42 protein-coding genes (2 of these 42 running past the window's edge) are annotated in these 57,671 nt (G+C 67.6%); 25 read left to right on the top strand and 17 right to left on the bottom strand.

The genetic code is table 11. The annotated features are described in order from the left end of the window. The 4 genes from ACV7NL_RS17170 to ACV7NL_RS17155 form a co-directional block, all read left to right on the top strand. Positions 1–78: the 3' end of a pentapeptide repeat-containing protein gene (locus tag ACV7NL_RS17170; protein WP_463356320.1), read on the top strand. The gene continues 1,302 nt to the left of window position 1, outside the view; the window shows 78 of its 1,380 coding nt (coding positions 1,303–1,380); the start codon falls outside the window, past its left edge; the stop codon is at positions 76–78. A gap of 35 nt (positions 79–113) precedes the next feature. After that, a complete protein-coding gene (locus tag ACV7NL_RS17165; RefSeq protein WP_247635773.1) occupies positions 114–884 on the top strand; it encodes a potassium channel family protein in 771 nt (256 codons plus the stop codon). A 297-nt stretch (positions 885–1,181) separates the two neighbouring features. Continuing rightward, a complete protein-coding gene (locus tag ACV7NL_RS17160; protein WP_463356319.1) occupies positions 1,182–4,166 on the top strand; it encodes a response regulator in 2,985 nt (994 codons plus the stop codon). A gap of 70 nt (positions 4,167–4,236) precedes the next feature. After that, positions 4,237–5,181, top strand: coding sequence for an aspartate carbamoyltransferase catalytic subunit (locus tag ACV7NL_RS17155; RefSeq protein ID WP_463356318.1), 945 nt, complete (start codon positions 4,237–4,239; stop codon positions 5,179–5,181). 18 nt (positions 5,182–5,199) lie between these two features. Here the strand turns inward: ACV7NL_RS17155 and purN are convergent, their stop codons facing one another. Next, positions 5,200–5,856: a phosphoribosylglycinamide formyltransferase gene (gene purN / locus ACV7NL_RS17150; protein ID WP_463356317.1), complete on the bottom strand. Its 657-nt coding sequence runs from the start codon at positions 5,854–5,856 to the stop codon at positions 5,200–5,202. After that, positions 5,856–6,923, bottom strand: coding sequence for a phosphoribosylformylglycinamidine cyclo-ligase (gene purM, locus ACV7NL_RS17145; RefSeq protein ID WP_463356316.1), 1,068 nt, complete (start codon positions 6,921–6,923; stop codon positions 5,856–5,858). Before purM ends, purN begins: the two co-directional genes overlap by 1 nt. 245 nt (positions 6,924–7,168) lie before the next feature. On the opposite strand from purM, the gene ACV7NL_RS17140 reads away from it, so the two are divergent. The 4 genes from ACV7NL_RS17140 to ppx all read left to right on the top strand — a co-directional run bounded on the left by ACV7NL_RS17140 (position 7,169) and on the right by ppx (position 13,179). Beyond that, positions 7,169–8,260 carry an AI-2E family transporter gene (locus ACV7NL_RS17140; RefSeq protein WP_463356315.1) on the top strand — a complete coding sequence of 364 codons (1,092 nt, stop codon included), beginning with the start codon at positions 7,169–7,171 and terminating at the stop codon, positions 8,258–8,260. A 6-nt stretch (positions 8,261–8,266) separates the two neighbouring features. Next, positions 8,267–9,019, top strand: coding sequence for a P-loop NTPase family protein (locus ACV7NL_RS17135; RefSeq protein ID WP_463357153.1), 753 nt, complete (start codon positions 8,267–8,269; stop codon positions 9,017–9,019). A 139-nt stretch (positions 9,020–9,158) separates the two neighbouring features. Then, positions 9,159–11,594 carry an RNA degradosome polyphosphate kinase gene (locus tag ACV7NL_RS17130; RefSeq protein WP_463356314.1) on the top strand — a complete coding sequence of 812 codons (2,436 nt, stop codon included), beginning with the start codon at positions 9,159–9,161 and terminating at the stop codon, positions 11,592–11,594. A gap of 37 nt (positions 11,595–11,631) precedes the next feature. After that, on the top strand, positions 11,632–13,179 hold the full coding sequence (gene ppx / locus ACV7NL_RS17125; RefSeq protein ID WP_463356313.1) for an exopolyphosphatase: 1,548 nt from the start codon (positions 11,632–11,634) through the stop codon (positions 13,177–13,179). A gap of 58 nt (positions 13,180–13,237) precedes the next feature. Here the strand turns inward: ppx and ACV7NL_RS17120 are convergent, their stop codons facing one another. Further along, complete coding sequence (locus tag ACV7NL_RS17120; protein ID WP_463356312.1) at positions 13,238–13,516, bottom strand: hypothetical protein; 279 nt, start codon at positions 13,514–13,516, stop codon at positions 13,238–13,240. Between the two features lie 450 nt (positions 13,517–13,966). On the opposite strand from ACV7NL_RS17120, the gene ACV7NL_RS17115 reads away from it, so the two are divergent. Further along, positions 13,967–14,722, top strand: a complete 756-nt coding sequence (locus ACV7NL_RS17115) for a class I SAM-dependent methyltransferase (RefSeq protein WP_056183155.1) — start codon at positions 13,967–13,969, stop codon at positions 14,720–14,722. A 19-nt stretch (positions 14,723–14,741) separates the two neighbouring features. On the opposite strand, the gene ACV7NL_RS17110 is transcribed toward ACV7NL_RS17115, so the two are convergent. Next, positions 14,742–16,187 carry an acetamidase/formamidase family protein gene (locus ACV7NL_RS17110; RefSeq protein WP_463356311.1) on the bottom strand — a complete coding sequence of 482 codons (1,446 nt, stop codon included), beginning with the start codon at positions 16,185–16,187 and terminating at the stop codon, positions 14,742–14,744. A gap of 200 nt (positions 16,188–16,387) precedes the next feature. Here ACV7NL_RS17110 and ACV7NL_RS17105 point away from each other — a divergent pair, with 200 nt between their 5' ends. Continuing rightward, complete coding sequence (locus tag ACV7NL_RS17105; RefSeq protein WP_463356310.1) at positions 16,388–17,833, top strand: helix-turn-helix transcriptional regulator; 1,446 nt, start codon at positions 16,388–16,390, stop codon at positions 17,831–17,833. A gap of 131 nt (positions 17,834–17,964) precedes the next feature. Here the strand turns inward: ACV7NL_RS17105 and ACV7NL_RS17100 are convergent, their stop codons facing one another. The 4 genes from ACV7NL_RS17100 to ACV7NL_RS17085 form a co-directional block, all read right to left on the bottom strand. After that, positions 17,965–20,787 (bottom strand): bifunctional transaldolase/phosoglucose isomerase, encoded by a 2,823-nt coding sequence (locus tag ACV7NL_RS17100; RefSeq protein ID WP_463357152.1) that lies wholly within the window; start codon positions 20,785–20,787, stop codon positions 17,965–17,967. A gap of 223 nt (positions 20,788–21,010) precedes the next feature. Next, complete coding sequence (gene tkt, locus ACV7NL_RS17095; RefSeq protein WP_463356309.1) at positions 21,011–23,086, bottom strand: transketolase; 2,076 nt, start codon at positions 23,084–23,086, stop codon at positions 21,011–21,013. A gap of 53 nt (positions 23,087–23,139) precedes the next feature. Continuing rightward, a complete protein-coding gene (locus tag ACV7NL_RS17090) occupies positions 23,140–25,056 on the bottom strand; it encodes a glycoside hydrolase family 15 protein (RefSeq protein WP_463357151.1) in 1,917 nt (638 codons plus the stop codon). A 164-nt stretch (positions 25,057–25,220) separates the two neighbouring features. Further along, complete coding sequence (locus tag ACV7NL_RS17085; RefSeq protein ID WP_463356308.1) at positions 25,221–25,778, bottom strand: hypothetical protein; 558 nt, start codon at positions 25,776–25,778, stop codon at positions 25,221–25,223. A 291-nt stretch (positions 25,779–26,069) separates the two neighbouring features. Here ACV7NL_RS17085 and ACV7NL_RS17080 point away from each other — a divergent pair, with 291 nt between their 5' ends. The 12 genes from ACV7NL_RS17080 to ACV7NL_RS17025 all read left to right on the top strand — a co-directional run bounded on the left by ACV7NL_RS17080 (position 26,070) and on the right by ACV7NL_RS17025 (position 41,695). Next, positions 26,070–26,657 carry an ANTAR domain-containing response regulator gene (locus ACV7NL_RS17080; protein ID WP_056183170.1) on the top strand — a complete coding sequence of 196 codons (588 nt, stop codon included), beginning with the start codon at positions 26,070–26,072 and terminating at the stop codon, positions 26,655–26,657. 13 nt (positions 26,658–26,670) lie between these two features. Then, positions 26,671–27,681, top strand: coding sequence for an ABC transporter substrate-binding protein (locus ACV7NL_RS17075; RefSeq protein WP_247635762.1), 1,011 nt, complete (start codon positions 26,671–26,673; stop codon positions 27,679–27,681). 409 nt (positions 27,682–28,090) lie between these two features. Next, the gene (locus tag ACV7NL_RS17070; RefSeq protein WP_056183176.1) at positions 28,091–29,380 is read left to right on the top strand and encodes a CmpA/NrtA family ABC transporter substrate-binding protein; all 1,290 of its coding nucleotides are present in this window, start codon (positions 28,091–28,093) and stop codon (positions 29,378–29,380) included. After that, on the top strand, positions 29,380–30,261 hold the full coding sequence (gene ntrB, locus ACV7NL_RS17065) for a nitrate ABC transporter permease (protein WP_463356307.1): 882 nt from the start codon (positions 29,380–29,382) through the stop codon (positions 30,259–30,261). The genes ACV7NL_RS17070 and ntrB overlap by 1 nt, the downstream gene beginning before the upstream one ends. 10 nt (positions 30,262–30,271) lie before the next feature. Next, a complete protein-coding gene (locus ACV7NL_RS17060; protein ID WP_463356306.1) occupies positions 30,272–31,066 on the top strand; it encodes an ABC transporter ATP-binding protein in 795 nt (264 codons plus the stop codon). Positions 31,067–31,083: 17 nt separating this feature from the next. After that, the gene (locus ACV7NL_RS17055; RefSeq protein WP_463356305.1) at positions 31,084–32,304 is read left to right on the top strand and encodes an NAD(P)/FAD-dependent oxidoreductase; all 1,221 of its coding nucleotides are present in this window, start codon (positions 31,084–31,086) and stop codon (positions 32,302–32,304) included. Positions 32,305–32,314: 10 nt separating this feature from the next. Further along, the gene (locus ACV7NL_RS17050; protein ID WP_463356304.1) at positions 32,315–34,105 is read left to right on the top strand and encodes a NirA family protein; all 1,791 of its coding nucleotides are present in this window, start codon (positions 32,315–32,317) and stop codon (positions 34,103–34,105) included. After that, positions 34,102–35,703, top strand: a complete 1,602-nt coding sequence (locus ACV7NL_RS17045; RefSeq protein ID WP_247635759.1) for a sulfite reductase subunit alpha — start codon at positions 34,102–34,104, stop codon at positions 35,701–35,703. Before ACV7NL_RS17050 ends, ACV7NL_RS17045 begins: the two co-directional genes overlap by 4 nt. Positions 35,704–35,840: 137 nt before the next feature. Then, positions 35,841–38,513 carry a nitrate reductase gene (locus ACV7NL_RS17040; protein WP_056486887.1) on the top strand — a complete coding sequence of 891 codons (2,673 nt, stop codon included), beginning with the start codon at positions 35,841–35,843 and terminating at the stop codon, positions 38,511–38,513. 39 nt (positions 38,514–38,552) lie between these two features. Then, entirely contained in the window at positions 38,553–40,046 is a 1,494-nt protein-coding gene (gene cysG / locus ACV7NL_RS17035) for a siroheme synthase CysG (protein WP_056183195.1), read from the top strand. A gap of 114 nt (positions 40,047–40,160) precedes the next feature. Continuing rightward, entirely contained in the window at positions 40,161–40,742 is a 582-nt protein-coding gene (locus ACV7NL_RS17030; protein ID WP_056486891.1) for an SCO family protein, read from the top strand. A gap of 68 nt (positions 40,743–40,810) precedes the next feature. Beyond that, on the top strand, positions 40,811–41,695 hold the full coding sequence (locus ACV7NL_RS17025) for a dihydrodipicolinate synthase family protein (protein WP_463356303.1): 885 nt from the start codon (positions 40,811–40,813) through the stop codon (positions 41,693–41,695). A gap of 12 nt (positions 41,696–41,707) precedes the next feature. Here the strand turns inward: ACV7NL_RS17025 and ACV7NL_RS17020 are convergent, their stop codons facing one another. Then, positions 41,708–43,570: a glycosyltransferase family 2 protein gene (locus ACV7NL_RS17020; protein WP_463356302.1), complete on the bottom strand. Its 1,863-nt coding sequence runs from the start codon at positions 43,568–43,570 to the stop codon at positions 41,708–41,710. A gap of 147 nt (positions 43,571–43,717) precedes the next feature. Here ACV7NL_RS17020 and ACV7NL_RS17015 point away from each other — a divergent pair, with 147 nt between their 5' ends. Beyond that, positions 43,718–44,536 (top strand): transporter substrate-binding domain-containing protein, encoded by an 819-nt coding sequence (locus ACV7NL_RS17015; protein ID WP_282103771.1) that lies wholly within the window; start codon positions 43,718–43,720, stop codon positions 44,534–44,536. Positions 44,537–44,749: 213 nt separating this feature from the next. On the opposite strand, the gene ACV7NL_RS17010 is transcribed toward ACV7NL_RS17015, so the two are convergent. Further along, on the bottom strand, positions 44,750–45,916 hold the full coding sequence (locus ACV7NL_RS17010) for an MFS transporter (protein ID WP_247635751.1): 1,167 nt from the start codon (positions 45,914–45,916) through the stop codon (positions 44,750–44,752). Between the two features lie 334 nt (positions 45,917–46,250). Between ACV7NL_RS17010 and ACV7NL_RS17005 the strand changes: the two genes are divergently transcribed. Further along, on the top strand, positions 46,251–47,924 hold the full coding sequence (locus ACV7NL_RS17005) for a lysine--tRNA ligase (RefSeq protein WP_463356301.1): 1,674 nt from the start codon (positions 46,251–46,253) through the stop codon (positions 47,922–47,924). A 310-nt stretch (positions 47,925–48,234) separates the two neighbouring features. Here the strand turns inward: ACV7NL_RS17005 and ACV7NL_RS17000 are convergent, their stop codons facing one another. The 7 genes from ACV7NL_RS17000 to ACV7NL_RS16970 form a co-directional block, all read right to left on the bottom strand. Next, positions 48,235–49,098, bottom strand: coding sequence for an SDR family NAD(P)-dependent oxidoreductase (locus ACV7NL_RS17000; protein WP_463356300.1), 864 nt, complete (start codon positions 49,096–49,098; stop codon positions 48,235–48,237). 13 nt (positions 49,099–49,111) lie between these two features. Then, positions 49,112–49,291 (bottom strand): DUF1328 domain-containing protein, encoded by a 180-nt coding sequence (locus tag ACV7NL_RS16995; protein ID WP_056183226.1) that lies wholly within the window; start codon positions 49,289–49,291, stop codon positions 49,112–49,114. Positions 49,292–49,365: 74 nt separating this feature from the next. After that, a complete protein-coding gene (locus ACV7NL_RS16990) occupies positions 49,366–50,685 on the bottom strand; it encodes a chloride channel protein (protein WP_463357150.1) in 1,320 nt (439 codons plus the stop codon). A 157-nt stretch (positions 50,686–50,842) separates the two neighbouring features. Next, complete coding sequence (locus tag ACV7NL_RS16985; protein WP_463356299.1) at positions 50,843–52,303, bottom strand: deoxyribodipyrimidine photo-lyase; 1,461 nt, start codon at positions 52,301–52,303, stop codon at positions 50,843–50,845. A 418-nt stretch (positions 52,304–52,721) separates the two neighbouring features. Beyond that, entirely contained in the window at positions 52,722–53,834 is a 1,113-nt protein-coding gene (locus ACV7NL_RS16980) for a TRAP transporter substrate-binding protein (RefSeq protein ID WP_463356298.1), read from the bottom strand. A gap of 210 nt (positions 53,835–54,044) precedes the next feature. Next, a complete protein-coding gene (locus tag ACV7NL_RS16975) occupies positions 54,045–55,103 on the bottom strand; it encodes a branched-chain amino acid ABC transporter substrate-binding protein (protein WP_463357149.1) in 1,059 nt (352 codons plus the stop codon). A gap of 287 nt (positions 55,104–55,390) precedes the next feature. After that, positions 55,391–56,572, bottom strand: a complete 1,182-nt coding sequence (locus ACV7NL_RS16970) for a polysaccharide biosynthesis/export family protein (protein WP_247635745.1) — start codon at positions 56,570–56,572, stop codon at positions 55,391–55,393. A 360-nt stretch (positions 56,573–56,932) separates the two neighbouring features. Here ACV7NL_RS16970 and ACV7NL_RS16965 point away from each other — a divergent pair, with 360 nt between their 5' ends. Further along, positions 56,933–57,671 carry the 5' portion of an alpha/beta hydrolase gene (locus tag ACV7NL_RS16965; RefSeq protein WP_463356297.1) on the top strand. It continues 422 nt past the right edge of the window, so 739 of the gene's 1,161 nt are visible here — the first part of the coding sequence; its start codon is at positions 56,933–56,935; the stop codon falls past the right edge of the window.

Raw genomic sequence — 57,671 nt, 5'->3', positions numbered from 1 at the left:
GTCGGCATCGAGGGCGCGGCTGGCATCATCCTGATGGGCCTGTTCGGCTTCGTGCTCGGCAATCGCCTGCGGCGCTGAGCGCACTCCTTCCCCCGACAGGCAACTTCGCATCGATGGCTCAGCAGAACGCGCTTCTCGCGGAACTCTACGAGGGCGATACGGGCCGCGCCCATCGCTTCCGCTATGGCCTCCTCCTCTTCGATGCGGCGACCGTGGTCTACGTCGTGGGGACCTCGTTCCTGCCGCGTCAGGCCTGGATCGAGCGGATCGATATCGCCTTCGGCCTCGTGGTCCTCCTGGACTTCCTGGCCCGGCTCGCCATCAGCCGGAATCGATCGCGGGAGTTCCTGCACCTCTCGACCTGGGCCGACATCGCCGCTTTGGTCTCGTTTCTGGCACCGGTGATTGGCGAGGGCGTCGGCTTCCTGCGCATCCTCCGCACCCTCCGCCTTCTGCGCACCTACCAGCTCCTCGACCGGTTGCGTGCCGACAGCGCGGTCTTCCGCGCCAACGAGGACGCGATCCTGGCGGCCACCAACCTCGCGGTGTTCGTGTTCGTGATGACCGGGATCGTCTACGCAACCCAGCACGGCACCAATCCGGCGATCGGCAATGCCATCGACGCGCTCTATTTCACCGTGACCTCGCTGACGACTACTGGATACGGGGACATCACCCTGCCGGGCCCAACGGGGCGCCTGATCTCGGTCGCGGTGATGATCTTTGGTGTGACCCTGTTCCTGCGCCTTGCCCAGGTGCTGTTCCGGCCACCCAAAATCCGATTTCCTTGCCCGACCTGTGGTCTGCAGCGCCATGATACGGATGCCGTCCACTGCAAGGCCTGTGGCACCCGCCTCGCCATTCCCGACGAGGGCAGCGACTGACGATCCGGTGGGACACGCAGCCTGCGCAACCCAGCGCGTTGACCAAAGACAGGTTGGCGATGAACGGACGGACCGGCGGCGCGTTTGCGAGCGTCGATGCATTCTCCTTGCTCGCGTCCCCCCTGCTCGTGTCCCGCCTTGCTCGTGTCCACGGCTCATTGACGTAAGTCCGCCTCCATCGCTTCCGGCCTCTGCGAGGGCGCCCTGTCCGGGCACGCAGACCGGCAGCAAAGCGCCATCGCGATGTTCCGTTCGTCCCTTCGCCCACCGGGTCACCCACCGCATGAAGTCCACCACATGAGCAATGCCTCGCCTCCGCGTTCCGATCGAGCCTGGCGCAAGCCCCGCCTTCTCGCGGGTCTACCCAGCTCGCCGCTCGCCCTGGTGCTGATCGGCCTGGCGGTCGCGGCTGGAATCGGGAACTACCTGGCCGGCGAGGCGAGCCGCGCACAGGGCGCTCGCCAGCATGCCATCCTCAGCCAGAGCGAGCGCCTGCTCTCGAACATGGTTGAGCTTGAGACCGGCATGCGGGGCTACGTGCTGTTCGGGGACGAGGCCTATCTCGAGCCTTATCAGGCGGCGCAGGACACCATCGACGGTCAGTTGAACGCCATCGAGACGCTGTCCACGCAAACGGATGATCAAGGGCCGCAGCACATCCGCGACCTGCGCCGCTTCGTCGAGACGAAGCGCGCCTACGCAGCCCGGGTGATCGCGCTGCGTCGGGAGCAGGGCTACGACGCCGCCGTGGGGCTTGCCCGGATGGGCGAGGGCAAGCGCTCGATGGACGAAGTGCGGGCCGCGGTGAAGGCGGTTCAGAACCACGCCAATGCGGTCCTGGCGACGAGCGAGGCACGGGACCGGGTACTCTCCCTTGTCCTGTCCCTGGTTTCGATTGCGGCCGCCCTCGGTGCCGTCGCGTTGCTCGGACGACTCGCACTGGTGCGCCGGCGCGACGAGCAGCGCACGGCGGCTCTCCTCGACGGCGTATTTGCCAACGCGCCCGTCGGGCTCGGCTTCCTCGATCGCGACCTGACGATCCAGCACATGAACCGGGCGCTCGCCACCATGAACGAGCGCGGCTTCGGGGCCGATCTCGGGGCGCCGATCTGGGCCCATGTGCCGACCCTGCAGGAGCAGCTGATTCCGAAGCTCAAGGCCGCTCGCGACGAGGGCCTCGTCACCACCAATGTCGACGTGGCGGTCTCGACGCCAAGCGCCCCCCGCGGGGTGCGCCATTTCCAGATGAGCTTCTATCCCCTGCGGGGGCGGGGCGGTTCGTCCGGCGCTGGCAAATCCCAAGCCGACGGCGTCGGATTGGTGGTTTCGGACGAGACTCTGCGCAAGCTCTCCGAAGAGCGCATGCGCCACAGCGAGGAGCGCTTCCGGTCTCTTACCGAGGCCACGAGCGCCATCGTCTGGACCACGACGCCCGAGGGCGGCTTCGAGGTGACGCCCTCCGAATGGACCCGCTTCACCGGTCAGACGCCCCAGGAGGCCGCGGGGGCCGGATGGCTGAAGGCCATCCACCCGGATGATCAGAGCCGCACCAACGAGACCTGGGTGCGGGCCGTAGAGAGCCTTTCACCCTACGAGATCGAACATCGGATCCGCCGTCACGACGGCGTCTGGCGGATCATGTCCGCCCGGGCGGTCCCCATCCTGGAGGAAAATGGCAGCATTCGCGAATGGGTCGGCACCCATTCGGATGTGACGGCACGGAAAGAGGCCGAACTGGCCCTGGAAGCGGCCAAGGAGGCAGCCGAGGAGGCCAATCGCGCCAAGAGCCAGTTCCTCGCCAACATGAGTCACGAACTGCGCACCCCGCTCTCGGCGGTAATCGGCTACTCAGAGATGCTGCAGGAGGAAATCGAGGATCTAGGCGAGGAAGGACTCCTCGCCGACATGCGCAAGATCGAGTCGAATGCCCGCCACCTTCTGGGCCTGATCAACGATGTGCTCGATCTGTCAAAAATCGAGGCCGAGCGCATGGAGGTCTACGCCGAAACCTTCTCCGTCTCGGAGACCGTGCGTGACGTCGCCTCCACGGTAGAATCGCTCATCGAGAAGAAGGGCAACACCCTCGCCCTCGAAATCGCGGACGACCTCGGCGAGGCGCAGACCGACCAGACCAAGCTGCGCCAATGCCTAATCAACCTCCTGAGCAACGCCGCAAAGTTCACCGAGGGCGGACGGATCGTGCTGGCGGTTTCGCGGATGACGCGCGACGAGGCTGCTTGGCTCAACTTCCGCGTCACCGACACGGGCATTGGTATGAACGCCGAGCAGCAGGCCAAGCTGTTCCAGCGCTTCACCCAGGCTGACGCTTCCACCACCCGGCGTTTCGGCGGAACGGGCCTCGGCCTCGCCATCACCCGCGCCTTCGCAGAGATGCTGGGCGGCCGGATCGAGGTCGAGAGCGAGGAAGGGTCCGGCACCACCTTCACCCTGGTGGTGCCAGCAGTCTATGTCCCCGCAAGCCCCGAGGCAGCCGTCGCGCACGACCATGGCGCCCTGCACCTGATGCACGAGGCACGGCCGATCCCCGGCGGGCACGTCCTCATCATCGATGACGACGCCTCGACCCGCGACCTCCTCGCGCGTTTCTTGCAGAAAGACGGCTTCACCGTTGCCACAGCCCGCGACGGGCGCGAAGGCATCGAGCGAGCCCGCGAACTGAAGCCTCGCGTCATCCTCCTCGACGTGACGATGCCGCGCATGGATGGCTGGTCGGTGCTGCGCACCCTGAGAGCGGATCCGGAACTCGGCACGACACCGATCATCATGGTGACGGTGCTCGACGAGCAGAACCTCGCCTTCTCCCTCGGGGCCACCGACTATCTGCAGAAACCGATCGAGTGGACGCAGCTCAAATCTGCGATGGATCGGTTCAAACCCTCCGAGCACAAGGGACCGGTACTCATCATCGACGACGATCCCGATGCCCGGGAACGCCTGTCGGCGATGCTGACGCGCGAAGGCTGGCGGGTCGCCTCGGCGGAGAACGGCGTCGCGGGACTCGAGGCGACGGCGGCCAAGAAGCCCTGCCTCATCCTCCTCGACCTGATGATGCCGGAGATGGACGGCTTCGGATTCCTGCGGGCACTGCGCGAACGCGCGGAGTGGCGCGACATTCCGGTGGTGGTGCTGACCGCCAAGGACATCACTGCGGAAGATCGGCGGCGCCTCGCAGGACGCGCCGACCGCGTCTTGCAGAAGGGTGGTCTGAGCCTCACCGACCTCGCAGCATCCCTCCGCCCGCTGGTGGCTCCGGGGGTGTAGGCGCGGGGGCGGCCGGCGCTTCACGTGCCTTGCCGCCCTTGCCGGCCCGGCCTATAGCCCTGGACCCAGCATGACAGCCGCGCCTCAAAGCTTCCCCCACCGGCACCTGCTCGGTATCGAAGGACTCTCGCGCCCCGATATCGAGATCCTCCTCGATCGGGCGGAGGAGGCGGTGGCACTCTCCCGCCAAGTCGAGAAGAAGCGCGCCACATTGCGGGGCCGCACCCAGATCAACCTGTTCTTCGAGCCCTCGACGCGGACGCAGAGTTCGTTCGAGCTGGCCGGCAAGCGCCTCGGCGCGGACGTCATGAACATGTCCGTGGCCTCGTCCTCGGTGAAGAAGGGCGAGACCCTCATCGACACCGCCGCCACCCTGAATGCCATGCGGCCCGACATCATCGTGGTGCGCCACCATGCAGCGGGCGCCGTGCATCTCCTCGCCCGCAAGGTCGATTGTGCCGTGGTCAATGCCGGGGACGGCGCGCACGAGCATCCGACCCAGGCCCTGCTCGATGCCCTGACCATTCGGCGCAACAAGGGTCGGATCGAGGGCCTTCGGGTCGCCATCTGCGGCGACGTCCTGCACAGCCGCGTCGCACGCTCCAACCTGATCCTGCTCCAGGCGATGGGTGCCCGGGTGCGCATCATCGGGCCCTCGACCCTGCTACCCACCGGCATCGAGCGCTTCGGCGTCGAGGTCTTCACGGACATGCGCAGGGGCCTGGAGGGCTGTGACATCGTCATGATGCTGCGCCTGCAGCGCGAGCGCATGAACGGCTCGTTCGTACCCTCCGTGAAGGAGTATTTCCGCTATTTCGGGCTCGATGCCGACAAGCTGCGGCTGGCCGCCCCCGACGCCCTGGTGATGCATCCGGGTCCGATGAACCGGGGCGTCGAAATCTCGTCCGAGATCGCCGATGGGGCGCAGTCGCTGATCCGAGAGCAGGTCGAGATGGGCGTCGCCGTCCGCATGGCGGTTCTGGAGGCGCTGGCGACGCACCTCCCGAACGCATAAGCGGTCCCCGGCTCTGTGCTACAGGCTGAGTAGCGCCCCGTCCGTCCCCTGCACGCCCCCCGAAAACGTCACCCGGTCACCGTCCAGGCTCACTTGGCCGGCCGCGACCAGCGCCAGGGCCTGCGGGTAGAGCCGGTGCTCCTGTACCAGAATGCGTGCCGCGAGGGTCTCGGCATCGTCTCCGGGCCGGACCGGCACGGCGGCCTGGGCGATGATCGGACCGGCATCGAGTTCGGGCACCACGTAATGCACGGTGCAGCCGTGAAGGCGGACACCGGCGGCCAGCGCCTGTTCGTGGGTGTGCACGCCCTTGAACAGCGGCAGCAGGGAGGGGTGGATGTTGATCATCCGACCCGCCCAGGACTCGACGAAGCCAGCGGAGAAGATCCGCATGAATCCAGCGAGGCAGACGAGATCGATGCCGGCGTCCTTCAATTCGGTATGGAGCGCGGCGTCGAAGGCCTCCCGGCTCGGGTAGGCCCGGTGATCGAGGGCACGGGTCGGGATGCCGCGCTCTGCCGCGAAGGCAAGGCCCGGTGCCTCGGGACGGTTGGCCGCCACCAGCACGATCTCGGCGGGATAACCCGACGCCTCGGCCGCCGCGATCAGCGAGGCCATGTTCGAGCCGCGCCCCGAGATGAGGATCGCGACGCGGGTTTTCGCAAGGGCCGCCATCAGAATGCGAGCCGGCCTTCGAAGGTCACGGGCTCGGGGCCGCGCGGGGTGATCCGGCCAAGGCGGACCGGGGAGGCGCCGCCGAGGTCGAGGGCTTTCGACACGCTGCTGACGCTCTCGGGCGCCACTACCACAACCATGCCGATGCCGCAGTTGAAGGTGCGCAGCATCTCGGATTCGACGACTTCGCCAACCTCCGAAAGCCACCCGAAGACCGGCGGCGGGATGATCGCGTCGAGGTCGATGCTGATGCCGACGCCGTCGGGTAGCACGCGAGGCAGGTTGTCGGGAAAGCCGCCACCCGTGATGTGGGCCAGCGCCTTGATGCCATCCGTGGTCCGCAGGGCCGCCAGCAGCGGCTTCACGTAGATCTGGGTCGGCTCCAGCAGCGCCTCGCCCAGCGTCCGGGTGGGCTCGAAGGGGGCGGGATCGTCGTAGGACAGGCCGCTCTTCTCGACGATGCGGCGCACCAGCGAGAAACCGTTGGAATGCACGCCCGAGGAGGGCAGGCCCAGTACCACGTCGCCCGGAACGATGTTGCCGCGCGGCAGCAGGGTTCCGCGTTCGGCCGCCCCTACGCTGAAGCCTGCGAGATCGTAGTCGGCGCCGTCGTAGAGACCCGGCATTTCCGCGGTCTCGCCGCCGATCAGGGCGCAGCCGGCAATCCGGCAGCCGGCCGCGATGCCACGCACGATGTCGGCGCCCACTCCCGGCACCAGCTTGGCGGTTGCGAAATAGTCGAGGAAGAACAGCGGTTCGGCACCCTGCACGATGATGTCGTTGACGCACATCGCCACAAGGTCGATGCCGATGGTGTCGTGCCGATTGGTCTCGATGGCGATCTTCACCTTGGTGCCGACGCCGTCATTGGCCGCCACAAGAATCGGGTCCTTGAAGCCGGCGGCCTTGAGGTCGAACAGGCCACCGAAGCCGCCGATCTCGGCATCCGCCCCCGGCCGGCGGGTAGCACGTACCAGCGGCTTGATCGTCTCGACCATGGCGTTGCCGGCGTCGATATCGACGCCGGCTGCCGCGTAGGTCATTCCGTTACTGGGCTCGCCGGTCATCCGCACCGCTCTCTGCAAATCCGTGTTCGGCGACCTCTAACCGCTCCCGCGCGGGTTCGCGAGTCCATCGTATCCCAGGACAGCCGTATCCCAGGACAGCCGTGCCGCTGGTATACCAATCTTGTGTTCTGTCGTGCGTCGCCCATGGGCGTACAAGGTTTCCATCCCTTTCGCACCACAGCCTTGACCGTGTTGCCCCGGGTTCCCACTGTTGAGCATGGAACGACGTGAACGGGGAACGGCCGATGCGCGGCAGGGCGATGATCGGGCTGACGGCCCTCGTGGGCCTTGCCCTGCTGCTGTACCTGCTGGCCGACGTGATGCTGCCGTTCGTGGCCGGTCTGGCGCTGGCCTATCTTCTCGATCCGATCGCTGATCGACTGGAGCGCCTGGGACTTGGCCGGCTCTCCGCCTCCCTCCTCATCCTGGCGATGTTCGTGGTCGGCCTCGTCGTCGTACTGCTCCTCGTCGTGCCGCTTGCCGCCAACCAGGTCTCCGCCCTCGTGGCGACCCTGCCCGGCATGGTCTCGCGCCTTCAGGGCATTCTGGCCGAGCGGGCCGGCCCACTCCTGCAGCGGGTCGGTGGCGCCGACGTGCTGAGCGACCTACAATCGCAGGTCGGCACCCTGGTGGGGCAGGGGGGGACTTGGTTCCTGACCTTCCTGAAATCGTTGTGGTCGGGCAGCCAGGCGCTGATTTCAATCGCGTCGCTCCTGGTGGTGACCCCGGTGGTGGCCTTCTACCTTCTCGTTGACTGGGACCGCATGGTGGCGTCCGTCGACGGCTGGGTGCCCCCGCGCCACCGTCCAGTCGTGCGACGCCTCGGACGCGAGATCGACGGGGCGGTGACGGGCTTCGTGCGCGGACAGACCCTGGTCTGTCTCATCCTCGGCACTTTCTACGCCGTCGGCCTGTTCGCCGTTGGATTGAATTTCGGTGTCCTGATCGGGCTGATCGCGGGCTTCCTGACCTTCATCCCGTATGTGGGGACGCTGACCGGCTTCCTTCTCTCCGTCGGCGTCGCCCTGGCTCAGTTCTGGCCGGGTTCCGACTGGCTTCATATCGGCCTCACCATCGGGGTGTTCGTGGTGGGTCAGTTCCTCGAGGGCAACATCATCTCGCCGAAGCTGGTGGGGGAATCGGTTGGCCTGCATCCGGTCTGGCTGATTTTCGCGCTGCTTGCCTTCGGCTCGCTGTTCGGCTTCCTCGGACTCCTGCTGGCGGTCCCTGTCGCGGCTTCCATCGGAGTTCTGGTCCGGTTCGTCCTGGAGCGTTACCTCCAGAGCCCGCTCTACTATGCCGACGCTCCTGCGCTCCTGTCCAAACCCGATCGCTAGATGGCAATCCGCGAAAACGTCCCCCCGAAGCAACTCGCCTTCGACCTGCCGGCAGACCCGCGCTACGGCCGTGAAGACTTCCTCGTCGGCCCGGCCAACGAGGCCGCCTATGCGCTGGTCGAGGCCTGGCCGAACTGGCCCCACCCCGTATGCTTGCTCTCCGGACCGCCGGGGAGCGGCAAGAGTCATCTCGCCTCGATTTGGGCGACCCGCTCGCATGCCTGGACGGCACAGGCCTCCGAGATCACTGCGGAGACGGTCCCACGCTTCCTGTCCAACGGTGCCCTGGTGGTCGAAGACATCGACCGGGCCGGCCCGCGCGACGAAGCGGCCCTGTTCCACTTGCTCAATCTCGCCCGCGAAAGAGCCTGTCCGGTCCTGATCACCTCCGCGACCTCGGTGGAGGCCCTGGGGCTGACCACGGCGGATCTGCGCTCACGGCTGCGCCTTGCGCCCAGCGCCATGATCCTGCCTCCCGACGACGCCCTCCTGCGAGCGGTTCTGGTCAAGCTGTTCGTAGACCGCCAACTCGTCGTTGACCTTGCGATCGTCGAGGCTCTCGCGCTCCGCATCGACCGCTCCCTCGGCCGCGCCCGGGAAGTCGTCACCGCCCTGGATCGCGACGCCCTGAGCCGGGGCCGGCGCATCACCAAGCCCCTGGCCCTGGCCGTGCTGGAGCGCCTCGGCTACGGCGCGGGTGAAGTCGACGACGACGAGGCATACGACAATCCAGCCGCCGACAGCGAAGCCCCCATCTGAATGCGAGAACACGGCTCTCATCGACAGGAGCGACGGTCCTGATGCCCTCCTGGCAGCACCAGTGATTGTCATTGAACTGTCAAAAACGGCGGCCTTGCCCATGCTAGGAAGCCGATCCCGCGACGAAGGAGAAAGACTCTTGGGCGACATGGACTCGGACGCAACCGCACGGGACACCGGCATCCCGGACGCCGAAATCCCGCGGGGCACCGAGAGCCGCGCGCGACCGGCCCGCCCTGCTGCTCGGCGAAGCGCCCCCGCTTCGGCAGCCAGACCACCTCAGGAGAAGATGGCCCCCAAAGAGACGCGGGTCGCGCCGGCGCCCGCCCCGGAGGCATTGCCGGATGCGGACCTCGATCTGCCGGCTGCCGAAGCAGGGACGGCCTCCGCCGAGGCAATCCCGGGCTCCGACGCTCGCGAATCCGTGCGTGAAGCCGGCCTCGCTCTGCGCCACTCGCCCGAGCGTTTCGTCAACCGCGAACTCTCGTGGCTGCAGTTCAATCGCCGTGTGCTCGAGGAGGCTTCGAACACCAACCACCCGCTGCTGGAGCAGGTGCGCTTCCTGTCGATCTCGGCCAACAATCTGGACGAGTTCTTCATGGTGCGCGTCGCCGGCCTGCATGATCAGGTCCGCGCGGGACTGGTGCTGCCCTCGCAGGATGGGCTGACGCCGTCGGAGCAACTGGCCCGTGTCGGTTCCGAAGTCTCGCGCCTCGCCCTCGATCAGCAGACCCGATGGCGCGAACTGCGCCGCGACCTGCTCGGCGTCGGCATCGAATTGGTGGAGCCCGCCGGTCTGACGCAGGAACATAAAGCGTGGCTGGAAGACTACTTCCTCAATCACGTCTTTCCGGTGCTGACGCCCCTCGCCATCGATCCGGCCCATCCGTTCCCGTTCATTCCGAATCTCGGCTCCACCATCGCGTTGATGCTGGTGCGTCCCCGCGATGGCCGGACCCTGCGGGCTCTCATTCGTCTTCCGGCGGTGCTCGACCGCTTCGTGCGCCTCCCTGACGCGGAGAACGATGCCACCGCGCGCTTCATCGCCATCGAGCAGGTCATCGTCCTGTTCACCGGACGGCTGTTCCCGGGCTATTCGCTGCGGGGACAGGGCGCTTTCCGGGTGATCCGCGATTCGGACCTCGAGATCGAGGAGGAGGCAGAGGACCTCGTCCTGCATTTCGAGACCGCGCTGAAGCAGCGCCGCCGCGGCGTGGTCATCCGTCTCGAGGTCGAGGCCGGCATGCCCGAGGACCTGCGGGCTTTCGTCGCCGACGAGTTGGAGATCAGCACCGATGCGGTAATCTTCGTGGAGGGTATGCTGGCCCTCAACGAGCTGTCCCAGATCGTCGGGATCGACCGGCCGGACCTGAAGTTCAAGTCCTACAATCCGCGCTTTCCCGAGCGCATTCGCGAGAGCGGAGGCGACGTCTTCGCGGCGATCCGACAGAAGGACTTCATCGTCCATCACCCCTACGAATCCTTCGACGCAGTGGTGCAGTTCCTGGCCCAGGCGGCTCGTGACCCGAACGTGGTGGCGATCAAGCAGACGCTCTATCGCACCTCCTCGAACTCACCGATCGTCGCCGCTCTGGCCGAGGCCGCCGAACTCGGCAAATCGGTGACCGCCCTCGTCGAGCTGAAGGCCCGCTTCGACGAAGAGGCCAACATCCGTTGGGCGCGCAACCTGGAGAAGGCCGGTGCTCAGGTGGTGTTCGGTTTCATCGAGCTGAAGACCCACGCCAAGCTGTCGATGGTGGTGCGGCGCGAGGGGGATCGCCTCGTGACCTACTGCCATGTCGGCACCGGCAACTATCACCCCATCACGGCGCGCATCTACACCGACCTGTCCTTCTTCACGGCAGACCCGGCAGTGGCTCGCGATGTCAGCCGCATCTTCAATTTCATCACCGGCTACGCCGAGCCCGCGGAACTCGAGCGGATGTCGGTTTCACCGCTGACCCTGAAACCGCGCCTTCTCGAGAACATCGAGGCGGAGGTGGCCCACGCCAAGGCGGGTCGCCCGGCCGCGATCTGGATCAAGTGCAACTCGCTGGTCGACCAACAGATCATCGACGCGCTCTACGATGCCTCCCAGGCCGGCGTGCAGATCGACTGCGTGGTGCGCGGCATCTGCTGCTTGCGGCCCGGCATCCCGGGCCTGTCGGACACAATCCGGGTGAAGTCGATCGTCGGACGCTTCCTGGAGCATGGGCGCATCTACTGCTTCGGCAACGGCGTCGGGCTGCCCCATCCGAAGGCGACCGTCTACATCTCGTCCGCCGATCTGATGAGCCGGAATCTGGACCGTCGCGTCGAGGCCCTGTTGCCGATCACCAATCCGACCGTGCATCAGCAGGTCCTCGATCAGATCATGCTGGCCAACCTCCTCGACAACCGCCAGAGCTGGCGTGTACTGGCGTCGGGTGCCAGTGAGCGGATCCTACCTGCCGAAGGGGAGGAGCCGTTCAATGCGCACAAGTACTTCATGACGAATCCGAGCCTGTCCGGGCGCGGCAAGTCGTCGAAAAAGTCGAGCCCGCGCGCCTTGAGCCGACGCGCGCAGCGTGGCTGACGGCAGCGTGGCCGACGGATTGTCCAGAGGAGCCCGCATGGGCCTCGACCCTGCCCGCCCTACACCTGTCCGAGGCCCCCCCTTCCAGGGGACGGGAGGTCACAACGCGCCGGTGGCGATCATCGACATCGGCTCGAACTCGGTACGGCTCGTCGCCTATGACGGGCTGACACGGGCACCGACACCACTCTACAACGAGAAAGTTCTGTGCGGCCTCGGCCGCAACGTACTGACTACGGGCCGTCTCAATGAGGATGCGGTGCGCCGGGCCCTTATCGCCCTCGCGCGCTTCCGCGTGCTGTGCGAAACCATGCAGATCGGCCGGGTCTTCGTGCTGGCCACGGCCGCCGCGCGCGATGCCGAGAACGGACCCGACTTCCTGGCCGCCGCGGAAGCCGCCTGCGGCCAGCGCATCGAGCTTCTCTCCGGGCGTCGCGAGGCCGAACTCTCGGCGTTCGGTGTCATCTCGGGCTTCCACGCCCCCGATGGCGTCGTTGGCGATCTCGGCGGCGGCTCCCTTGAACTCGTCGATGTGCGCGGCGCCACGGTCGGTACGGGTGTGACGATGCCGCTCGGGGGCCTCGCGCTGCAGGATCTCTCCGGCGGATCGGTGAAGAAGGCGCTCAAGATCGTCCGTGAGAACCTGAAGAAGGCAGCGCCGCAACTGGAGACTCTGCGCGGACGTAGCTTCTACGCCGTGGGAGGGACGTGGCGCGCGCTGGCGCGGCTGCACCAATCGGCCCGCGGATACCCGCTCCACGTCATGCACGGCTACAGTGTCGAGCCGTCCGACGAATTGAACTTCCTCGAAGTGGTGGAGCGCACCGACGCGGCCCTGCTCCAGGATGTCGAAAGCGTCTCAGAAGCGCGCCGCCCCTTGCTTGCCTATGGGGCCGTGGTGCTGGAGGAGATTATCCGCATCGGACGTCCGCGCGAGCTTGCCGTCTCCGCCAGCGGTGTGCGCGAGGGTCTGCTCTACGAGCAGCTCGACCGCGATTCACGCCTGGCCGACCCGTTGCTCGCGGCAGCTGCCGAGTTGAACGCACTCCGGGCCCGCTCGCCGGGGCATGCTGCCGATCTGATCGGCTGGAGCGACCGCTTCATCGCAAGTCTCGATGCTCCCGAAACCGCCGACGAGCGCCGCCTGCGGCACGCGGGCTGCCTTCTGTCCGACATCGGGTGGCGGGCCCATCCAGACTACCGCGGAGAGCAGAGCGTCAACGTCATCACGCATGCGGCCTTCGTAGGCATCGACCATCCGGGCCGGGCCTACCTCGCGCTCGCCATCTACTTCCGCCATGAGGGGATCGCGCCCGAGAAGGCAAGCCCGATGCTGCGCAATCTGGCAGGTCCTCGCCTGTTTGAGCGCGCGCGCCTTCTCGGCGCTCTTCTGCGCCTCGCCTTTCCGCTCTCGGCCGGCATGGAGGGCGCCCTCGGGCGGCTCCCGGTCCTCGTCAAGGACGGCCGGGTGACCCTGACACTCGCGCCCGGTCAGGGTTCATTGCCGGGCGACCGTATCCTCAACCGGGTGCGCGGCCTCAGCCGTCTGTTCGGCCTCGAAGGCCGGATCGTCGGGTCCGATTGAACCAAATCCCAAGCGCAACTGTTTCTAGCGTCCGGCAAGGAGAATCTCGGACATGAAGTCACTCTGTGCAGCAGCGGTTCTGGGACTGACCGTCCTCGGCTCGATCAGCCCTGTCCTCGCCCAGCCCTATCGTGGATACGAAGAAGGCTATCGCAGCCGCGACGACGGATATCGAGGTCGGGACGACGGATACCGTGATCGCGACGGGGATTACCGGGAGCGTGGACGGGGTTACGGCCGGCGAGACAGCGGCTTCGACGAGGCGGAGTATCTTCGCTGCAATCCCGATGTCCGCCGAGCGGTCAACCGGGGCCAGATGGAATCTGGCGCTGCTCACTTCCGTGTCTTCGGTCGTCGTGAGGGCCGTCGCCTGAGTTGCTGATCTCCGGGTCCGAACCAGCCGCGATTAGGGGCGAGACCAATGCGATCCTCGAGAGAATCGCATTGGCTGGCCCCAGGATGCTTCAGCCCCAACGCAACCCGTTGGGGCAATGCTTCGATGTGGCTTTCTCCGTCACCGTCGAGCCGGGAACGTACGACGCCACGACGGTGATTTTGGACAGGGCCGCATCACTCGACATGGCCATCGCCTGACGGTTGGACTGATCGATTTCCCATCGATCCGAACGACGATATCACCACCTTCTGAAAGGAATGGTCTTCCTCACACCACGCTGATCCCAGCTCTTGCGGGTGTTGCAGCAGCCTGTACAATCCATGATGTGCAGCGCTCCGGAAGCAGATCGATGCGGTCGCGATCTGGGCATGTTTCCGATACCCGGGGCCGATGGCCGTGACGCGTTTCAAGGACCATTTTTCGACCCATGCGTCCGAGTACGCGGCACATCGGCCGACCTACCCGCGGGCGCTGATCGATGTCCTTGCGGAGGCCGCGCCAGGGCAATCCGTCGCCCTCGATTGCGCCTGCGGCACCGGGCAGCTCTCGGTCCTACTCGCCGACCGATTCCAGCATGTCGTGGCCACCGACGCGAGTGCGCAGCAGATCGCCCATGCGACGCCGCATGACCGCGTCGCATACAGTATCGCGCCTGCCGAGCGCAGCGGCCTTCCGGACGCCAGTACCGATCTCGTCACCGTCGCCCAGGCGGCGCATTGGCTGGACCTCCCGACATTCTACGTCGAAGTGCGGCGGGTCGCACGGCCGGGCGCGATCCTGGCGCTGATCACCTACGGCGTTCTGCACGTGGACGATGCGACGGTCGACGCCGTGATACAGCGCTTCTACGGCGGAACTCTCCAGCCCCATTGGCCGCCGGAGCGCCGCCATGTCGAGGACGGATATCAAATGCTTCCGTTCCCATTTCCGGAGATCGCAGTGCCGGAACTCGCCATCACACTGTCCTGGGGCTTGTCGGACCTGATTGGCTATACGGAAACTTGGTCGGCAGTCCGAGCGGCGGAGAAGGCCATCGGCCGCGCGCCGATCGTGGCGTTTCAGGAAGCCCTGGCGGAAGCCTGGGGCTCGCCCATGGAGCAGCGGGATATCCGTTGGCCCCTATCGGTGCGCGCCGGTCGGCTCTAGCCAACACGAAGGCGGCGGCTCAGGTCGTCCGCACCGGGAAGATCGACTTCTTGACAATGGCGTGGACGCCCCAGTTGCCGTCCACCACCTGGGTGATTCCGAAATCCACCGCAACGGACATGAGCGAAATCGTCTCGTCCTCGGTCAGCCCGTGCCCGTGCATGAGGAACTGGCGCATTTTGCGGAAGGCGTCGCGCATGGCGAGGTCGATGGAGGATTTGGCGAAGATCGCGTTCTGTGCGTCTGGCCCGAGATCGGCGAGGTAGTTCGGGTAACTGAAGCCGGAGAGCACCCAGTCATCGGCCGTCTCGATCATCGGGAAGTCGAGGGTCTCCAGGGCGGTGCCGGGAAGATCACGCTTCTTGTGCAAAATGAACTGGAAGGTGCCGGTCAGCGAGCACTCGATGGCCGTGCCGCAGAGTTCGGAATCGCCCTGGCTCGCATGCGGGTCACCCACCGAGAACAGCGCGCCCGGCACCGCGACGGGATAGTACAGGGTCGCACCCTTGCCGATGCGCCAATTGTCGATGTTGCCGCCGGTGTAGCTCGGTGGGATCGAGTTTACCATTTCGGCCTCCTTGGGCGCCAAGCCCATGGTGCCGAAATGCGGGCGGATCGGGATCCGGAAGCCCTTGAGCACATCGACGTTGCGAATGGTCCTGGTGTGATCGACGGGCAGACCCGGATAATCGATGGTCGGATGGGCGACGCCGTTGGGATCGGTGACACCCGGCCAGCGAAAACTATAGACCGCCTGCGCCCAGTCGCGGGCGCCGGAGGCATCGACCTCGTAGATCGTCACCACCTCCCGGGGTCGGTCCCCGGTGATCATGTCCTTGTAGTGGTAGCCCCAGTTCGCGGCGGCATTGCTGCCGAAAGTGCGGCCCTTGAAGGCTGGGTTGGCACAGGGGCGGGGCGCCACGTCGAGGATGCGGACCTCGAGCACGTCGCCGGGCTCGGCGCCGCGAATTGCCACCGGGCCGGTGCAGATATGCACGCCGAGGCCGCCGCCCGGTCCGAATTTGGTCTCCTCCGGACCAGCCCCGCGCCGGACGACGCCCTTTCTGTCCTTGGTCCAGAGGAAGACGCTCTCTGCGCCGGGATCCCCCGTCACCATGCGCTCTGCATCGTCGTTGGCGTGGTGGGTCAACGTCTCGATGGTGACGTAGTCGCCGGATTCGATCTCGACCTGGGGCTTGAGACTGCGGCTGAAATAGCCCCAATGCACCGTTTCGGCCGTGGCCGGCAGATGGTAATGCGCCGTCTGCTTCAAGCCCCTGCGGGCGCTTGCCTGCGCCAGCGTGGGCCCGGGCAGACTGAGACCACCGGCCATCAAGGTCGCGGCCGCGCCAGACGCTACGAATCCGCTTTTCAGAAAGGACCTCCGCTCCGGCGCCAGATCGTCGAGCATACGGGCCCGATGCTCGACGAAATGAACGCAATTCGGATCGTCACCCTGGCACATCGCAAATCCTCGGTTTTGGAATCAGCAAGAATTTTGCATGCAAAGCTGCGGCCACGCTTTCCCCCTATGCACGTGTCGGCAACGAGTCCCGCTGCGCCGCGTTTGTTCCCAGGCGAACAGGTCCGTTTGCGAGGCGTGACGACCTACTCAGGTGCCTTCGCTCACGCGAGCGCCGCTTTGCACGCAGGATGCCAAAACCTTTGACGACGGGCGTCGACCGTTCCCAGCTTCACCAGATCATCGCCGGCCTCACCGAGGGCGTCATCCTGATCGAGCCCGACCAGCGGATCGCCTGGGCCAATGCGGCCGCCCTCGCCATGCATGGGGCTTCCGAACTCGCCGAACTCGGGGGGACCGTCGAAGCCTATCGCGAGAGGTTCGTACTACGCTATCGCAATCACCACGTCCTGACGCGCACGCCGATTGAGCGGGTGTTGGCGGGCGAGACCTTTGACGAGGTGATCGTCAACGTCCGGCGGACGGACCGCCCTGATTTCGACGTGATGCAGCGCATTCGCAGCCTCGTCATCACGGACGCGGCCGGGGAACCCGACTGCCTCGTGCTGATCCTGACCGACGTGACATCGCAGTTCGAAGCCGAGGATCGCTTCGAGAAGACCTTCCACGCCAATCCGGCTCCCGCCGTCATCTGCCGCCTATCGGACCTTCGCCACGTCAAGGTCAATCTCGGTTTCCTGGAAATGACCGGCTATCGCAGCGCCGACATCGTTGGGAGCAGCGTCTACGAGATCGATGTGCTCAACGAGGCCCGCAACCGGTCGCTGGCCATCGCGCGCCTCAATGCGGGCGAGACCATCCCGCAGATGGAGGCCTGCCTGCGCCTGCCGGATGGCGGCACGCGCTTCGTCATCGTGGCCGGGCAACCGATCGCCATGGGCGACGAGCCCTGCATGCTCTTCACCTTCGCCGACCTCGAACTGCGAAAGAAGGCGGAAACGGCGCTCCGGCACAGCGAGGAGCGATTCGCGACGGCCTTCCGCCTCACGCCGGTGCCGACTCTGCTGTGCCGGGCGGATGACCTTTCCGTCATTGGGATCAATCAGGCCTTCACCCGAATTTTCGGCCACCCCGACGACACGGTGGTGGGGCAGGGGCTCGATGCCATGGGCTTGTGGGCCAACAGCGTCCAGCGCGAGCGCTTCGGAACCGACCTCGCTGCGCAGGGAAGCATTCTCGGCTTCGAAGCCTGCCTGCGGACCTGCGACGGTGTCGAACTCGACTGCCTCGTCTCCGCCGAACGCGTCACCATCGGCGACGAGGCCTGCCTACTCGCGGTGCTGCAGGACATCAGCGATCGCAAGCGTTCCGAGCGCGAATTGTTCGATGCGATCGAGGCCGTAATGGCCGACACGTCCTGGTTCAGCCGCGGATTGATCGAGAAGCTCGGGAGCCTGCGCCATCCGGGCGCGACCGAAGTTGCCCCCACCCGGCCCGATCTGACCCGGCGCGAAGGTGAAGTGCTCCGCCTGATCTGTCAGGGCCTGGGAGACAGCGCCATCGCCAAGCGATTGGGTCTGACCCCCAACACAGTCCGCAACCACGCCGCCGCGCTCTACCGCAAGCTCGGCATCCATCGCCGTGGCGAGGCGATCATCTGGGGACGAGACAACGGGTTCGCGTCGTAGGCCAGGGCCGGCTCTCCCCGCTTCGGCCGCCAAAAACGTCCAAACGGCTCAGTGAGCCCGAAACCTGAACCGCCCATCCCCGGTCGGGAACAGGCGGTTCTCGCCTCGGTCGCCGTCCGCTCCGACAGGCGCTACAGCGCGGCCTTGATCGCGGCCGCGATGCGCTTCAGGCCAGCCTCAACCTGACCGCCCTTGATGTGGACGCGCAGGGCCCGGCGCTTTCGCTCGGCCAGGACCGCGAAATCCCCTCGTGCCTGGGCTGCCACCACCGTGCCGAAGCCGAGGCTGCGGCCGGGAATCGCGAGGTCGGCCGAAGGGTCGGCGGTGATCTGCAGGAACACCCCGGTATCAGGACCGCCCTTATAAGCTTGGCCGGTGGAGTGCAGGAAGCGCGGCCCGAATTCGAGGCAGGTCGCGAGGCGTCGCTTGTCGCGGAGGGCCACCCGGGCCTCCTGGAGGATCGCGTGATGGCCCGGATTGCGCGCCACGTAGGCCAGCAACGCCACGTAGTCGCCGTCCTTCGCCCGGGCGAGATGGGCGGCGACGGCAGCCTCCAACCCTTCGACGGCCTGGGGAAGGGCGCCGACATTGCCCGCATCCGCGTAGAGCGCAATCGTCTCATCGGCGAAGATCGCCGTTTCCCCCGGCAGGGCACCGCTCTTCTCGGCCGCGTCGAACAGCTTCTTCGTCTCGATCTTGCTCGCCTCGACGTCGGGCTGGTCGAAGGGATTGATCCCGAGCATCGCCCCCGCCACCGCCGTGGCGATCTCGAAGCGGAAGAATTCCTGGGGCAACTGCTCGGCGTTGGCGAGGGTGATGTGCACCACGGGGTGCCCCTCACGCTCAAGGTTGCGCACGGCTTCGTCCTGATGGGGATCGGCACGGCTGTCGAGGCGCAGATAGACGAAGAAGCGGTCCCGGCCGTAGACGGCAGGCACGTCGACGGGCTCGCCGTCGATCGGGATCAGGCCCTTGCCCTCCTTGCCGGTGGATTCCGCGATGAGCTGCTCGGCCCACGCCCCGAAGGTGTCGATACCGGGTGAAGCAATGATCGTGATCTTGTCGCGCCCCTCGGTAAGAGCGGCAGCCCCCATGGCGGTGCCAAGGAGCACGCCCGGGTTCTGGGCCGGCGGCACGGCCGGGCCGCAGGAGCGGACCATGATCCGGGCGGTGTCGAGGAAAGCCTTCACGTCGATGCCCGAGGCCGCCGCCGGCACGAGGCCGAACGCCGAGAGGACGGAGTAGCGTCCGCCGATCTGCGGTACCCCGTAGAAGATCTTTTGGAAGCCGTCGGACTGGGCAGCCTTCTCCATGGCTGAGCCCGGATCGGTGACAGCGACGAAGTGCGATCCCGCCTTGTCGGCGCCGACCGTGTCCTTCATCCGGCCGAGGAAGTAGTCACGAAACACGTTGGGCTCGAGGGTCGAGCCGGACTTGCTCGCCACGATGAAGAGCGTGGTGGGCAGGCAGATGGCGGCTTCCGTCTCGCGGACCTGATCCGGGTCGGTGGAATCGAGGATGCGCAGGGTCGGGAAGCCATCGTGCACACCGTAGGTCTCGGCCAGGACCTCCGGACCGAGGCTCGACCCGCCCATGCCCAGAACGACGACATCGGAGAAGCCGCCCGCCCGGACCTCCTCGGCGAAAGCCTCGTAGTCGGCGACGTGCTCCAGTTCATCCTCGACGATGCGCAGCCAGCCGAGCCAGCGATCCTCGTCGGCATTGCTCCACACGGTCTTGTCGTGAGCCCAGAGCCGGCGGATCTTGCCCGACGCGCGCCATTCCTCGACCGCCTTCTTGGCAGCCGTGGTCAGGGCTTCCCCAAGCACGAGGGTCTGTGAGTCGAGCTTCGTCCCGAGGAAATCAATACGCTTTCCGGCCACCGCACCCAGCAGCTTGTCGGCGGCATCGATGAAAAGTTGCACACCCTCGTCGACCAGGGTGTCGGCGACACGCTCAATGTCGATCCCGGCCTCGGCGAGGCGCGTCATCACGCTCCGCGCACCCGCCACGTCTTTCTCGATGGCGGCCTTGACGGTGCCATGGTCGCGAAAGGCATCCATGGTGGCCGGCGGCATGGTGTTGACCGTGTCGGGTCCAATGAGTTCCTCGACGTAGAGCACGTCGGAATAGGCCTTGTTCTTGACGCCCGTAGATGCCCAGAGCAGGCGCTGCGCCTTGGCCCCCTTGGCAGCAAGCGCCTGCCATTGCGGCTCGGCGTGAACAGCCTTGTAGCGCTGATAGGCGAGCTTGGCGTTGGCAATGGCGACCTTGCCCTTCAGGTCGTCGAAGCCGCCCTTCTCATCGAGCGCCTTATCGATGGCGACGTCGATGCGGCTGATGAAGAAGCTCGCCACGCTTGCGACCTTCGAGACGTCGCCGCCCTTAGCGGCGAATGCCTCCAGACCGGCAATGAAGGCGCGGGCCACCGCCTCGTAGGTGTCAACCGAGAACAGCAGAGTGACGTTGATGCTGATGCCGTCCGCCGTCAGGGCCTGGATCGCCGGAATGCCTTCGCGAGTGGCGGGCACCTTCACCATCAGGTTGTCGCGGGCCACCATCCTGTGCAGGCGACGCGCTTCCGCCAGGGTCTCCTCCGTGTCGAGGGCGAGGTAGGGCGACACCTCCAGGCTGACATAACCGTCGGCGCCGTCGCTCTCATCGTAGACCGGGCGCAGTACGTCGGCGGCAGCCTGGATGTCGGCCACCGCGCAGCCCTCGTAGAGGTCGATGACACGGGCATCGCCCTGGTTCATCACGGATTTGAGTGCGTCGTCGTACTCGGACGAACCGCCAATGGCCTTCTCGAAGATCGAGGGATTCGAGGTGACGCCGCGCAGGCCGTCCTCGTCCACCAGCGCCTTGAGCTTGCCCTGAGCAACGAAGCCGCGGGCGACGAAATCGAGCCACACGGCCTGACCCTGTTCGGGGAAGAGAGCCTTGAGCGGGTTCATGGAAAACTCCTCGTCGTCCGTCATCGTGGCGTCGCGCACAAAAATCAGCGTCGCCTCATTCGTCATTGATCATGCGTCTCTCCTCGCCCTTGCGGAGAGAAGCTGGAGGTGGGGGCGGCTCCGCCAGCCACAGGTGCCGGAGGGTCACTTAGCCAACCCCACTCCTAGCCTCTCTTCACACGGACGGGGGACGCGTTCCGGATAGGGTTAGAACCCGCGTCGCCTACCTCTTGTGCCGGGCGATCTGGTCGCGGGCGGCCTGAAGCGCCTTTTCGGGGGTGAAACCGAACTTCGTCTGCAGATCCTTGATCGGCGCTGAGGAGCCGAAGGTGTGCATGCCGATGATGGTGCCGGCCGAGCCCGCATAGCGGTCCCAGCCGATAACCGAGCCCTGCTCCACGGCGACGCGGGCCAGCACTTCCGGGATGAGCACGCTGTTGCGGTAGGCTTCATCCTGACGTTCGAACAGGTCCCACGACGGCATCGAGACGACGCGGGCCTTGATGCCCTCGGCCTTCAGGGTCTCGTAGGCCGAGATGCAGAGCTGCACTTCGGAGCCTGTGCCGATCAGGATCACCTCAGGCGCCCCGTCGCAATCGGCGAGGACATAGGCGCCCTTGGCTGTGCCGGATGCGGCGGCGTAGGCTGAGCGGTCCAGGGTCGGCAGTGGTTGGCGGCTCAGCGCCAGCACCGCCGGCTGGTCCTTGAGGCTCATGATCACCCGATAAGATTCCGCGACCTCGTTGGCATCCGCCGGGCGCAGGGTCACCAAGCCGGGGATCGCCCGCAGCGTCAGCAATTGCTCCACCGGCTGGTGGGTCGGGCCATCCTCGCCGACGCCGATCGAATCGTGCGTGAAGACATGGAATACCGGCACCTCCATCAGCGCTGCGAGGCGGATCGGTGGGCGCATGTAATCGGCGAAGACCAGGAAGGTGGCACCGTAGGCGCGCAGGCCCACAAGGCCGAGGCCGTTCACGATGGAGCCCATCGCGTGCTCGCGCACGCCGAAGTGGATGTTGCGCCCACCCGGCTCGAAGGGGGTCAGCGAGCCGGCTCCCTCGAAGGTCAGGTTGGTCTTGTTGGAGGGCGCGAGATCGGCCGATCCGCCGAGCATGAACGGCACGTGCTGCGCGATGGCATTCAGGACCTTGCCGGAGGATTCGCGCGTGGCAAGGCCCTTGGCGTCGGCCTCGAAGATCGGGATATCCTTGTCCCAGCCCTCGGGGAGGCGGCCTTCCAAGTAAGCGTCGAGTTCCTCGGCATGGGTGGCATCGGCGGCCCTGGCTTCCTGAAAGAAACTCTCCCAGGTCGCATAGAGTTCGGCACCACGCTTGCCGATGCCGTTGCGGAAGTTGTCGTAGACACCGTCCGGTACCAGGAACTGCGCGTCCTCGGGCCAGCCATAGGCGCGCTTGGCACCCTTGACCTCGTCCTCGCCAAGGGCGTCCGAGTGGGCCTTGGCGGTGTTCTGCTTTTTCGGGGCGCCGAAGCCGATGATCGAGTTCACGACGATCAGGGTCGGGCGGTCGCTGGACTGAAGGAAGGTTTCGAGAGCGGACGCGATTGCGTGCACGTCGTTGGCGTCGGCCACGCGCAGAACCTGCCAGCCATAGGCGAGGAAGCGGGCCGCGACCTCTTCCGAGAAGGCCAATTCCGTATGGCCCTCGATCGTGATGGTGTTGTTGTCGTAAATCCAGCACAGGTTCGACAGGCGCAGGTGCCCGGCGATGGAGGCGGCCTCCGAGGCGACGCCCTCCATCAGGTCGCCATCCGAGCAGATGGCGTAGACATTATAGTCGAACAGCGGCAGTTCGGGCCGATTCAGGCGCTCGCCGAGGAAGCGACCGCCCATCGCCATGCCGACGGAGTTCGCGACGCCCTGGCCGAGCGGCCCGGTGGTGGTCTCGACGCCGGTGGTGAAGTGGTATTCCGGATGGCCCGGCGTGCGGCTGTCGAGTTGGCGGAAGTTCTTGAGGTCGTCGAGGGTGAGGGCGGGGGCGTTGCCGCCGTCCTTCTCAGCGACGCCGGCTAGATGGATCAGGCCATAGAGGAGCATCGAGGCGTGGCCGGCCGACAGCACGAAGCGGTCGCGGTTCGGCCAGTGCGGATGCGCCGGGTCGTAGCGCAGGTAACGGTTCCACAGGGTGTAGGCCACCGGCGCCAGCGCCATCGGGGCGCCGGCATGGCCAGAATTGGCCTTCTGCACCGCGTCGATGGCGAGGGTCCGGAGCGTGTCGATGCTGAGCTTGTCGATCTCGCTCAGGACCGCATTCGGCTTGGTCTCTGCTCCGCTCATCTCTCGTCGTCCTTCAAATCTCTGAGCTTGTTCGCCTTCAGCGTCCGGAACGCTCAGGCGTCGCGCCGTTGGGCCGCGGAGACAACCGCAACCGGTGATCGGGCCGGGGATCTGACGTCCACGGAGCCACTGCTCCGCTCCCGCGCGGGCCCCTTGGCTCGGCTGTAATTGAGAATGGTGTTCACCAGTGTGACGTGGCTGAAAGCCTGCGGGAAGTTACCCACCAAGCGCCGAGCCTTCACATCATACTCCTCCGCCACCAATCCGACATCGTTGCAGACGCCGATCAGCCTCTCGATCAGCGCACGCGCCTCGTCGCAGCGGCCGAGGCCGATGAGATTGTCGGCGTACCAGAACGAACAGGGCAGGAAGGCACCCTCGTCGCCGGGCAGCCCGTCTGTGGTCTGGTTCTCGGTGTCGTAGCGCAGAACGAAGCCATCGCGCATGAGCGTGCGCCCGATCGCCTCCACCGTGCCGACCACCCGGGGGTCGTGCTGGGGCAGGAAACCCATATGGGCGATCAGCAGCAGACTCGCGTCGAGGCGCTTCGAGCCGTAGGATTGCACGAAGCTGTTCAGCTCAGGGTCGAAGCCCTTGGCGCAAACCTCGGCGTGGATCTGATCGCGGATCTCGCGCCAGCGTGCCACCGGCACGTCACGGGCCTCCTTGGGTCGATGGCTCAAGCCTGTGGTACGAATCTCATCCTGCTCGCGAGTCTCGGCCTCCTCGAAGGAGCGGATGGCCCGGTCAAAGGCAACCCAGGCCATGACCTTCGAGTGCACGAAGTGCCGGCGTCCGCCGCGCACCTCCCAGATACCCTCGTCGGGGGTGCACCAGACCTTCTCGAGGTGGCGCAGCAGCGCCTCGCCGACGCGCCAACCATCGGCATCGCCCTGGAGGCCGCGCTGGCGCGCCTGATAGAGCGCGTCGAAAATCTCGCCGTAGACGTCGAGCTGGAACTGCTCCACCGCCGCGTTTCCGATGCGCACGGGCTTCGAGTTCTCGTAGCCCGGAAGCCAGTCGAGCTCGATCTCGGGCAGCATGCGCTCGCCGGCGATGCCATAGAGAATATGCGCCTGCTCCGGGTTGCCGGCCACCGCCCGGACGAGCCAGTCGCGCCAGGCACGCGCCTCGTCGAGGTAGCCGCCGTCCATCAGAGCGATCAGCGTGAAGGTTGAATCACGCAGCCAGCAGAACCGGTAATCCCAGTTGCGGACGCCGCCGAGATCCTCCGGCAGCGAGGTCGTGGGGGCGGCCACGATGCCGCCCGTCGGCTGGTAAATCAGCGCCTTCAGGGTGAGCAGGGAGCGCTTCAGGATCGAGTCCCAGGGCGTGCCTGAGGCAGCTCGGCCCGACCAGTCGCGCCAGTAGCGATCGGTCTCGAACAGAACCTTGCGTGGCTGGATCGGCGCTGGATCGTCCTCGTGAGAGGCACCGTAGCTCAGGGTGAAGGCCACGCTGCGGCCGGCCTCGACCGTGAAGTCCGCGACGGTGGTCTGGTCCTGGCCGTGCGTCGGCACGAGGGTGCGCAGCACCACCTTGTGAGGCCCCGAGATCGCGCGCAGGTCTCCGAGTTCGTTGTGCGAGACCCACGGCACCGCCAACCCGTAGTCGAAGCGCACGCGCATCTGCATCCGCATGGGCACAGCGCCCTCGAGCCCCTCGACGATCCGCACAAGGTGCGACCCGTCATTGGCGGGCATGTAGTCCGTCACCCGCACCGAACCGGACGCGGTCTCATGCCGGGTCTCCAGCACGAGGCTCCCCTCGCGGTACTGGCGCGTGGTGGTGGCGGGCTCGGCGGGACCGAGCTTCCAGTAGCCGTGATCTTCCGTGCCGAGCAGGGCGGCGAAGCAGGCGGCGGAGTCGAAGCGGGGCCAGCACAGCCAGTCGACGCTGCCGTCACGGGCGATCAGCGCAGCGGTACGTCCATCACCGACAAGCGCGTAATCCTCGATCCGTCCGGCCATCCAAGTCCTCGTGTCCGCGAAGCCGACCGTCACCACGGCCTGCGGCAGCGCCTCACTGCTCGCGTCCACCTAGTCTCCGAAGCCGGCAGGGTCCAGGGTCGGCGCGGCAATTGCGCGTTGCTTTCCGTCCGGATTTTCCGGTCGCCCGGAAAACCGGGCCGGCTTCAGCGCAGGCGCCCGACCAAGCCGGAGACAGCAGCACCGAGAGTCGCGGTCTCGGCGCTGAGCACCGCTCCCTTGGCCCCCATGAACGCACCGGCGGCCGCGCCGGCTTCGCTCACGGCGCGGATCGTCGGCGCGAAGGGCAGGGCGATCTCGGTCAGGATGCCTTCGTCCGAGGTCGAAACCGCTCTCTCGACGATCGGGGATTCTTCGGCCTCCGGCGCGAAGGGCATCGGCTTGCTCGGCGCCGGAAGGGCCTTGGTCGCAAGACGCGGCGGATCGGCCCGGCGTGGGGCGACGAGACGTGTGGGGCGAGGCATGGCCTTGTGCGCCTGAACGGCGGCGGGTTCGGCTTGAGCCACCACGACCATCGGGAACTGGGTCCGGAAGGCGAGGGGAGCCGGGATGTAGGGCGTCTCCACCACCGTCTCGGGTGCGGCGGCGACCGCCGTCGCCGGGACCGAGGGCGGAGGCGGCGCAGCAGCGGGCTCGTGGCAGAGATAAGAAGCCGCTCCGAGGATCACCGCCATCATCAGGGTCGGCAGGAGGGGCGGGGTCACGCCGCGCCCGGTGCCCGCTTCGAACGCCGATTGAGCGGGGGACGTGCACGCTGACATCCGGGTCACCTCGTTGCGCGGTTCGGCAATCGGTTCGAAGGCCAACGACATTAGTCGGTTCGTTTGCGGCGGAACCTGGGCTGTTTCCTGTCCGAGCGGTAACGACTGTGCGGGCATGCCGCTTGCGTGGAGACCATCCGTTCAGGTTTTGCTGTCGCCCGCCGATGGAACATGGCAATCCCTAGGCAGAAGCGATCCGCCGGATTCCCCCTTTCGATCCATTCTCAATCCCCGATGACCGAGCCGACCCTCACCGTCGCCGTGATCGATCCGAGCCGGGCACGCGCCGCGATCCTCGAGGAAGGCCTTACGGCGGCCGGCTTCACCCACGTCGTGGTCCTGCCTGACACCGCCGATCTGTCGGCCCGTGTGGCCGCACTGAATCCAGACGTCGTCGTGATCCACCTGGAGAGCCCGAGCCGGGACATTCTGGAGCAGATGTCGGGCCTCTCCCGTCACGTGGAGCGGCCGGTGGCGATGTTCGTCGACCGCTCGGACGTGCCGATGATGCAGGCGGCAATGGATGCGGGAATCTCGGCTTATGTGGTGGACGGATTGCAGCCGCAGCGCATCCGCTCGATCCTGGACGTGGCGATTCTGCGCTTCAACGCCTTCGCGCGGCTGCAGCGTGAATTGTCCGAGGCACGGGGCGAGCTGGCTGACCGCAAGCTCATCGAGCGCGCCAAGGGCATCCTGATGACAGCCAGGGGGCTGTCCGAGGAGGAGGCCTACCGGATGATGCGGCGCAAGGCCATGAACGAGAAGCGAAAGATCGCCGACATCGCACGCGCCATCGTGACTGCGGCGGATCTCCTCGGATGAGAAGTCTGCTCGGATGAGACTCGCCCTCGGATATGTCCCGCTCATCGACGCGGCCCCGCTGATCGCCGCCGTCGAGGGAGGCTTTGCCGCTGCCGAAGGACTGGCGATCGACCTCATCAGCGAACCCTCGTGGGCGACCCTGCGTGACAAGCTGGCCCTGGGCCACCTCGACGGAGCCCACATGTTGGCGCCCCTTGCCCTGGCCAGTGCGCTGGGCATCAGCGGGCCGCAGACCGACCTGGCGGTTCCTCTCGGGCTGAATCTCAACGGCAATGCGATCACGGTCTCGCGGCCGCTCTGGGCCGAGATGGCGCCGGAGGCCGACGATCTCGACACGATTGCACGCGCGTTCTCACGGGTCGCACGCGTGCGGGTCACGCAGAATCGGCCGCTGACCCTGGGCACAGTGCATCCGTATTCCAGTCACACATACCAACTCCGGATGTTCGCAGCCCGCGGCGGCCTCGACCTCGACGGGGCCGCCCGCATGGTGGTGATCCCGCCGCCCTGGATCGCCGAAGCCCTCAGGACCGGACAGATCGACGGCTTCTGCGTCGGCAGCCCCTGGAACAGCGTGGCAGTGGCGGAGGGCTACGGCCGCATCGCCGCTCTCGGCTGCGAGCTCGCGCCCGATTGTCCAGAAAAGGTGCTGGCCCTGCCGGCCTATGCGGCGGCGGCGAGCGCTCCGCTGGTGCGGGCGGTACGCCGGGCCGGACGCTGGTGCGCGGCGCCCGAGAACCAGCGCGAGCTGGCGGGCCTGCTCGCCCGCCCGGGTCATCTCGGAACAGACGCGAGCCTCGTCCGACGGGCCCTCGCCGGCACCGTGGTGGTCGATCCGGACGGGACCGAGCGGCACGCGCCGCGCTTCGTCGTGTTCGGCGCCGAGGCCGAGCGGCCGCTTCCCGCCCATGCCGACTGGATTCTCGCCGAGATGGAGCGAGCCGGCCAGATCACGCCCACGCCCGCCCTGGTTGCCCGCGCCCGGGCGATGTACCGGACCGACGTGTACGACGCTGCCGGCTGAGGAGCCGCTGCCGCTCGCGCCGGCAGAGTGCCTGCAGATTGTGCAGCGCACCAGGCGGCGTGGAAGCAGGCACCGGCTGCGTCCGCCCGCGTGACGAGGCCCGTACGCGCTCGGTCGGATTCGCACCGAATCCGCCGGCGACCGGTGAGACGTTTTTGATAAATCGCTTCTGCCGGAGCAGGTTGGAACGATTCCGGAATTCTTGACATCGCGTGGATCGAGCCTTGATGCCGAACTTGGCACGCCTCGTGCAGATGCCCAGGGGCTCGTCAACGATGACGAGCCCTATCCGTCGGCAAAGCCGCTGACCCGAGTCCCCCACGGAACGCAGATCCTGCGTTCGATGGATGTGCTTGGTCGGCGGTTTTTTCTTTGGCGGGTGTCCATGATTTCGAGGGTTTCGGGTTCGATGACTGACGGTGTCCGCAACAACCGCCGTGACCTCCTGAAGGGTGCCGCCGCGACGCTGTCCCTCGCGGCACTGGCCCGCACCGCCCTGCCGGGAGGCGCCTTCGCGCAGGGCGCCGGCCCCGAAGTGAAGGGGGCGAAGCTCGGGTTCATCGCACTCACCGACGCGAGTCCGCTCTTCGTCGCCAAGGAGAAGGGCTTCTTTGCCAAGCACGGCATGCCCGATGTCGAGGTGCTCAAGCAGGCGAGCTGGGGCACCACCCGCGATAACCTGGTGCTCGGATCGGAAGGCAACGGCATCGACGGCGCCCACATCCTCTCGCCAATGCCCTACCTGATCTCGGCCGGCCGCGTGACGCAGAACAACGTCCCCGTGCCGATGCAGATCCTGGCCCGGCTCAACACCAATGGCCAGTGCATCTCGGTGGCCAAGGAATATCTCGACCAGAAGGTCGCCCTCGATGCGAAGGTCTTCAAGGCCGCCATCGAGAAGAAGAAGGCCGCCGGCAAGTCGGTGAAAGCCGCCATGACCTTCCCGGGCGGCACCCACGACCTGTGGATTCGCTACTGGATGGCGGCCGGCGGCATCGACCCGGACAAGGACATCGAGACTATCGTGGTGCCGCCGCCCCAGATGGTGGCGAACATGAAGGTCGGCACGATGGACTGCTTCTGCGTCGGTGAGCCGTGGAACGCGCAGCTCGTGCAGCAGGGCCTTGGCTACACCGCGCTGACCACCGGCGAATTGTGGAAGGACCACCCCGAGAAGGCCTTCGCCATGCGGTCCTCCTTCACGGAGAAGTACCCGAACGCCACCAAGGCGCTTCTGATGGCGGTGCTGGAGGCGCAGCAATGGTGCGACACCCCCGCGAACAAGGATGAGGTCGCCGCCATCGCGGCCAAGCGCCAGTGGATGAACGTCCCGGTCTCGGACGTCGCCGGCCGCATGAAGGGCACGATCGATTACGGCGACGGCCGCGTGGTCGAGAACAGCCCCTTCGTGATGAAGTTCTGGGCCGACAACGCCTCGTATCCTTACCAGTCCCACGACCTCTGGTTCCTGACCGAGGACATCCGCTGGGGCAAGTTCGACGCGCAGACCGACACCAAGGCCCTCATCGCCAAGGTGAACCGGGAGGATCTCTGGCGCGAGGCCGCGAAAGCCCTCGGCGTCAGCGCGATCCCGAGCTCCACGTCGCGTGGAAAAGAGACCTTCTTCGACGGCAAGGTCTTCGATCCCGCAGATCCCGCCGCCTACCTGTCCAGCCTCGGCATCAAGAGGATCGCGTGATGGCCAATACCTCCACCATCGCCGCCGCCCCCATCGCCGCGAAAGCGGCGGCCAAGGCGGACGCCAAGCCCAAGCGGGCGCCCCGGATCACGATGGCGACCCTGAACACCATCGCAAAAAATCTGATCCCGCCCGTGGTGGTGCTGATCGCCTTCCTGGTGATCTGGGAATTGCTGTGCTCGCGCCCGGGTGCCGGCCTGCCACCGCCCTCGCGTGTGGTCACCGAGGCCTGGGACATCATCGCCCACCCGTTCTACGACAACGGCGGCACCGACAAGGGATTGTTCTGGCACATCTCCGCCAGCATCCAGCGGGTCGCCCTCGGCTTCGCCCTGGCGACCATCGTGGGCATCCTCACCGGCACCCTGATCGGCCAGTCCGAATGGGCCATGCGCGGCCTCGACCCGATCTTCCAGATCCTGCGCACCATTCCGCCGCTGGCCTGGCTGCCGCTGTCGCTCGCCGCCTTCCGCGACGGCCAGCCCTCCGCGATCTTCGTGATCTTCATCACGTCGATCTGGCCGATCATCATCAACACGGCGGTGGGCATCCGCAACATCCCGCAGGATTACCGCAACGTGGCGGCGGTGCTGCGCCTCAACCCGCTGGAATTCTTCGCCAAGATCATGCTGCCCTCGGCAGCTCCCTACATCTTCACGGGCCTGCGCATCGGCATCGGCCTGTCGTGGCTCGCCATCGTGGCAGCCGAGATGCTCATCGGCGGCGTCGGCATCGGCTTCTTCATCTGGGACGCGTGGAACTCCTCCCACATCTCCGAGATCATCGTCGCCCTCGTCTATGTCGGCATCATCGGCTTCATCCTCGACCGCTTCGTCGCCTTCGTCGGCACCCTCGTCACCCGCGGCACCGCGACGGCCTGAGGATCATTCCATGACGTATCTCAGCATCGAGAATATCGGCATCTCCTTCACCCGTTCGGGCCGCACCAATGAGGTGCTGCGCGACGTCAGCGTGAAGATCGACAAGGGCGAGTTCGTCTCGCTGATCGGGCATTCGGGCTGCGGCAAGTCGACGGTGCTCAACATCGTCGCCGGCCTGCTCAAGGCCTCCACCGGCGGCGTCCTCCTCGAGGACAAGGAGGTCAACAGCCCCGGCCCCGACCGGGCCGTGGTGTTCCAGAACCACTCGCTGCTGCCCTGGCTGACGGTGCGCGAGAACGTGGCGCTCGCCGTCGACAAGGTCTTCAAGGGCAAGAAGTCGAAGGCCGAGCGCAACGCCTGGATCGACCACAACCTGTCGCTGGTGAACATGATCCACGCGGCCGACCGGCGCCCGAGCGAGATTTCGGGCGGCATGAAGCAGCGCGTCGGCATCGCCCGGGCGCTGGCCATGGAACCGAAGGTCCTGCTCCTCGACGAGCCCTTCGGGGCGCTCGATGCGCTCACCCGCGCCCATCTCCAGGACTCGCTCATGGATATCCATGCGCGGCTGAAGAACGCCGTGATCATGATCACCCACGACGTCGACGAGGCAGTGCTGCTCTCGGACCGCATCGTGATGATGACCAACGGCCCCTCGGCCACGGTGGGCGAGATCCTGACTGTCGACCTCGAGCGGCCGCGCCGCCGCCTCGATCTCGTGGAGGACGCGACCTACACCCACGCCCGCGCCGAGGTGCTGGAGTTCCTCTACGCGCGCCACGCCAAGCCCGCTATCGCGGCCTGACGGGCGGATCGCGAGCCATGCGGGAACGGTTGGTGGTCATCGGCAACGGCATGGCGTCGCTGCGCTTTCTGGAACGCCTCACAGAGCGGGCGCCGGGCCGGTACGACGTCACCGTCGTCGGGGCCGAGCCACAGGCGGCCTACAACCGCGTCCTGCTCTCCTCGCTGCTCGGCGGCGAGGTGGACGAGGCCGGCTGCGCCTTCCGAGGCCTCGACTGGTACGAGGGCCACGGCATTCGTCTCATCACCGGCGCGCCGGTCACCGAGATCGACCGCGAGAACGCCCTCGTGATGGTGGGGCAGACCCATGTCCTGCCTTTCGACAAGCTCGTGCTCGCGGTCGGCTCCCTGCCGATCCGGCTGGCCAAGCCCGGCATGGACCTGCCCGGCGTGCTGACCTTCCGCGATCTCGCGGACGTTGCCGCCATCCGCAGGGCGGCCGTCGCGCAGGCCCGCGCCATCGTGATCGGTGGCGGGCTTCTCGGCCTCGAAGCCGCCGTCGGACTCGCGCGCCTCGGCGTCGACACCACGCTCCTGCACGTCATGGACCGGCTGATGGAACGCCAGCTCGACCACGCCGCCGCCGGCCTCGTGAAGCGCGCCATGGAGGCGCGCGGCGTGAAGGTGCTGCTCAAGGCCGACACCGCGTCGGTCGAGGGGGAGGGCCGGGTCGAGCGCCTGGTCCTGTCCGACGGCACCGTGCTGCCGGCCGATCTCGTCGTGATGTCGGTGGGGGTGCGCCCCAACGTGGCCCTGGCTCAGAACGCCGGGATCGAGACCGCCCGCGGCATCATGGTCGACGACCGGATGCAATCCTCGGATGCCCGCATCTTCGCACTCGGCGAATGCGCCGAGCACCGGGGTCAGGTCTACGGCCTCGTGGAGCCGGCCTACGAGCAGGCCGAGACCCTGAGCCGCCACCTCGTCGGCGAGGAGGCGGCCTATCTGGGCACGTCGCTGGCCACCAGTCTCAAGGTCTCGGGGCTGCCGGTGTTCTCCGCCGGGCAGATCGAGGCGCCGGAGGGCGCCGAGACCGTGCTGATGTCGGATCCCGGCCTCGGCCTCTACCGCAAGCTTATCGTGGCCGAGGACCGGCTCCTCGGCGCGGTCTTCGTCGGCGACATCGCTGAGCAGGGCTGGTGCAAGGAGCTGATCCGCACCGGCGCCTCGATCGCCGACCATCGCGACGATCTCATGTTCGGGCGCACCGCGCCCGCATCCCAACCCCTCGCAGCGTGAGGAGGCCCTGATGGCTGACGCATTCAACGCCGAGCAGACGCGCTACCTCGAAGGCTTCGCCTCCGGCATCGCCGCGGCCCGGATGACCGGCGGCCTCGCAGCCGGGCAGGGGGCTTCGGCCCCGCCCGCCGAGCCGACCGGTCCCGACGCGATCCACATCAAGGCACAGGACGCCACCATCAAGGCCGGCGGCAAGCTGTGCGAGCAGGAGAAGTGGAAGCGGGCGGAGAACCCCTTCGACGGCCACAATCGCCTCATTGCCGAAGCGTCGACGGGCAAGGCCCCGAAGCCGGAGGATAATTTCCGCTGGCGCTACCATGGCCTGTTCTGGGTCGCTCCGGCCCAGAACTCCTACATGTGCCGCCTCCGCATCCCCAACGGCATCGTGCAGCACTGGCAGTTCGCCGGCATCGCCGATCTGGCCGACGCGCATGGCGGCGGCTATGCCCATGTCACCACCCGCGCCAACCTGCAGGTCCGCGAGATCACGCCCGAGCACGGCCAGCCCTTCCTCGACGGGCTGATCGACCTCGGCCTCACCGCGCGGGGGGCCGGTGCCGACAACATCCGCAACGTCACCGGCTCGCCGGTGGCCGGCATCGACGCGCAGGAATTGCTCGACACCCGCCCCCTCGCCAAGTCCTGGCACAATCACATCCTCAACGACCGCTCGCTGTTCGGTCTGCCGCGCAAGTTCAACGTCGCCTTCGACGGCGGCGGCGTGATGCCGGTGCTGGAAGAGACCAACGACATCGGCTTCCAGGCCGTGCGGGTGCTGGAGGGTGCGAGCGTCGCGCCGGGCATCTGGATGCGCCTCGTGCTGGGCGGCATCTCGGGGCACCGGGACCTGGCCCGTGACACCGGCGTGGTTCTCAGGCCGGAGGATTGCAACAAGGTCGCCGACGCCATCCTGCGCGTCTTCATCCAGAACGGCGACCGGACCAACCGCAACAAGAGCCGGATGAAGTATGTCCTCGACGCCTGGGGCTTCGACAAGTACCTCGCGGCCGTCGAGGCGGTGCTGGGCACCAAGCTCGACCGGGTCGACCCGGTCCACATCGCCCCGCGCGGGCCGATGGACCGCTTCGCCCATGTGGGCGTCCACCCGCAGGTGCAGCCCGGTCTGAGCTGGATCGGCGTGATCCTGCCCGTCGGCAAACTCACCACCGACCAGATGCGGGATCTGGCCAGGATCGCCGTGGAATGCGGCGACGGCGCCATCCGCATGACCGTCTGGCAGAATTTTTTGTTTTCCGGGGTTCCGGATGCGAAGATCGCGGAAGTGCAGGAGCGCGTCGCCGCGCTTGGGCTCACCACCGAGGCCTCGAGCATCCGCGCCGGACTGGTCGCCTGCACCGGTAGTCGCGGCTGCAAGTTCGCCGCCTCCGACACCAAGGGCCACGCCCTCGTCATCGCCGACTATATCGAGGCGAACCTGAAGGAGCTCGACGTTCCGGTGAACGTCCATCTCACCGGGTGCCATCACTCTTGCGCCCAGCACTACATCGGCGACATCGGTCTCATCGGCGCCAAGGTCGTGGTCTCGGAGGAGGGCGACACCGTCGAAGGCTACGACATCGTGGTCGGCGGTGGCTTCGGCGACAGCCCAAAGATCGGCACCGAGATCTGGAAGGCCGTGAAGGCCGAAGATTGCCCGACCCGGATCGAGGCGCTGCTGCGCAGCTATCTCGCCCGGCGCAACGGCCCGGAGGAGAGCTTCCAGGCCTTCACCGCCCGCACCGGCCCCGAGTCGCTGCGCCACATCGCCGAAGAGCAACCCGTCCTGAAGGCCGCCGCATGAGCGAGCACGTCACCCCCCCGCTGGTCCTCATTCCCGAGACCGCCCCGTTCGACCCGGACCAGCGTGCCTGGCTCTCGGGCTACTTCGCAGCACTCCTCGGCCCTGCCGTGGAGGGAGCCACCGCACTTGCCTCCGGCGAGATGCCCGGCGGTGGCCAGACGCTGGCCGACAACGACGACGCGCCCTGGCACGACCCGTCGATGCCGCTGCCCGACCGGATGGCGCTCGCCCAGGAACGGCCCGAGCCGCAGAAGCTGATGGCCGCCATGGCGCAGCAGGATTGCGGCCAGTGCGGCTACAATTGCGCCGACTACGCCAACGCCATCTTCCTCAAGAACGAGGAGCGCCTGAACCTGTGCCAGCCCGGCGGCAAGGACACGCTCCGGATGCTGAAGAAGCTCGAGGAGGAATTCGGGGCCGCCGGCGGGGCCGCCCCGAAGAAGGCCGAGGGCACCGCCCCCAAAGCGGCGCCCGAACTCGGGCCGCTGGGCTTCTGCCGCGAGAACCCCGTGGAGGCGACCTTCGTGTCGCGCACCCGGCTCAATGCGCCGGGCGGCGAGAAGGAGACCTGGCACGTCGAGATCGATCTCACCGGTACGCCCATCGACTACGTGGTCGGCGATTCGCTGGGCCTGTTCCCCGCCAACGCCCCGGCCCTGGTCGATGCGGTCATCGCCGAACTCGGGGCCCGCCCCGAGCGCAAGATCGGCCGCAAGACCCTGCGGGATTGCCTGCTCACCGACTACGCCCTCGGTGGCGCGCCGGACGGGCTCTATCAGCTTCTCTCGCTCCTGACCTCGGGCGAAGCCCGCAAGAAGGCCCAGGCGCTCGCCGCCGGCGAGGACCCGGACGGCGACGCCGCCCATCTCGACGTGCTCGGTGCGCTCCACAAGTTCCCCGGTGCGCGGCCCGACGCCGAGGTGTTCCTGGAGGCGCTGGACGAGCTGCAGCCGCGGCTCTACTCGATCTCGTCGTCGCCGAAAGCCGATCCGGGCCGGGTCTCGCTCACCGTCGACGCGGTGCGCTACAGTCACCGCTCGCGCCTGCGCCTCGGTGTCGCCTCGACCCATCTCGGCGAGCGCATCCCCGAGGGGATGAAGGTCAGGGTCTACCTCCAGAAGGCCCACGGGTTCGCCCTGCCGGAGGACCTGTCGCAGGACGTCATCATGGTCGGTCCCGGCACCGGCATCGCGCCGTTCCGCGCGTTCCTGCGCGAACGCGACGCCACCGCGGCGCCGGGGCGCAATTGGTTGTTCTACGGTCACCAGCGCCAAGCCAGCGACTTCTTCTACAAGGACGAGCTCAACGCCCTGAAGGACCGGAAGGTGCTGACCCGTTTGTCGCTGGCCTGGTCCCGCGACGGCACCGAGAAGACCTACGTCCAGGACCGCATGCGCGAGACCGGCGCGGAGCTGTGGACTTGGCTCGAGGGCGGCGCGCATTTCTACGTCTGCGGGGATGCCAAGCGCATGGCCAAGGACGTCGAGCGGGCGATCATCGACGTCGCTGGCCAATACGGGGGGAAGAACCCCGACGAGGCCGTGGCGTACCTCGCCCACCTCAAGAAGACCGGGCGGTATCAGGCCGACGTGTACTAGCACGCCATCTCAGCCTTCCCCCCGGTGCGGGGGAGGGCGGCCCGCGCATGCGGGTCGGGAGAGGGGGGGGTGGGCTTTCGCCTCGGCCCGACTCTTGCTGCAAACGGCACCATCAAAAATACGCCGAGGATCCTGCCATGAACGCGCACGTCCAGGCGCCGCCCGCTCCCGTGAAGACCACCTGCCCCTATTGCGGTGTCGGCTGCGGCGTGCTTGCCACGCCGGACGGGCAGGGCGGCGCGGACATTGCCGGCGACACCGGACACCCGGCGAATTTCGGCCGCCTCTGCTCCAAGGGCTCGGCGCTCGGCGAGACGCTCTCCCTCGACAATCGCCTGCTGTACCCGCAGGTGGACGGCATCCGCGCGAGCTGGGAATCCGCCCTCGGCACGGTCGCGGGATCTTTGCGCAGGATCGCCGAGCAGCACGGGCCGGATTCGATCGCGTTCTATCTCTCGGGCCAGCTGCTCACGGAAGATTACTACGTCGCCAACAAGCTCGCGAAGGGTTTCCTCGGCACCCCGCACGTCGACACCAACTCGCGCCTTTGCATGTCGAGCGCGGTGGCGGCCCACCGGCGCGCCTTCGGCTCGGACACCGTGCCGGGCTGCTACGAGGACCTCGACGAGGCCGACCTCATCGTCCTGGTCGGCTCGAACACCGCCTGGTGCCACCCGATCCTGTTCCGCCGCATGGTGGATGCCCGCGCCAAGCGCGGCACCAAGCTGGTGGTGATCGACCCCCGCCGCACCCAGACGGGCGAGGAGGCCGACCTCTTCCTCGGGCTGAAGCCCGGCACCGACACGGCGCTGTTTTCCGGCCTGCTGGTCCATCTCGCCAGCACCGGCTCCCTCGATTACCGCTTCGTCCTCGACCATACGACGGGCCTCGACGGCACCCTGGAGCGGGCGCGCGCCATCGCGCCGACGGTGGCCGCCACTGCGGCCGCCACCGGCCTGTCCGAGACCGACGTAGCGCGCTTCTTCGAGCTGTTCGCCCGCACGAAGCGGGTCGTCACCGCCTTCTCGCAGGGGGTGAACCAGTCGGCGCAGGGCACCGACAAGGGCAACGCGATCATCAACTGCCATCTCGCCACCGGCCGCATCGGCCTGCCCGGCGCCGGCCCGTTCTCCCTCACCGGCCAGCCCAATGCCATGGGCGGGCGCGAGGTCGGGGGCCTCGCCAACATGCTGGCCGCCCACATGCACTTCACCCCCGAGGAGGTGGACCGGGTCCGCCGCTTCTGGTCGGCCCCCAACATCATCACGGGCGAGGGCATGAAGGCGGTCGCCCTGTTCGAGGCGATCGAGCGCGGCAAGATCAAGGCCCTGTGGGTGATGGGCACCAACCCCATCGTGTCGATGCCGCGCGCCGACCTCATCCGCGAAAGCCTGAAGTCCCTCGACCTCTACGTCGTCTCGGAAGCGGTGGCCGACAGCGACAGCGCACGGGCGACGGGGAAGAAGACCGTGCTGCTGCCCGCCCTCGCCTGGGGCGAGAAGGACGGTACGGTGACGAATTCGGAGCGTCGGATTTCGCGCCAGCGCAGCTTCCTGAAAGCCCCCGGCGAGGCTCGGGCCGATTGGCAGATCGTCTGCGACGTCGCCAAGCGCCTCGGCCACGCGCAGGCCTTCGCCTATTCGGGGGCCGCGGCGATCTTCCGCGAGCATGCCAGCCTTTCGGCCTTCGAGAACAACGGCAGCCGGGATTTCGACATCGGAGCCCTGAGCGACCTGGCCGATACCGCCTATGCGGCCGCGTCGCCGCTGCAATGGCCGCTGCCGAAGCGCGGCAAGGCCCGCGCCCGACTCTTCGCCGACGGCCAGTTCTACACCTTCGACAAGCGCGCCCGGTTCGTCGCCGTTCAGCCCCCGGCCCTCGCACAGGCGGTGAGCGAAGATTACCCCCTCGTCCTCAACACCGGCCGCGTGCGCGATCACTGGCATACCATGACCCGCACGGGGAAGAGCCAGCGCCTCTCGGCCCATCGCTCGCTGCCCTTCGTGGAGATCCACCCCGACGATGCCGTGCCACTCGGGCTGAGGGAGGGCGACCTCGCCCGGATCGCCACGCCGCACGGCACCGTGACCCTGGAGACGATGATCACCGACGCCGTGCGGTCGGGCAACCTGTTCGCGACCTTCCACTGGAGCGCCGCCACCGCCTCGGATGCCCGCGTCGGCGCCCTGGTACGGGGCATTCCCGATCCGGTCTCCGGCCAGCCGGAACTGAAGGCGACACCGGCCGGCATCGCGCTGGTGCCCTACCGCAACCGCGGCTTCCTGCTGACCCGCGGGGAGCAGGCGCTGCCCGAGGGCTGGTGGTGGGCCCGAGCCACGATTGCGGGCGGCTCGGGGTTGCAATTCGCCACGCAGGAAAGTTCGCGCGCCGTGGCGCTGATGATGCGGGGCCTGTTCCAGGGCCACGAGCTCGCCGAATATGCCGACCATGCGCGCGGGCGCTACCGCTGCGCCGTCTACGAGGCCGGGCGCCTCGTCGCCTGCCTCGCCCTCGCGCCCGCCGAGGCCCGTCCGAGTTGGGAGGAGGCCAAGGCCCTTTTCGCGGAGACCGAACCGGACCCTGCCGCCCGACGCTCCCTCCTGTCGGGACGCGCCGAGACCGCCTCGGCCGGCCCGACCGTCTGTGCCTGTCACGGCGTCGGGCTCGACGTCATCGCCGGGGTCATCGCGGCGGGGGCGGGCACCGTGGAGGCCGTGGGCGCAGCCTGCAAGGCCGGCACGAATTGCGGCTCGTGCATCCCCGAGATCCGCAAGCTGCTGCCCGAGGCGCTTGCGCGCAACGCCGCATAGGCTCACTTTCGGCCGAATCGACACCCATCTCCGAGCCTCATGAGCACGCCCCGTATTCCCCGTGAAACCCGGCCCGCCGGTAATGAATCGACTCGCGGCGGCAGCCCTGCCGGCCTGGAGCCGCTTGCGGTGCTGCCGGTCTTCGTGCCGCTTCAGGGCAAGCGGGCCGTGCTGGCCGGCTCGAACGGGGGTGCGCCCTGGAAGGTGAAGCTGCTCGCCGCCGCCGGGGCCCACGTGGACGTCTATGCGCCGGAGCCGAGCGACGAGCTGCGCGCCGTGCCAGGCGAGATCGTCGCGGGCTCCGTGACCCTGCATGAGCGCCCATGGCATCCGGACGACCTCGCTGGGTCCGCTTTCTGCATCGGCGCCATGGAGGACGAGGCGGACTGTGTCGCCTTCGTCACCGCCGCCCGGAAGACCGGCGCCATCGTCAACGCAGTCGACCGGCCACATCTCTGCGACGTGAAGTTCGGCGCCATCGTCAACCGCTCGCCCATGGTGGTGGGCATCTCCACGGAGGGTGCCGCCCCGGTCTTCGGCCAGACTGTGCGCGCTCGGATCGAGGGCATGCTGCCGCGCGGGTTCAAGGCCTGGATCGGCGCCGCCCGCGACTGGCGCGAGGAGGTGACGAGCCGCTTCCATGGCTTCTCGGACCGCCGCGCTTTCTGGGAGCGCTTTACCGATCGCGCCTTCGCGGAGCCCGATCGCACGCCGACCGCAACCGATCTCGCCGAGTTGCTGGGCGAGACCGAGGCCGCGCCGAAGGGTGGCGCGGTAACCCTGGTGGGCGCCGGACCCGGCGATGCTGAACTCCTCACCCTCAAGGCGCTGCGCGCGCTGCGCAACGCCGACGTGATCCTCTACGACGATCTCGTGGCGCCTGAGATCCTCGACTATGCCCGCCGCGAGGCCCGCACCATGCTGGTGGGCAAGACCGGGCATGGCCCCTCCTGCCGCCAGGACGACATCAACGCGCTGATGGTGCAGTTGGCCAAATCCGGCAAACAGGTGGTACGCCTGAAATCCGGCGACCCTCTGGTGTTCGGGCGGGCCGGCGAAGAGATCGATGCCTGCCGCGCCGCCGGCATTCCCGTCAGCGTGGTGCCGGGCATCTCGGCCGCGCAGGGGGCCGCGGCTTCCCTCTGCGTCTCGCTGACGAACCGCGACGCGGCGCGGCGCCTGCAATACGTCACCGGACATGACCGGCGCGGGGCGCTGCCCGAGGATCTGAACTGGGGTGCACTCGCCGATCCGAGCGTCACCACCGTAGTCTACATGCCGAAGAAGACGCTGGGTGTCCTGCTGGAGCGGGCGATCGCCGAGGGGCTCGCACCGACGACCCCGGCCCTCCTCGTCTTCAACGCCACCCGTCCGAACCAGCAGGTGGTGGAAGCCAGCGCGGCCGACCTCGCCGACCGGGTCGAGGCCTCGGGCCATGAAGGGCCAGCCCTGCTCATGGTTGGCGAGGCCCTGCGGCGGATGGGTGCGGCGGCAGCGATCGCCGCGATCGAACCGGGCAAGCTCGCGATCTGAGGACAGGCAGTCCGCAAGCCAGCGGTCCGAATGTCCGGCGACGGTTTGGTAGATTGCCCGGGGGCGGCGCCTGTGGTCTGAAGCCGCCATCTCCCTCGACTGCAAGGCCGTCCCATGCGTCGCACGCTCCTGCCCCTCCTCGCCTTCGTGGTCGGCCTCGTAGGGCTCTGCGTCGCTGCCTTCGTGGTCTTGGCGCCGCGGACCCAGGAGGCCGGGACGAGCAGCGTCGGCGGCCCCTTCACCCTGACCAACCAGGACGGGCAGCGCGTCACCGAGCGTGACTATGCGGGCCGGACGCACCTCGTGTTCTTCGGCTTCACCCACTGTCCGGACGTGTGCCCGACGACGCTGCAGCAGATCGGCGACGTGCTCCAGGCCCTCGGGCCGAAGGGGAAAGACACTCGCGCCCTGTTCATCGCCGTCGACCCCGAGCGCGATACCCCGGAGGCCTTGAAGACCTACCTGGCGAGCTTCGATCCGCGCATCGTCGGCCTGACCGGCTTGCCCGAGGAGGTGAACGCGGCGGTGAAGGCCTACCGGGCCTATGTCCGCAAGGTGCCGACCAAGGATGGCGACTACACCATGGAGCACACCGCCCTCGTCTACGTGATGAATGGCCAGAACCGCTTCCTTAACGCCCTCAATCTCGCCCGCCCACCCCAGGAGGCAGCGGCCGAACTCGCCAAGATGCTGTGAGCGCCTTGGCCTCACGCTGACGCGGAACGGCGCACGCGCCGGCCTTCTCTCTCTGCCCCGGAGCGACCATGACCGTCCTGTCGGCCTTCCCGATCACCCCCTCGAACGCCGATGGCCAAGTCGACCTCGGTGCCCTGCGGACCATCCTGCAGCCCCTGGTGGAGGCGGGCGTCGGCTCGATCGGCCTTCTCGGCAGCACCGGCACCTATCCCTTCCTGGCGCGCCACCAGCGCCGCCGGGCCGTGGAGGCTGCCGTCGAGGCGGTGGCGGGCCGGGTGCCGCTCCTCGTCGGGGTCGGCGCCCTGCGCACCGACGAGGCGGTGCGGATGGCCCAGGACGCGAAGGGTGCCGGAGCCCAGGCCGGCCTCCTCGCGGCCATGTCCTATACGCCCCTGACCGAGGACGAGGTCTTCGAGCATTGTGCGACCGTGGCGCGGGAGTCCGGCCTGCCGCTCTGCCTCTACGACAATCCGGGTACCACCCATTTCCGGTTCACCCCGGAACTCGTCGGCCGCCTCGCCCGTGTTCCGGGCATCGTCGCGGTGAAGAGCCCGTCCCCCGAGCCGGAAGCCGCGGCGGAACACGTTCGGGTGCTGCGCGCCGCGGTGCCGGCCGAATTCACCCTCGGTTACAGCGGCGACTGGAACGCGGTCGAGGCGCTGCTGGCAGGCGGCGAGGCCTGGTACAGCGTCTTTGCCGGGCTGTTCCCGAGGTCCGCTCTGGCGATCACCCGCGCGGTCGAGGTCGGGGATGCGGCCGAGGCGCGACGCCTCAACGCCCGGCTGGCACCGCTCTGGGAGCTGTTCCGGACGTTTTCGAGCCTGCGGGTCGCTTATGCCTGTGCCGATCTTCTCGGACTCTGCCGAGCGGAGCCGCCGCGCCCGATCCTCCCCGTGACCGAGGAGGTCCGGCGGCGGATCGCGGACACGCTGGCGACACTCGAGCTGAGCTGACCGCGCTCCTCTTCAACGCGGATGCAGGGCACCGGAGCGGGAGGTGCGGGCGAGGCCGTGCTCGGTCTTGTTCCAGCGATTCGGCGCGCGGATGAGTTCGATCAGGCCCGCCCAGGCGGCGAGGCTGACGAGCAGGAAGTACACCGGCATCCAGGGCACGACCGCCAGGAGGTCGAACCACTCGCGTCGGACGCAGCCGAGGGCGGCGGGCAGCAGCATGGCCAGCAATCCGGCGATGAACAGCGTCACCGACGCCCCGGCGGGAAGGTTCGCCCAGAAGCCGCCTGGCGCCGGGAATCCGCTCCATACGAACAGCGCGAAGTCGTAGGCCGCCCGGCCCATGAGGAACGGATAGACCAGACCGGAGATCACGGTTCCGGGAACCAGCGCGATGGCGCCGAGCGTACCGAGGATGCCGAGCTGGCGGGCCGTGTCGCGCGGCGCCCGCGCATGGGTGAGGCTGGTCTGCAGGAAGCCCTTCATCCAGCGGGTGCGCTGGTGCAGCCAGGGCCGGAATGCCCGAGGCGCCTCCTCCAGCGTATCGCTGGGCAGGTCCGCCACGTGGTAGCCTGCCCGGGCGAGGCGAATTCCGAGATCGGCATCCTCGGTAACGTTCCACGCATCCCAGCCGTGCAGGCTTCGGAGAATGTCGGTCCGGAAATGGGTCGAGGTGCCTCCGAGCGGAATCGGAATGCACCAGGAGGCGAGGGCCGGAATCAGGACGTCGAACAGCGCCGCATACTCGATGGCGAAGCACTGGGTGAGGCGGCCGTCATCGATGTTGTCGATGACGAGGCGGCCCTGCAGGCAGGCGACCTTGTGGGACGCCTGGGCGAAGCGGGCCGCGGCGGCGCGGAGCTGATTCGGATCGGGCACGTCCTCGGCGTCGTAGACCACCAGGCAGGCTCCGCGCGCCAGCGGAAGAGCGGCGTTGAGGGCACGCGGCTTGGTGCGGGGCAGTCCCCCCGGCACCCGGATGATCTCGAACCGGGCCGGCAGCGCGGCCGCCGCCAGGGCGTCGCCGGTCTCCGTGTCGTCGGCCTCGATCACGAGCTTGATGTCGAGCTTCGCCACCGGGTAATCGAACCGCGCCAGGGCGGCGACGAGGCGCGGCACAACCCGCGCTTCGCGATGGAGTGCCACCAGTACAGTGTAGACCGGCAATGCCGTATCCGGCAGCCGCGCCTCGGGGACCGGATCGGGCTCGACGGCGGCGGCGGCGATGCGGAACGTCACCATGACGAGAAAGCCGAGCTGCACTACGGTCCAGGTGCCGATCAGGATCGCGCCGGGGATGAACTCGGCTCCGAGATACGCCGCCCCGAACATCAGCCCCACGAGGGCGAGGCGCGGCCCCTGCGTCCCGGACTCGAAGGCCCAGTCGGGACGATGCCGCTGGAGGCTGTCGGCGGCGTAGGTCGCGATCCCGGTGGGGTTGGCGGCAAAGACCGCATCGCGCAGGGCACGCGGCGTCGTGATGGCATAGCCTTCGCCGTCGGCGGTGCCATCGCATAGGAGCGCCGCGATGGCGGGTCCGCGCGGCGCGCGCACGAAGGCTGCCGGCCCTGGCCACGCCAGGGGGGCGAGGCCAGCCACGAGGCTGTCGGGATAGCAGGTCCCATCCCCGAGCCGCAGGAGGTCGCCGACGAGGAACGGAACGCCGAGGGCCAGGGCGAGCCGGCGGTAATAGGTCTCTTCGCCGATCAGGTCCGCGTGGATCAGCGCGGTGGCGGCGTCGGTGCCGCAGGCCCGAGCCAGGGCGGCGGCCTCGGCCAGGCGTTCCGGGTCAAATCCCTGCCGGGCCAGGAACGCGATCTCCGGCGGAAGCGCAGCATTCCCGCCGCCGGGAGCGCTGAAGCCGAGCAGCGACACCACGCGCGACCTCCCGAGAGCCCGAGGATGTGCTAGGGAGACGCGGTGAGCCAGACCGCATCCACGCACAACTCGTGCGCCATATTTACAACTTCCGCGCGCGATGACCGGAAGGCAAGGCGTCGGCGGAGCCGAGTCACTGCTTTCATCCTGGGTGCAGCGCTGATCTGCGGCGGGAACGCCCCGACCGCACGAGCCGACGGCGTCTCGATCCCGAACTTCTGGAACCCGCGCTCACGCCAGGAACGGATGGAATCACAGCCGGGTACGCGCACGGTCCGCTTCCTCACCGACGACGACTTCCCGCCGCTGCATTTCGCCGGACCGGACGGCTCTCCCACCGGCTTCGTCGTGGAACTCGCCCGGGCCGTCTGCGAGCGGCTCGCGATGTCCTGCACGGTCCAGGCCCGCCGCTTCGACACCCTCCTCGACGCCCTGGCCGACCGGCAGGGGGACGTCGTCGCCGCCGCGATCCCACTGACTCCGACCCTGCGCGCGCGCTTCCTTGCCACCCGTCCGTACTTCCGCTGGCCGGCCCGCTTCGTCGCGCGCACCGACAAGGGCCTGCCGGTTCCCTCCGCCGCGGCCCTGGCCGAGAAGAGCGTCGGCGTGGTCGGCGGCAGCGCACACGCGGCCTACCTGACGGCCTTTTTCCCCAAGGCGGCCGCGAAGCCCTTCACCGACCTCGCCACCGCCGAGGCGGCTCTGCGTCGGGGCGAGGTCGACTACGTTTTCGCCGACGGGCTCAACCTCGCCCTCTGGATCGGCGGCGTCGAAGCCGCGGGCTGCTGCGCCTTCCTAGGCGGCGACTACCTCGAGAACCGCTATTTCGGTGAGGGCATCGGCCTCGTCACCCGCTCCGACGACCCCGTCCTGTCCCGGGCGCTGGACGACGCGCTGCAGCGACTGTGGGACGAAGGCAAGTATGCGGAGCTGTATCTGCGGTTCTTCCCGGTGAGCCCGTTTTAGGCATCCAGGGCGCGTCATTCGTTTGCAGGCGGCGTACGGAATATCCCCATGCGACTTCCCTCGCCGTTCCGTCATGCTGGCTCGTCGCCTGGGCGGCAGTCCGGACCCGGTTGCTCACAGTAGGCTGGCGCATCCGCCCTGCGCAGCCGGATGGTTCAGCTGAGCCGGCCTGACGAGAGTGCAACGATATCCTCAGCGCCTCGTCCGTGAGCCTCAGTCGCGCAGCCGCCCCGCCCCGGCCGCGACGCCGAGGAGGAGGACGGCTACCGCGAGGAAAGCCCAGGTCAGGCTGGTCGCGTGGGCCAGGATTCCGATGGCGGCCGGGCCGGCGAGCACGCCGGCATAGCCCAGGGTGGTCACAGCGGGAATCGCCAGGGCGGCGGGCATCGAGGCTTGCCGCCCGGCGGCGGTGAACAGCACCGGCACGATGTTGGCGCACCCCGCCCCCACTAGGGCATAGCCCAGGAGCGTCACCGGCCAGAGCGGCACGGTCGTCACCAGGACGAGCCCGGCGGCTGCCAGCAGGGCGCCCAGGACCACGATTCGGCGGCGGCCGAGCCGGTGCACGAGACCGTCGCCGGTGAGCCGGCCGAGGGTCATGGTCAACGAGAAGGCCGCGTAGCCGAGGCCGGCCTGGGCTGGCGCAAGGCCCCGCTCCTGGATCAGGAAGATGCCGCTCCAGTCCAAGGCCGACCCCTCCGTGAGAAAGACCACGAAGCACAGGAGGCCGATCACCAGCACCGGGCCGCGCGGCACCGCGAAGGCCGGGCCGCGTGATCCGCCTTCGCTGGGCAGAAGTCCCGGCAGGGCGGCAAGGAAGGCAACCGCGATGCCGGCGACCACCGCCAGGGTCGCGGCCGGCGGTGTCAGGCCGAGGCTCAGGAGGGCGCTGAAGCCGGCGGCGCCCACGATGCAGCCGAGGCTGTAGAGCCCGTGGAAGCCCGACATCATCGGCCGCCCGGCGCGGCGCTCCACCACCACCGCTTGAAGATTCATCAGGCAATCGAGCAGGCCGAGCCCGATCCCGAGCCCAATCAAGGCGACGGCGAGGACCGCGAGATCTGTGGCGCGGGACAACGCCAACAGCGCCGAACCGGTGGTGACGACGGCGAGCGTCAGAACCGGGCGGACACCGAAGCTTTGTGCGAGAGCGCCTGCCATCGGCATCGTGGCGAGGGAGCCGATGCCGAGACAGAGGAGAAGCATCCCGAGGGTCGCGTCGTCCAGGCCGGCCCCGGCCTTCACGAGGGGGACCAGAGGCGCCCAGGCCGCAACCCCGAACCCCACGATGAGGAACAGCAGGCGGGTGGCACGAATTTCGGGGGCGCCGTTCATCCGCATATGCGGACGGGCGATCGCGGATCGGGGGTTCGACGTCATGAAGCCTTGGGGGCTGGGCAGCCTGAGCGCATCGTGATGCGAGACGACGTTTCGCAGGTCGACGCGGCAAAGGTGTGAAGCCGACCCGCCGTCGAGACGGAGCTAGGATCGTTAGGCTCGGCTGCCGACGCAGATCAGCGACCAAGACCTGAGTCGCCCTGTGTCCGCCCGCGACGCGCGACATAGATGCGGCGAGGCTGAGTCGGATCGAAAGCGCCGGCCTCGGCGCGACCAGAACCCTGCGCGTCGCGAGACCACTCCGCGTTGACCCTCCGGGTCACCCTCCCTACGGTGCCGACCTTCCTGATCATCCTTGCAGAACTGACGCTGTCTCATGTCGTCCCCGTTCCACCTCGACCCGGATCTCATCGCGGCGGCGGCCACCGCGGCCGCCTGGCCCTTCGAGGAGGCGCGCAAGCTCGTGGCGCGGCTGGAGCGTCGTCCGAAATCCGAAATCCTGTTCGAGACCGGCTACGGGCCGTCGGGCCTGCCGCATATCGGCACCTTCGGCGAGGTGGCACGGACCTCCATGGTCCGGCACGCCTTTCGGGTGCTCACCCAGGACAGCGTACCGACGCGGCTGATCGCGTTTTCGGACGACATGGACGGCCTTCGCAAAGTGCCGGACAACGTGCCGAACAAGGAGATGCTGATCGGCGCCCTGAATCAACCGCTGACCCGCGTGCCCGATCCGTTCGGCACCCATGACAGCTTCGGCGCACACAACAACGCCGAGTTGCGCCGCTTCCTCGACGCCTTCGGCTTCGACTATGAATTCCGCTCGGCGACCGAATGCTACAAGGCCGGTCTGTTCGATGCGGCGTTGATGACGGTGCTGGAGCGCTACGAGGCCGTGATGGCGATCATGTTGCCGTCGCTGCGGGCCGAACGCTCAGCGAGCTACTCCCCGTTCCTGCCCATCCACCCGGTGACGGGCGAGGTGATGCAGGTGGCCATCGACGAAGTGCGGGTGAACGCAGGCACCCTGGTGTGGCGTGACCCGAAGACGGGCGAGGCCTACGAGACCTCGGTGACCGGCGGGCATGCCAAGCTGCAGTGGAAGCCCGACTGGGCCATGCGCTGGGTGGCGCTCGGCATCGACTACGAGATGGCCGGCAAGGACCTCATCGATTCGGTGAAGCTTTCAGGCGAGATCGCCCGAGCGCTGGGCGGCGAACCGCCGGAGGGCTTCAACTACGAGCTTTTCCTCGACAAAGACGGCAAGAAAATCTCGAAGTCGAAGGGCAACGGCCTCTCGATCGACGACTGGCTGGTCTACGGTACCGCCGACAGCCTTGCACTGTTCATGTACAACAAGCCCCGCGAGGCCAAGCGTCTGTTCGTGGAGATGATCCCACGTCAGGTCGACGACTACCTCGGCTTCCTCGAAAAGTATCCGGCCCAGGAGGCGGCCCAGAAGCTCGGCAACCCGGTTTGGCACCTGCATGGCGGCCATCCGCCAGCGGCCGAGGCCGTGGGCAAGGGCGGCTCCCTGAACTTCGCCATGCTGCTGAACCTCGCGGCGGTGGCCAACACCGAGGATCCGGCCGTGCTCTGGGGCTTCATCCGTCGCTACGACCCGGAGGTGGGCCCCGAGACCCACCCGGTGCTGAACCGACTCGTCGGCCATGCGCTCGCGTATTTCCGGGATCTGGTGCGACCGGCCAAGACCTACCGGGCCGCGACGGACGCGGAACGGGCCGCCCTGGAGGACCTCTCCGAGACGCTGGCCGCACATGCGGGTTCGGGTGATCCGGAGGGGCTGCAGGCGGTGGTCTACGAGGTCGGCCGCCGACATTTCCCCGACCTGTCGGGCAAGGCCAAGAGCCCGGATGGGCGCCCCGGCGTATCGCAGGCTTGGTTCAGCACGATCTATAACGTGCTGTTCGGAGAGGCACGTGGCCCACGCTTTGGCTCGTTCATCGCCCTCTACGGCGTCACCGAGACCCGGGCGTTGATCGCCACGGCGCTGACAGGAGCCTTCCTGCCCGAAGCACCGGCGGCTTGATGAACCGCCTTGCGCCGGCGCCCCCGGGCGTCTGCGCAGGATAATGTGTGCGGCATGACGTGCGCTTTCGCACAATTGTGCTTGTCTCCGCGGCATCCGAAGGATAAACCGCCATCGCCTGGACAGAAAAAAGGCCGCCCCGGTGAGGGAGCGGCCCGAAGTCTAGGGAGGAAACGCCCAAGAAGGGCACACCGCGGCGACGCCATCGCCGCGGTGCATGGCCACCAAATGCCATCCCGCACCGCACCATGCAATTGTCTCCTTGAGGGAGCGGCTATGCGTGCAGTGCATGAAATCCGCATCCCTTGCGCTAACAGGTCGCTCCAGGGCCAATGTCCGACCGGCCGAGCTGGCTCAGGCTCATGGCCCAGACCCGTTCCTGCAACGCCACGTCCTGGCCCCGGGCGGAGGTCGCCACCGGTTGGCTGCGAACGAAGTAGAGCCCCGTCGTGTCCGCCGTCTCCGGTGCCGTCGCGACATGGATGGACGTCGTAGCTCCTGAAGCCGGATCGGCCATGAAAGGCCGGATCAGGCGCCAGCCGAGGCCGAACCAGCCGCCGGTCCCCGCGGCGAACCCGCTGGCGATGACGCCGGGATGCAGGGCGTTGCTGGTGACACCGGTCCCGGCCAGACGGCACGCGAGGGCGGCACTGAACAGCACATTGCCGAGCTTGGCTTGGGAATAGACCGTGATAGGGCTGTAGCCTTGGGTATGGCCGATGTCATCGAAGGCGATGCGACCGCGCCGATGCGCCGCCGAGGCGACATTGACGATGCGGGCCGGCGCACTGACCTTCAGAAGATCCAGAACTTCGAGGCTGAGCTGCATGTAGGCGAGATGATCGAGCGCCCAGGTGCGCTCGATGCCATCTTCTGTCACGGCGTAGCGGTCGAAGATCGCACCGGCATTGTTCACGAGCACGTCGAGGCGCGGGTATCTTACCCGGACCTCCGCTGCGAGGCGACGGATTTCGGATTGGGACGAGAGGTCGGCCGTGAAGCCGTCGACCTCTCCACGCGATACCTCTTCGCGAAACCGCTTGATGGTCTCACGGACGCGCCCGGCGTCCCGGCCGACGATGCCGACCCGGTACCCAGCCCGGGCGAGGCCGAGCGCCGTTTCGGTGCCGATGCCGGAGGTGGCACCGGTGACGAGAGCGATCCGGTCCGGCATCGGCGCGTACGGACTAGAACACCGCCTGCCCGATGGCGAAGGCGACGATCACGATGATGATGGCCACCACCAGGAACAGACCGAACAGGATGCGGGCCAGGGAGCCGGCGCCCGAGGCAATGCCGGTGAAGCCGAGACCACCCGCGAGCAGGGAGATCACGAAACAGATGAGGGCCCATTTCAAAAGGGTCATGCGCAATACTCCAGCTCGCGAAACCGAGCGATAACCGCCCTGAGCCGCAAGCGTTCCGCCCAAGCTCGGCTGTTTTACGACGGCATCGGAGATGCGGGCGCGCTCGGGCGCCCCTCCGTGCCGTGCCGCTCGAGAAGGATGTGCGCCAGGGCGTGGTAGAGTCCCTCGCGGCAGACTGCCTTCGAGACCGCGTCGGCGATCAGAGCCGCCACCATGAGGGGGATCATCAGGGCATGGTCCTGGGTCATCTCGGTGACGATGACGAAGGCGGTGATCGGCGCCTGCAGAGCCCCGGTGAGGTAGGCGACCATGCCGATCAGGACGAGGGCAGCCACCGGCACCCCCGAGAACCACCCCTGGAAGGCGGCGCCGAGCCCGGCCCCGATGCTGAGGGAGGGGGCGAACAGCCCGCCGGGTATACCGCTGATCGCCGAGAACAGGGTCGCCAGGAACTTCAGCGGGGCGAAATCGACGTGGCTCGCCGCGGTGCCGTGCAGGAGGGCGCGGGCCTCCTCGTAGCCGGTGCCGTAGACCGCGCCGCCCGAGATGAGGCCGCACAGGGCGACTCCGAGGCCGCAGGCCGCCGCGAAGGCGATCGGGTGTCTGGCGATGGCCGCCCCGAGGCGTCCCGGCAGGCCGCGCGCGAACAGGATGACGATGCGGGCGAACCCACCGCCGGCAAGGCCGCCGAGAGCGCCGATCACCGGGATGGCGATCCAGCCCGGACCGAAGGGCAGGGCGGCGTCGGAGGTGCCGAAGTAGGTGTAGTTGCCGGTGAGCGCCATGGCGGTCAGCCCCGCCGCTACGATGGCGGCGACGATGAGTCCGCCGGTGCGCGCCTCGTAAGCCCGGCCGAGTTCCTCGATGCCGAAGACGATGCCGGCGAGCGGCGTGTTGAAGGCAGCCGCGACGCCGGCCGCGCCACCCGCCAGGATCAGGCCCGGAACCCGCTCCGGCGTCAGGTGACCGGCCGCCGCCATGATCGCGGCCCCGACCTGCACCGTCGGGCCCTCGCGCCCGGTGGAGGCACCGAACAGCAGCCCGAGGCTCATCACCACGATCTTGCCGATCGCGACCTTGAGCGAGACGAGGGAGCGGCGCAGGGCGACCTGCCGGGTCTGGCGCGCAGCGATCACCTGCGGGATGCCCGACCCCTGCGCGTTCGGAAACACGTCGCGGGCGAGCCAGGCACAGAGCGCGAAGCCGAGCGGGGTGAGGCCGAGGGCCACCAGCGGCGAGAGCGCCAGCACCTGCCGAAAGCCTCCCTGGGCCGCATCGGCCAGCCAGGCCATGAGCACCGCCGCCAGCCCGACGCCGACGCCGCCGGCAAGGAACAGCAGTCGATGGCGCCACACCCCGAAGGCGTCCTGCGTCGCGCCACGCAGCCGCTGCATCCCGGGCAGGAGTTTGGCAGGCAGGACTTTGGCAGCCAGGACCTTGGCAGGCAGGACCTTTCCGCGAATGAGTTTGGCGCGCAGGAGCTTTGCGCGCCGGGGGGTCGGAATTCGGAGCATTCGGTCCCGGAAGTGAAACGAGGACGGACGGCGAGGCTCAGGACGAGCCCTTGGCGCGGCGAGCGGAGCGCTCAGGCAAGGGCTGTACCTTCGCGTGCCCGTCCTTTCCCTCCGCCTCCGCCCGACAGAGGGCCTCGACGGTCTTGAGATACGCCTTGGCGTCGAACTTCCGAAGAGAATTCTCGCTCTGGTACCGCACGGTCCCGAAGATCTTGCGGCGGGCCCAGGGCCGATCATGCAGGCCGTAGACCCAGGCGACGTTGGTGAAGGAATTCGCGTCGCGGCCGTCGAGGAAGTAGCGGTTGTTGAGTCGCAATGTGCGGGCGAAGCCCTCCTCGGGTGAGGGCGACCATTCGAGGATCTTCTTGCCCCAATACATGCGCAGATGGTTGTGCATGTAGCCGGTCTCGCGCATCTCGGCCTGAGCCGCATTCCAGTAGACGTCGTGCGTTTTGCCCTCGGCGAGTTCCGTCTCGGTATAGGTCCTGGGACGCGGGTCGGCCGCGTGCTCGGCCAGCACCTTCCGGGCCCATTCGGGGACGGCGCGGGCATAGTCGTCGTAGCCCTCCGTATGATGGACGTGATTCATTGCCAGTTCGCGACGGACCACGACCTCCTCGACATAGGCCGTCTTGTCCTCTCGGCCGCCGGTCTTCGCCGCGCGCACCGCCAGCACGATCTCGACGGGTGAGATCTGCCCGAAATGCAGGTAGGGGCTCATGTGCGAGGCCGCCCCGGCTTCCGGGCGGTTGCGGTCGCTTCCGTACTGCGCGAACGGGCCGTCGAGATAGGCCGCGAGCCGCCGGCGGGCCTCGGTCTCGCCACCGGTGAAGCGGCGCACCGGACCCACCACGCGGTCGAGGCTCATGCCCGCCAGCACCGCGTCGGGATCGGCGATGTCGACCTCGGAACGGGGCAGACCCGCCCCGGCCCTGTGCTTCACCGTGCGGGCAGCGAGGGGCGCCACGTAGTCGTCGAGATGCTTGTGCAGCTTCGGGCGCAAGGTGCGGGCCGCGTATTCGTGCTTGCTCGAGACGACGTCCACCGGGACGACCACGTCACCCTCCACCTGTACGACTCGGGTCTCGACGGCGGCGGCGATCTCATCGTACCAGCGCTTCTGGATGGCGAGATAACCCCGGTCCAGAACCAGAACGGCCGCCTGCTTCGCGAGGTCAATGGCAATCGCGGCGGGCGAGGCCTTGCGCAGGCAGAAGCCGATGCCGCGTGCCTCGAAGCCCAAGGCCGCATCGGCGAGACCCTGGAGCAGGAAGGCGTAGTGCCGGGCATTGGCCTCGGGAAACCCATTGGCGCCGTCGAGCAGCCCGAAGCAGGCGAGCACGGGAAGACCGAGCCGGTTCCCCTCCTCGACGGCCCATTCCAGAGCCGGGTTGTGGTGGGCGCGGTTTGCCTGTTGCAGCAGATAGAGCACGTAGCGCCCGTCGCCGCGGGGCTCGACATCGTTGAGAATTCGAACCCGTCCCGCCTGTATCGCCATCGGCCGACACCCATTCCCGAATCGTGCTGAAAGATCGAGCGCCAAATCCATCCGGCGCCGGAGGCAGAAAGGCCCACTCGCGCGGAGGGCCGCTCTACGGAGAAGAACAGACGGAACGACGAAAGCTGAATTCGAACAGCCCGTTATCGTGTCTTCACTTCAGATCGTACCCGATCCAGGAAGCGAGCATTTGCGGCTGCTCAGATGCGACATTTTGGATACAGAAATGGAGCAACCGATCGCGCCTCGCGAAAAGAGACACGAGTGCTGCCCTATTCACCTTGCAATTCTCCACAGGAGGATCAGATTGTGCATTGCGGGAACGCGATGGCGTCGCGGTCCCGCTGCCCTCCTTGGGCGTTTCCTCCCTAGACTTCGGGCCGCTCTTCGGAGCGGCCTTTTTTCTGTCGCGCCCCCGTCACCCACGGGCGCGCGCCCGGATCATGAAGTTGTCGTAGGTGTATTCCGCCACCTGGAACCAGAGATATTCCTCGTTCCGGAACACCTTCATTGCCTCGTAGATCCGCTTGAAGTCGGCATTCTTGGCGCCGATGTCGCCATAGACGTCGTTGGCGGCCTTCAGGGCTGCCTCCATCACGTCCTGGGGGAAGGGACGCAACTGCGCACCGCCGGCCACGAGGCGACGCAGGGCCCGCGGATTGCGCGCGTCGTACTTCGCCTGCACGTCGGCATAGACCTGGGCGGAGGCAGCCTGCAGGATGGCGCGGTACGCCTTCGGCAGTCCCTTCCACGCCTCGGCGTTGAACCAGAGGTGAAGCATCGACGCCCCTTCCCAGAAACCGGGATAATGGTAGGTCGGGGCCACCTTCTGCAGTCCGAGCTTCTCGTCATCGTAGGGTCCGATCCACTCGGCCGCATCGATCGTTTTGGCTTCCAGGGCGGCGTAGAGGTCCGACCCCGGCGTGGTCTGCGGCACGACACCGAGCTTGACCAACACTTGGCCGCCAAGCCCACCGATCCGCAGCTTCAGCCCCTGGAGATCCGCCAGCGTCTTCACCTCGCGGCGGAACCATCCGCCCATCTGCGCACCGGTGTTGCCGGCCGGCAGGGCCACCAGACCGTGCTTGGCGAAGATCTCGCCGAACAGGTCGGCGGCTCCGCCCTGGAGCCACCAGGCGCCCTGGCCGCGCGCGTTGAGGCCGAAGGGCAGGGCGGTGGCGAGGGCGAAGGTCGGGTCCTTGGACGCCCCCAGGGTCGCCGACGCGTAGCCCATCTCGACCGTACCCGCGCTCACCGCGTCGAGGACCCCTTCGGCAGGTACGGGCTCGCCGGGCCCCGAGGGTTGGATCTGGAAGCGCCCGTCGGTGGCCTCGCTGACGAGCCGGGCCAGCATTTCCGTCGCACCGAACAAGATATCGAGATTCTTCGGAAACGCGCAGGCGAGACGCCAGCGCAGTTCTGGCGCAGCCTCGGCGCGCGCAGGCGCCCCCAGGAGGGATGCCGCGCCGCCAAGCCCTGCGGAGAGGAGAGCACGGCGCCCGGTGGAGGGACCTGCGGAGGATGGAGGCATGACGTCTCGCTGAAAGTTCTCGAATCGTCCCGTCGCGGCGCGTCCAGGCCGATCGATGGCCTGAAGATTCGCCGTTCACGAACCGATGAAAGGCCGGAAACGATCCCGAAACGTCAGAATGTCAGTTCCCGCCGACCCGAATGGCATCCTCACAGGGACGTTTCGACGCCATCAATCACGCCAGCGGACACGAGCTGATGTCCGTGAACACTATTTGGCGTACGTGAAGGTGCCGTCGTTCCAGACGTAGAGGACGTATCCTTGGGCGGTGACGTCGCCCTTGCTGTCGAAACCGACCGAACCGAGGACGAGGTCGAAGCGCTCCACGTGCAGGGTGGCGGCGATCCGCTTCGAGTCGGTCGTGTGGGTAAAATTGCCGGCCGCCACGAGGGCCTGCAGCGCGGCATAGCCATAGATCGTCGATCCCTCGGGCTCGACACCTTCGGCCTTGAATGCCGCGACCACGGCAGCGGCCTCGGGCTTCCGGCGCGGGTCGAGATAGAAGGTCATCAGCACGCCGTTGCTCGCTGGCCCCGCGATGGTGGCGAATTCCTGGGTGGCGATGGCGGAAGTCCCGAACCATTGCGGCTTGAAGCCACGCTCGGCCGAAATCCGCACGAGACGCCCCATCTCGCGGGCATCCCCGCCGTAATACGCGACCGCGATCCCGGCCTCTTTCAGGCGATCGGCGAGGGCGGCATCATCGGCATCGCCCGCCGCGAAGGCAGTGGCGATGGCCTCGTTGATGCCGATGCGATTGAGGTTTTCCTTGGTGGCGGCAGCGAGGTTGCGCGAGCCGGGCGTCAGGTCGTTGAGAATGGCGATCTTCTTGTCGCGGAACCGCTCGGCGAGGACGGTGGCCGAGAGCTTGGCCTGATCGTCATCGCGCCCGCACACGCGGAAGATCGTCGGCAGACCCCGGTCGGTGAGCTTGGCGGCGACGGAGGCCGCGGTGATCATCAGCGTGCCGTTGGCGGCATAGACCTCGGAGGCGGCAAGCGACGCGTTCGAACAGACGTGGCCGACCACGAGGCGCACCCCCTGGGTGGCGTAGTGGTTGGCCACCGCCACGGCCTTGTTGGAGTCGCAGGCATCGTCCTGCACGTCGAGAACGATGGTCTGGCCATCAAGGCCGCCCTTGGCATTGGCATCGCGAGCCGCGGCCTGGACACCGCGCAGGACCTGTTCGCCGACCGCAACGTAGGCGCCGGAGCGTGGAACGGCGACGCCAATGACCACGTCGGCCCGGGCCGGGGTGGCTCCGACCATCGAGCCGGCGCCGAGGAACAGGCTGCCAGCCAAGCCGCCCGCAAGCCCGAAGCGCCGGGCCGCGCGTCTGAACCTCATCCCGCCCCGTCTCACGCCTCGGTCGACCTCGCTGAAAGATAGAGGCGGATCGGCCTGCCGCCAAGGTTCGGCGTGCACCGGGTCCACGACCCGTTGCCTTCCGGCATCGAACCGGGCCTGTGCGACCCGTGCGCGATGCTGCACGAGAACGCAAGAGGGAGCTTCGGCGCGGGCGTCAGGCGGCGATGCCAGATGCCCGCAGCGCCACCTTACCGGGTGGTCGCGTAGAGGGAAGCGCCGGCCGAGACCGGCGCGGTGACGGTGGAGAAGACGGAGAGGACCTTCTGGACCTCGGTGAAGGGGGCGTTGGAGACGTAGACGAGATCGCGATTGCGCATGCGGAAGGCCTGGGTCAGGAACAGGCTGTTGGGGTCGCGCATGTTGATGCGGTAGACCACCGGCACCAGGGGCGTGCCCAGCAGCGGGCTGCCCGGCTTGAGGCGGCGCACCACCGCGGCCGGCTCGAAGCGGAAGATGAAGGTGCCCGATGGGTCGGCCTGGAAGTCGGACAGGCCGCGCGCCTTGGCCAGGGCCTGGGCCAGGGTGATGCCCTCGGCCTGGAACGGGATCTCGGAGGCGTTGCCCAGCGCGCCCACCGCCAGGAAGGTCTGGGGGTCGCGCACCAGGGTCAGGGTGTCGCCCGGGCGCAGGAAGATGTTCTCGGCCGGGTTCGACACCACCGTGGTCAGCGGCACCGTGGCGGTCTGCGGTCCGCGCGAGAGGCGCACGAAGGTCTCGTTGACCGGCGCGCGCACCCCGCCGGCGGTGGCGACCACGTCGAGCAGGCGGTCGCCCTTGCCCGAGAGCGGCACGCGGGCGCCGGCCACGACCTCGCCCGTCACCGTCACTGTCTGCGACACCGCCTTGGTCACCGAGACCAGCACCTGGGGCTGGATCGCCTTGCCGGCCAGTTCGGTCTCGATCAGCGCCTGCACGTCCTGGGGCCGGCGCCCGGCCACCTGGATGCGCCCGGCATAGGGCACGCTGATGGCCCCGTCGCGCGGCACCACCTGCTCGGGGATGAGGGCCGACTTGGAGCCGGCCGAGAAGCGGTCGGCCACCAGCGGACCGGAGAACAGGCCGCCCGAACCCGCTTCCCACACCGACACGGCCACGTAGTCGCCGACCCCGATCACGGGTTCGAGCGAGGGCCGTCGGTCACCGAACGAGGCCAGCAGGCTGTCGAGGGCGCGTCCGCGCAGGGCTTCGATGGTGGCCGCCGACAGGTCGACGATCTCGTAGCGCGCGAAGGTCCCCTCGCTCGTGGCGATGTCGGCCCCGTCCACCACCGCACCCGTCGTCGGACCGGCGGCCGGTAGCATCGACGAGCAGCCCGACACCGCCAGGGCAGTGCCCAGGGCGGTGCAGAGGGCCAGAGGCAGTGCGCGCATGCAGGATCGCCTGTCGGTTTCTCTCACAGGCTGCCTAGACCATCGCCGAGGTTCTGTCCGTGGCGGAGGGGTCACAGTCCAACGGCGAGCGCCCGGACCCAGCCTCTCATCCCCGCTACACACGCTTATCCCAAACAAATCGTGCAACGAGTAACATTTGAAAGAACAGGGCAATATACGTTCTCACCTCAAGGCGCAGGATCGATTTGCGAAACCTGAATTCCTGGCCCATCGGACTCTATGGCATCGCCGTTTGACTATACGCCTCCAGGCCTAGCGGATGCGGTCGCAGGGCCGGTCAAGCGACGACATATCTTCTATGTCCCGGGATACGACCCGGAGGGCAGCAGCCGCTACAGGATGCTGTTCGTCCGGGAACTGGCACGTTACACCAAGCGCTTCGCCGAGCCCAAGCGCGCGATCTCGCGCGCAACCCTCAGTGCGGATGGGACGGTGCAGAGCTGGCGGGTGGCGGCGCAGCCCGAGACACAGGGGGCTGAGACCACCTACGACGTGCTGCTCTGGGACGATCTCGTCCGGACGGACTTCGGGCGGCGGCGCCCCCTCAGCGTCGCCCTCCTGCTGATGGGCACGCTCCAGACCCTTGCATCCGGTCTGATGATCCGGTTCTACCGCCTGAACTGGAAGTACGGGAACGTCATTCTCTATCCCCTGGTGATGGTTCTCATCCTCGCTTTGTGCACGCTTGCCATCGCGACCTTCGTGCATGCCCATCTGGGGACGGCCTTCGGACACAGCCTCGGATGGCCGCTCTGGATCACCATGCCTGCGGGGCTTCTCATCGCCCTCGCGTGGATCAAGGCGATGGAAACGTTCCTCAACCGGATCTACTTCTGGCAGCTCCTGAACGACTGGGTCTTCAACTGGCAGCATGGCCAGGGCTGGAGACCGGATTACGAGCAGCGCCTGGACGCGTTCACCGACCATGTCCTAGCGCGCTGCGCCGGGTTGGTAGCAGGGGACGAGCCCGACGAAATCCTGATCCTCGGCCATTCCTCGGGAGCCATGACCGCCGTCGAGGTTGCGGCCAGGGTCCTCGCCCGCAACGGGCGACTTGGCACGGGGTCCACGACACTGG

The sequence above is a fragment of the Methylobacterium sp. Ger2507 genome, assembly GCF_055231875.1.
Note: the sequence above shows the minus strand (reverse complement) of the source record. Positions and strands in the feature narration are given on the sequence as shown.

Excerpts from the sequence above, each read along its gene's own strand:
- ACV7NL_RS17165 (WP_247635773.1), top strand. The coding sequence starts at position 114 with ATGGCTCAGCAGAACGCGCTTCTCGCGGAACTCTACGAGGGCGATACG.
- ACV7NL_RS17160 (WP_463356319.1), top strand. The coding sequence starts at position 1,182 with ATGAGCAATGCCTCGCCTCCGCGTTCCGATCGAGCCTGGCGCAAGCCC.
- ACV7NL_RS17155 (WP_463356318.1), top strand. The coding sequence starts at position 4,237 with ATGACAGCCGCGCCTCAAAGCTTCCCCCACCGGCACCTGCTCGGTATC.
- purN (WP_463356317.1), bottom strand. The coding sequence starts at position 5,856 with ATGGCGGCCCTTGCGAAAACCCGCGTCGCGATCCTCATCTCGGGGCGC.
- purM (WP_463356316.1), bottom strand. The coding sequence starts at position 6,923 with ATGACCGGCGAGCCCAGTAACGGAATGACCTACGCGGCAGCCGGCGTC.
- ACV7NL_RS17140 (WP_463356315.1), top strand. The coding sequence starts at position 7,169 with ATGCGCGGCAGGGCGATGATCGGGCTGACGGCCCTCGTGGGCCTTGCC.
- ppx (WP_463356313.1), top strand. The coding sequence starts at position 11,632 with ATGGGCCTCGACCCTGCCCGCCCTACACCTGTCCGAGGCCCCCCCTTC.
- ACV7NL_RS17115 (WP_056183155.1), top strand. The coding sequence starts at position 13,967 with ATGGCCGTGACGCGTTTCAAGGACCATTTTTCGACCCATGCGTCCGAG.
- ACV7NL_RS17110 (WP_463356311.1), bottom strand. The coding sequence starts at position 16,187 with ATGTGCCAGGGTGACGATCCGAATTGCGTTCATTTCGTCGAGCATCGG.
- ACV7NL_RS17100 (WP_463357152.1), bottom strand. The coding sequence starts at position 20,787 with ATGAACCCGCTCAAGGCTCTCTTCCCCGAACAGGGTCAGGCCGTGTGG.
- tkt (WP_463356309.1), bottom strand. The coding sequence starts at position 23,086 with ATGAGCGGAGCAGAGACCAAGCCGAATGCGGTCCTGAGCGAGATCGAC.
- ACV7NL_RS17090 (WP_463357151.1), bottom strand. The coding sequence starts at position 25,056 with ATGGCCGGACGGATCGAGGATTACGCGCTTGTCGGTGATGGACGTACC.
- ACV7NL_RS17080 (WP_056183170.1), top strand. The coding sequence starts at position 26,070 with ATGACCGAGCCGACCCTCACCGTCGCCGTGATCGATCCGAGCCGGGCA.
- ACV7NL_RS17075 (WP_247635762.1), top strand. The coding sequence starts at position 26,671 with ATGAGACTCGCCCTCGGATATGTCCCGCTCATCGACGCGGCCCCGCTG.
- ACV7NL_RS17070 (WP_056183176.1), top strand. The coding sequence starts at position 28,091 with ATGACTGACGGTGTCCGCAACAACCGCCGTGACCTCCTGAAGGGTGCC.
- ntrB (WP_463356307.1), top strand. The coding sequence starts at position 29,380 with ATGGCCAATACCTCCACCATCGCCGCCGCCCCCATCGCCGCGAAAGCG.
- ACV7NL_RS17060 (WP_463356306.1), top strand. The coding sequence starts at position 30,272 with ATGACGTATCTCAGCATCGAGAATATCGGCATCTCCTTCACCCGTTCG.
- ACV7NL_RS17055 (WP_463356305.1), top strand. The coding sequence starts at position 31,084 with ATGCGGGAACGGTTGGTGGTCATCGGCAACGGCATGGCGTCGCTGCGC.
- ACV7NL_RS17050 (WP_463356304.1), top strand. The coding sequence starts at position 32,315 with ATGGCTGACGCATTCAACGCCGAGCAGACGCGCTACCTCGAAGGCTTC.
- ACV7NL_RS17045 (WP_247635759.1), top strand. The coding sequence starts at position 34,102 with ATGAGCGAGCACGTCACCCCCCCGCTGGTCCTCATTCCCGAGACCGCC.
- ACV7NL_RS17040 (WP_056486887.1), top strand. The coding sequence starts at position 35,841 with ATGAACGCGCACGTCCAGGCGCCGCCCGCTCCCGTGAAGACCACCTGC.
- cysG (WP_056183195.1), top strand. The coding sequence starts at position 38,553 with ATGAGCACGCCCCGTATTCCCCGTGAAACCCGGCCCGCCGGTAATGAA.
- ACV7NL_RS17030 (WP_056486891.1), top strand. The coding sequence starts at position 40,161 with ATGCGTCGCACGCTCCTGCCCCTCCTCGCCTTCGTGGTCGGCCTCGTA.
- ACV7NL_RS17025 (WP_463356303.1), top strand. The coding sequence starts at position 40,811 with ATGACCGTCCTGTCGGCCTTCCCGATCACCCCCTCGAACGCCGATGGC.
- ACV7NL_RS17010 (WP_247635751.1), bottom strand. The coding sequence starts at position 45,916 with ATGACGTCGAACCCCCGATCCGCGATCGCCCGTCCGCATATGCGGATG.
- ACV7NL_RS17005 (WP_463356301.1), top strand. The coding sequence starts at position 46,251 with ATGTCGTCCCCGTTCCACCTCGACCCGGATCTCATCGCGGCGGCGGCC.
- ACV7NL_RS17000 (WP_463356300.1), bottom strand. The coding sequence starts at position 49,098 with ATGCCGGACCGGATCGCTCTCGTCACCGGTGCCACCTCCGGCATCGGC.
- ACV7NL_RS16995 (WP_056183226.1), bottom strand. The coding sequence starts at position 49,291 with ATGACCCTTTTGAAATGGGCCCTCATCTGTTTCGTGATCTCCCTGCTC.
- ACV7NL_RS16990 (WP_463357150.1), bottom strand. The coding sequence starts at position 50,685 with ATGCAGCGGCTGCGTGGCGCGACGCAGGACGCCTTCGGGGTGTGGCGC.
- ACV7NL_RS16985 (WP_463356299.1), bottom strand. The coding sequence starts at position 52,303 with ATGGCGATACAGGCGGGACGGGTTCGAATTCTCAACGATGTCGAGCCC.
- ACV7NL_RS16980 (WP_463356298.1), bottom strand. The coding sequence starts at position 53,834 with ATGCCTCCATCCTCCGCAGGTCCCTCCACCGGGCGCCGTGCTCTCCTC.
- ACV7NL_RS16975 (WP_463357149.1), bottom strand. The coding sequence starts at position 55,103 with ATGGTCGGAGCCACCCCGGCCCGGGCCGACGTGGTCATTGGCGTCGCC.
- ACV7NL_RS16970 (WP_247635745.1), bottom strand. The coding sequence starts at position 56,572 with ATGCGCGCACTGCCTCTGGCCCTCTGCACCGCCCTGGGCACTGCCCTG.